The following is a 55,646-nucleotide window of genomic DNA, read 5'->3' as shown; positions in this document are numbered from 1 at the left end:
AGGTTGTGGACGTGCGGGCCGACCGCGTTGGACCAGGCGTTGCCGGCCGTCGCGTCCCAGTTGGTGGACCAGGTCATCGCGCCGCGCAGGTTCGGCCAGGTCTGCGAGGGCTTGAAGGAACCGCAGTTGGTGCCGCGGGTGAGGCAGTCGAGCGCGTTCTTCACGATCGACGGGTCGACGTAGCCGCTGCCCGCGCCCCGGGTCGAGGCCGGCACGCCCAGGCCGACCTGGGAGGCGTCGAGGCCGCCCTGGAGCTGGATGCAGGCGAGCGCGGTGAGGAAGTCCACCGAACCCTGCGAGTACACCTTGCCGTCGCAGCCGAGCATCGAACCGCTGTTGTAGTACTGCATGTTGACGACCGTCAGGATGTCCTTCACGGCCAGCGCGGTCTTGAAGTACTCGGTGCCGGTGTTCTGCATGTCGATGGTCTGCGGGGCCATCGTCAGGACCATGGACGAGCCCGCCTTGGCGGAGAGCTGGCGCAGCGCCTTCGTCAGGTACGTGGAGTTGATGCCGTGCTCCAGGTCGATGTCGACCCCGTTGAAGCCGTACTCCTGCATCAGTGCGTACGCGCTGTCCGCGAAGGCGGTCGCCGAGGCGTCACTGTTGATCGTGACGTTCCCCTTCTCGCCGCCGACCGAGATGATGACCGACTTGCCAGCGGCCTTCTTCGCGGCGATGTCGGCCTTGAAGTCGGCGGTGGAGGCGTAGCCGACGGCCGGGTCGAGGTTGAAGACGATCTGGCCGGGCGTGGTCGTCGAGTCGGCGAAGGAGACGGCGATGATGTCGTACTGCGCCTGGACGTCCCGCAGCTTCTGGACGGTCGCCCCGTTGTTGAAGTTCTGCCAGTAGCCGGTCAGGGCGTGCTTGGGGACGGACGGGCCGGGGCCCGGGTTGGTGCTGCTGGTCCGCGCGGAGACGGCCGTGGACTTGGCCGACTCGCCCGCCGTGTTGGTCGCGGCGACCTGGAACTGGTACGTGGTGTTGGCGGCGAGGCCCGTGACAGTGGCCGACGTACCGGAGACGGTCTGGGCGAGGGTGCCGTCGCGGTACACCTTGTAGCCGGTGGCGCCGGACACGGCGTTCCAGCTGAGGGCGACCGAGGACGAGGTGACGGTACCCGCGGCGAGGCCGGCCGGGGTCGACGGGACGACCGGGTCGGGGTCGGGGGTGCCGCCGCCGTCGGGGCCGAAGACGGAGACGTCGTCGACGTTGTAGGCGGCCTGGCCGTACCAGCCGTGGGTGTAGACGGTCACCTGGGTGGTGCTCGCGCCCGTGGTGAAGCTGGTGGTCAGCTGCTTCCAGGAGGCGCTGTCGGGCGTCCAGGTGGAGACGTCGGTGGTCCCGGTGCCGGTCGCGCCGAGGTAGGCGTAGCCGCCCTGCACCCAGGCGCTCAGCGTGTACGTCGAGTTGGGCTTGACCGTGACGACCTGGCTGCAGCGGGCGTTGTCCTGGCCCGCCGGGCTCGCCTTGAGGGCGCCGGCGCCGGTCCGTACGGGCGAGGAGGAAGCGGCGCCGCTTCCGGCCGTGCAGGTCCAGTTGGCGAGGCCGGACTCGAAGCCCGCGTTCTTGGCCACGTTGACGTCGGCGGCCTGGGCGGTGCCGGCGCCGCCGACGAGGACGAGCCCGGAGCCGACGGCGAGCGCGAGGGCACTGCCGATCCATCTGCGCGAGCGTGTGGTGGTGCGGTCCACTTGCTGCCTCCGGTGGGGGAGTTGGGGAGTCAGGGAGTCGGGGAGTCGGGGAGTCGGGAGGGGCTGGGAAGGTGCGACGGGAGGATTCGGGAACGGTGGCCACCGTTGGGGGAACAAGCTGGTCCAGACCAATCGAGTTGTCAAGACCTCTGGCGGGGTGGGGGAGTTGGGCGGGTGGGCCTCAGGGCCTACCGCAGGGCCCAGTCACAGGCCCACCACAAGACCCATTCGGGCCCAGATTTCTCGTTGTGCTTGGCGGATTGTGTGTTCACCACCCCGCGCGTCCTGGATAAAGTGCAGAGCATCGCGCTGCGCAGTAACGCGGTGAACGCAGTGAGTCATGGCGACATGGGACATGGCGACATGGGACATGGCGACATGGCGACATGGGACATGGGGACTGGGGACGGGGAGCCCGACGTGCCGACAGCGATCGCGGTCACCAGTGCCGACCTGGTGCTGCCACCGACCGACCAGCAGACACCCACCGCCGCCGTCCTGCCCGCACCCGAGAGCCGGCCCCTCGCCTCCGCCCTGGCCGACCTCCAACTCCTCCTCGACCGCTACGGCCATGTGATCGTGCTCTGCCCGACCTCCCTGCCGAAACCGGCCGAACAGCGGCTCCACGCCATCCGCTCCCTCCTGGAGAGCGACCGGATCGCCCTGGTCAAGACCGACCTCCCGCCGCTCGGCACCGCCGTACTGGCCCGGCAGCTGCGCCAGCTCTCCGCCTGCGACTTCAGCCCCGGCGTCGTCGCCTCCGCGGCCCGGCTGCTCGCCCACTACATCTACGCCGGGGCCGTCCTCGGCTCCGTCGCCAAGCTCGACCGCGTACCCGTCGGCCTGAAGTCCCACGTCAAGGGCTGGCTGCCCGGCGCCCAGTTCGCCGTACTCGCCGCGCCGACGCCGCAGCTCGTCCGGCTCGGCGCGGGCGCCGAACCGCCCGCCGGCCCCGAGTTCGCCACCCAGCTCCTCCTGGCCAGAGGCCAGTTGCAGACCGACTGGCCCACCGGCACGCTCGCCCCGCGCTGGCAGGTCCAGGCCGTGCACGAGGCACCGCTGCCTGCCGAGTCGCCCCGCTGGTGGGGGACGGGCCGGATGGTGGAGTTCACCGCGTACCTGTCCGACATCGCCGTACTGCACCGGCTGGTCGCCTCCGTACGGCGGGAGACCTGCCACTGGTGCCGGATGGAGCTCATCGGCGACCGCTGCGGCTTCTGCTCAGCCCCGCTGACCGCGCTGCCGCCCGCGCCGCAGGTCGCGCTGCAGGCCACCGCCTCGGGTACCGGCGCGGGCACCGGCGCGGGCACCGGCGCGGGCACGGCCTTGTCCGCGCGCCGGACCGTCGCCCTGACCGCGCCACGCACCGCCGCCGCCGCCCTCACGCCCGCCCATGTGCGACAACCCCGCGCGCTCACCGCCCCCGCCGCCGCACCCGCCCCCGCCGCCGGCTCCGATCCGTCCGGCACGTCCCCCGCCGGCCCCGGCCCGTCCGGCACGCCCCCCGTCCGCTGAGCCACACGTACCCCCGATCGAGGTTGTCCGGCAATGAACTCCCGCCAGCGTCGTGGCGTCATCCTGCTGCTGCTCTCCGTCCTGTGCGCCCTCGCCGCGTTCGCCGGCGTCCTCTCGGTGATCGACGACGTGAACTCCAAGGTCGGACCCGAGGTGACGGCGTACCGCGTCAAGGACAGGGTGGATCCCTACACCGCGCTGAACGCCGGGCAGTTCGAGGAGGTCTCGATGCCGAAGCGCTGGCTCTCGAAGACCGCCGTCACCGACCTCGACCGGATCAAGGGGAAGATCGCCGTCACCACGCTCGAAGCGGGATCCCTCCTCCAGACCGACATGATCGTCCAGCGGCCCGCGCTCCAGCCCGGCCAGCAGGAGATCGCCATCATGATCGACGCGGCCACGGGCGTCGCGGGCAAGATCACCGCCGGTGCCACGGTCAACATCTACGCCACGTTCGCCGGCGAGAAGGGCGGCAAGGCCGCCCAGTCCAAGGTCATCGTCAGCAACGCCCGCGTCCTCGACGTCGGCAAGCTCACCCCCATCTCCGACCGCACCGACCGGACCGACGGCCCCACCGAAGCCGTCCCGATCACCTTCGCGCTCTCCACCATCGACACCCAGCGCGTCGCGTACGCCGAGTCCTTCGCCGAGCACGTACGGCTCGCCCTCGTCGCCCCCGGCGGCGAACCCGCCCTCGCCCCCGGCGACCGCACCTACACGCTCGACAAGGACAAGTGAGGCCGGTATGACCACCAGGATCCTGCCGGCCGTCGCCGACCCCGACGCCGCCCGGGCCGTCACCAGCCTGCTCAGCCAGCTCCCCGGCGCCGAACCCGCCCCGCCCGTCGCCGACTCCACCCAGCTCGTAGACACGCTCGCCCGGCTGGCCGCCGAATCCCTCGACGAACTCCCCGAAGTCGTCCTCGTCCACGAGCGGATCGGCCCGGTCCCGGCCCTCGAACTCATCCGCGAGGTCGCCCTCCGCTTCCCCGCCGTCGGCGTCGTCCTCATCACCGCCGACGCCAGCCCCGTGCTCTTCTCCGCCGCCATGGACTCCGGCGCGCGCGGCCTCGTCACCCTCCCGCTCGGCTACGAGGAACTGGCCAGCCGCGTCCAGGCGGCCGCCCAGTGGTCCGTCGGCGTCCGCCGCCACCTCGGCGGCGGAGCGGACGCGCCGACCGGCCCCGGCGGCACCGTCGTCACCGTCAGCGGCGCCAAGGGCGGCGTCGGGACCACCGTCACCGCCGTCCAACTCGCCCTGGCCTCACGCGCCTCGGGCCGTACCGTCGCCCTCGTCGACATGGACCTCCAGGGCGGCGACATCGCCTCCTACCTCGATGTCCAGTTCCGCCGCTCGGTCGCCGACCTCGCCGCCGTCGACGACATCTCGCCGCGCGTCCTCCAGGACGCCGTCTACGTCCACGAGACCGGCATCGCCCTCCTCCTCGCCCCCGCGGAGGGCGAACGCGGCGAGGACGTCGCCGACCGCTCCGCCCGCCAGATCGTCAGCGCCCTGCGCTCCCGCTACGACGTCGTCGTGGTCGACTGCGGCACACACCTCGACGGCGCCAACGCGGCGACCGTCGAGATGGCCGACGCCGCGCTCCTCGTCACCACCCCGGACGTGGTCGCGGTACGGGCGGCGAAGCGGACGGTACGGATGTGGGACCGGCTCCAGATCCGCAAGGCGGAGGAGACGACGGTCCTCGTCAACCGGTACTCGCGCACCACCGAGATCCAGCCCGCCCTCATCCAGAAGATCACCGGGACCCGGATGGCGGGCGTCGTCGTCCCCGCCAACTTCAAGGAGCTCCAGAGCGTCGTCGACGCGGGCCGCATGCACGAACTCGACGCCCGGTCGAGCGTCAAGCAGGCCCTGTGGTCGCTCGCGGGCGAGCTGGGCCTCGTGGGGGCGCCGAGGGAGCGGGCCGCGGTCGGCAGCGGTAAGCAGCTCGCCCGGCTGACCCGGGGCAAGGGCGGGCACTGAACCATGCCGACGTACGGGCGTACAGCCAGGGGCGACAGGGGGCAGGTGGCCGTCGAGTTCCTCGGCATGGTCCCGCTCATCATGATCACGCTCATCCTGCTCTGGCAGTGCGTCCTGGTCGGCTACACCTTCACGCTGGCGGCGAACGCGGCGGACGAGGCGGCCCGGGTCTGCGCGGTGGACGGCGACTACGCCGCGGCGGGGAAGCGGCACGTAAGCGAGTCCTGGGCGGCGGAGGTGGCCTGCGACCGGGCGGGAGAGCTGGTCCAGGCGACGGTGGATCTCCGGGTCCCGGTCCTCTTCCCGGGCGCGATCGCCTTCCCGTTCACGGTGACGGGCGAGGCCGGAGCGGTACGGGAGGAGGTGGGCGGCGGATGAGCCGACGTAACGACCGACGTAACGACCGACGTAACGACCGACGTAACGACCGACGTAACGACCGACGTAATGGCCGACGTGTTGGCCGACGTATTGGCCGACGTATTGGCCGGGGAACAACGCCGCGGGACCGTGGACAGGTCGCCGTCGAGTACCTCGGCTTCCTGCCCATCCTGCTCCTCGTCGCCCTCGCGGGCATCCAGCTCGGCATCGCCGCGTACGCCGCCCAGCAGGCGGGCACGGGAGCGCGGGCGGCGGCGCGGGCGGCCACGCACGACGACACGACCCTCGGCACGGGCGAGGCCGGCCGGTCCGCGATGAGCGGCTGGATCGCCGAACGCGCCGAGGTCGCCCCCTTGGAGGGATCCGGCGAGATCACGGTCACGGTCACGGTCGAGATCCCGTCCGTAGTCCCCTTCTGGGACTTCGGGTCCGTCACGAAGAGCGCCACCCTGCCCCTGCCCGAGGAGGGCGAGTAGCCATGAGCCTGCGAGCCCGTATCAGCACCCCCGACGAGACCGGCGCGGGAGGAGCCAGGGAGGACGGCCACCTCGTCGCCACCTTCCGCGCCAAGCTCCTGGAGGAGATCGACCTCACCGAGATGTCGGCGCTCGTCGCCGCCGAGCGGCGCGCCCGCCTCGAACGCGTCCTCGGCCACATCATCAGCCGCGAGGGCCCGGTCCTCTCCACCGCCGAACGCGCCCAGCTGATCCGCCGCGTCGTCGACGAGGCGCTCGGCCTCGGCGTCCTGGAACCGCTCCTCGAAGACGCCTCGATCACCGAGATCATGGTCAACGGCCCCGACCAGATCTACATCGAACGCGCGGGCCGGGTCGAACTCCTGCCGCTCCGCTTCGCCTCCCACGAGCAGCTGATGCAGACCATCGAGCGGATCGTGTCGACCGTCAACCGCCGCGTGGACGAGTCGAACCCGATGGTCGACGCCCGGCTGCCGTCCGGCGAGCGCGTCAACGTGATCATTCCGCCGCTCTCCCTGACCGGGGCGACCCTGACGATCCGCCGCTTCCCCCGCGCGTACACGCTCCGCGAGATGGTCGGCCTCGGCTCGCTCGACGAGCAGATGGTGCTGCTGCTCGCCGGACTCGTCCAGGCCAAGTTCAACGTCATCGTCTCGGGCGCCACCGGCACCGGAAAGACCACCCTCCTCAACGCGCTCTCCGAGCTGATCCCGGACGGCGAACGCGTCATCACCATCGAGGACTCCGCCGAACTCCAGCTCCAACAGGCCCACGTCATCCGCCTGGAGAGCCGACCCCCGAACATCGAGGGCCGCGGCCAGGTCACCATCCGCGACCTCGTCCGTAACTCCCTGCGCATGCGCCCCGACCGCATCATCGTCGGCGAGGTCCGCGGCGGCGAGACCCTCGACATGCTCCAGGCCATGTCCACCGGCCACGACGGCTCGCTCGCCACCGTCCACGCCAACTCCGCCGAGGACGCCCTGATGCGGCTGCAGACCCTCGCGTCGATGTCCGAGGTCAAGGTCCCCTTCGAGGCGCTCCGCGACCAGATCAACAGCGCCGTCGACGTCCTCGTCCAGCTCACCCGGCACCCCGACGGCACCCGCCGCGTCACCGAGATCGCCGTCCTCGCCTCGCGCGGCCGCGAACGCTTCACCCTCGCCACCGTCTGTGCATTCCGCGCCCGGCCGCTCGCCGCCGACGGCCGGGTGCACGGCGTGTACGAGTACCACCCGCTGCCCCGCCGCGTCGCCGACCGGCTCTACCTGGCCGGCCAGCCGACACCGCAGGCCTTCGGCGTCGCCGCGTCCGACGAGCAGCTGACCACCCGAGAAGCGAAGTAGGAGGGGCCGGAGATGAACCCATCGGCGTGGCTGGTGACCGGCGTCGTACTGCTCGCCTGCGTCCTCGGCGTGCTCGGCGTCCACCTGTACGCGCGCGGGTCCGCCGAGCGAGCCGCCCTCGTCGCCCGGCTCACCCAGAGCGGCGAACCGGAGGGCACGGGCCTGCGCCGGCGCCGCTTCCGGTCCATCGACCGGCGCGTACGGCGCACCGCCTTCGGCCGCCGCCTCGAACTGCGGATCTCCGCCACCGGCCTCGACGTGACGCCCGGCGAGTTCGTCGTCGCGATGGCCGTCGCCGTGACCGCCCTGTGGATCGCCGGCCAGGCCGTCCTCTCCCCGTTCTTCGGCCCGATCTGCGGCCTCCTCGGCCTCTGGGTGGCCATGGGCTTCCTCAACTGGCAGCGCCAGAAACGCATCGAGAAGTTCATCAACCAGCTGCCCGAACTGTCCCGGATCCTCGCCAACGCCACCCAGGCCGGACTCGCCCTGCGGATGGCGCTCAGCATGGCCGCCGACGAACTGGAGGCACCGGCCGGCGACGAACTGGAGAAAGTAGCCCAGCAGCTCGCCGTCGGCACCTCCGTCGACGACGCGCTCGGCGAACTCGCCGAGCGGCTCCCCTCCCGCGAACTCGTCGTCCTCGTCACCACCCTCGTCCTCGCCAACAAGGCGGGCGGCACCGTCGTCTCCTCGCTGCGCAACCTCACCGAGACCCTGGAGGAGCGCAAGGAGACGCGCAGGGAGGTCCGTACGCAACTGTCCCAGGTGAGCCTGACGGCGTACGCGGTCCCGGTCATCGGCATCGGCTCCCTCCTCCTCATCGACAACATGCAGCCGGGGTCACTGGACCGGATGACCGGCTCGGGCCTCGGCCAGTTCGCCGTCGTCGCCGCGTTCGCGCTGTACGTCGTCGGCTTCGTGATCATCCGCCGCTTCTCGAAGATCGACGTGTGAGGGACAGGGACTGAACGTGAACGTTCTTCTGGCGTTGGCCGCAGCTCTGTCCGTCACAGGAATCCTCTACGGCATCCGCCTCTACCGGGCCGACGCCAAACTCCCGGACGACCTCCAACTCGCCCTGGAGGTCGGCTCCACACGCACAGGCGCGGTCTACTCCGTCGTGGACCGGCTCGGCATGCGGTACTCCGCCGCCGTCCTGCGCGCCATGGGCCCCAAGCGGGTCAACGCCGTCCGCCGCCGCATCGACCTGGCGGGCAACCCCGGCGGCCTGACGATCGACCGGTACGGAGCCCGGCGCGCCGTCTACGGCTTCCTCGGCGGCTTCGGCGGCCTGATCATGCTCTCCGACGGAGACGTCCTGGTGGCGCTGCTGCTGTTCGCCTTCGGCGCGTTCTGGACCGAGGTCGGCATCTGGTCGGCGATCCGCATCCGCAAGGACCAGATCGAACGGACACTGCCGGACTTCCTCGACGTCCTGGCGGTGGTGGTGTCGGCCGGACTCGGCTTCCGGCAGGCCCTCGACCGGGTGGCGGAGAAGTACCAAGGCCCGTGGGCCGACGAACTCCGCATCACACTGCGCCAGATGGACATGGGGGTGAGCCGCCGCCAGGCCTTCGACGAACTGCGCCGGCGCAACGACAGCGAGCAGGTCGCCCAGTTCGTCACCGCGCTCCAGCAGGGCGAGGAGCTGGGCGCGCCGATCGTGGAGACGCTCATACAGATCGCCAACGACATGCGCCGGACCGACGCCCAGAACGCCCGCCGGAAGGCGGCGAAGGCCGTCCCCAAGGCGACGATGGTGATCACCACCCTGATGGTCCCGGCGACAATGATCCTGCTGGGCGCGGGCCTCTTCCTCGGCACGGGGACGAACCTCGGCTCGATCACGGGGGAGTGAGGGCACGGTGACCAGGGACTTGCGGAGAAATGTGTACGCGCCCGTGCACTGGAGGGTGGGGGTGATGGCGCGATGACGCTCACGGTGCTCGTCGCCGACGACAACCCGGTCGTACGCGCGGGCCTGCGCGCCCTGCTCGACGCGGCGACCCCGGGCATCCGGGTCGTGGCGGAGGCCCCCGACGGCCGCACGGCGATGGAAGAGACCCGCCGCACGCGCCCGGACGTGGTCCTCCTCGACGTCCGCATGCCGATCGTCGACGGCCTGACCGCCCTCCCGCACCTGGTGAGGGTGGCCCCGGTGCTGATGCTCACGTACAGCGCGGAGACCGAGGTGGTCCAGGAGGCGCTGCGGCTGGGGGCGGGAGGCTACCTGGTCCACGGCGAGTTCACGGCGGAGGAACTCGTGACCGCGGTCCGCGACGTACGGGCCGGCCGGGCGCGCTTCACACCGACGGCGGCCAACGCGTTGGTGGGGGTGGTACGAGGTGCGACTGCACACGGTTCTGTCCGGCCAATCGTCTCGACTTCATTGCGATTTGGCGGAACGACTTCGCAGCTGCAACCAAATGTGCCACGGTTTGGGCTGAGTGCGAGGGAGGGGGAGGTGATGGACTTGATCGCGTCGGGCCTGAACAACCGTCAGATCGCCTGCACATGCTTCATCAGCGAGAAAACGGTCAAGAACCACATCAACCGCATCTTCGCCAAACTCCACGCCACCTCCCGAAGCGAAGCCATAGCGGCCTGGCTGGGCACAAGGGCGGCGTCATGACATGGGCCCGGGTTTGGGCCTACGGGCCCTGTGGGGAGGAGGGGGTGGGGGCGTACCGTGCGCGTGCCGAACTCGGCATCGACACGGGGATGTACGAACTCGGAGGGGACGACGACCATGAGCGACCTCATGCTGAAGGCTGCGGCGAAGGCAAAACTCCACTTCGACGCCTGGGCCCGAGCGAGGACGAACGACCGGGGGCAGACGGCGGTCGAGTACCTGGGGATCATCGTGGTGGTTGTGGCGATCGTGGTGGCGATCACTGGCACGGATATCGGCAGCTCGATCAAGACGGCGATCACGAACAAGATCGCCGATCTCATGGACTAGCGCTGCTCGGCAGACAGAGAGATTCAGGGCAGGCATTCCCCATCTACATCACCGTGATGGCAGGCCTGCTCTTCCTTGCGTTCGCATACTTCGCCGTCGGGCAGGCGGCCGCGACCCGGAATGGCGCGCAGACCGCGGCGGATGCGGCTGCGCTGGCTGCTGCCCAGGACGCGCGCGATCAGCTTCGGGACGGCTGGCTAGGGGTCATTCTCGACCCGGCGCAGTGGGGTGACTTCCTCTCGGGCGGGGCGTACGACGAGTACGCCGCATGCGGTCGTGCGGCCTCCTTCGCCGCCAAGAACGACGCGGAACTCTCCGGTGAGCGCTGTGTCTCGCTCCTCATGGGGGAGCAGGGCTTCCGGGTCGAGGTACGCACCCTGGACGCTGTCGGCGACTCCATCATCCCTGGCACCGAGAACCAGCACGCCACGGCAAGGGCGACCGCCGTGCTCGAACCCCGATGCACCTTCGAGGCTCCCGAACCTACCCAGGAACCCGAACCGCCCGAACCGCCCGAACCCGAGCCCGATCCGGATCCCACCCCGGACCCTGAGCCGACCCCGACGGAACCTGCTCCGATTCTCGGTCTCACATGCGACGGTGTCCCCTGGGAGATCGACCCCGACGAGCCGGAGCTCCCCAGCGCCGCTGACCTCTTCACCGTTCGACTGGCTGACTGACAAACGAAGGAATCCCGTTCATGAGTGTTCGGTACGCACCGACGGTCCTCAGGAGGTGGGCCGTGGCGGTCACCGCGGCCGGCCTGGTCCTCGGCGTGGCCGGCTGCGGCAGTGACGACGAACCTCCGAAGAGCCAGCCCGCCTCGACGTCTTCGGCTTCCAGGAGCCCTGAGGGTGACAAACAACCTCAGTCCGAGGAACCGGAGGCGCCTGAAGAGACCTTGGCCCTGCTTAAGGGACAGAGCGGCTTCGAGTTGACGATCACCTCGGCGCAGCGCGACGCCGGCGGCTTCCTCACTGTCAAGGGACGGCTGAAGAACTCGTCCGACAAGGGGCGAGCAGTACCTGACTTGAGGGGTAACGAGACCGAGGTGCTGAAGCATGGCACGTCACTGGGCGGCGCGACCCTTCTGGATGTGATCGCGAAAAAGCGCTACTACGTACTCCGTGACACAGACGGCCGGCCTTTGACGACGACCGGCCTCGCCATTCTCGGAGCTGGGGACTCGGCCGAAGTATTCATGCAATTCCCCGCACCCCCCGCCGGAACCGCCGAAGTCACCTTCCAGCTCCCCACCTTCGAACCCGGCACCATCAAACTCTCCTGACGGACGCCGACATGACTCGCCACCGCCTCGCCGCCCTCGCCGCCGCCTCCCTCCTCCTCACCCTCCTCCCCGCCACCCCCGTCCTCGCCGACGATCCCCCCAACTCCACCTCCAGCGCCTCCCCGCCCCCCGAGATCGACGCCAACTCGCCCGAGCTGATGCTGCCCGACGGGGCCACGCTCGCCGCGCCGAAGGTTCTCGACATCAAGCAGGTCGTCGAGGAGGAAGGCGGGGAGCAGCGGCGGGAGGACACCAACGTCGACGTGACGTTCGCGCTGCAGGCCGAGGTGCTGTTCGGGAAGGACAGCGCCAAGCTCGGCCCCGCCGCCACCGCCCGTATCGCCGCCATCGCCGTGGAGATCAACAAGCAGAACTCCAGCCGCGTCCGCGTCTTCGGGTTCACCGACGACCTCGGGACGTACGAGCACGGGCTCAAGCTCTCCAAGGAGCGCGCCGACGCCGTACAGCAGGAGCTGGCCAAGACGCTCGAACCGGGGAAGACCTTCGACATCCGCGGCTACAGCGAGGACTACCCGATCGCCTCCAACGCCACCGAGGAGGGCCGCACCAAGAACCGCCGCGTCGAGATTTCCTTCCCCCGCACCTCCAGCTCCGCCCCGGTCCCCGCCCCCTAGGGCGTGTACGGCAGCTGCCTGCACCGCCGCGTCAGCCCGAATGCTGAGCGTCATCGGCCCCGAACTGCGAGCCGATGGTGTTCCACATGAAGCCGTCCTTCCAGTCCGTCTTGCCGACTGCCCAGCCGAGCATGGCCGTCAGGACCTTCTCTTGGGCGATGGTCCGCGTCTGATAGTGCTCGGCCGCTAACACCGTCCCGGAACTCGAGTTGGTACGAGTTGTCGTCGCGCAGCAGGACCTGGACATACCAGTTGCCCGGCATGTCCTCCTCCACGCGCTGCAGGATCAGATGCGCGTTTCCACGCTGAAGGTTGGGGCCAGTCAATGGTGGGGCCTGTCTCCGGCCGGAGGGAACGCGCAGCTCTGCGGCGCTATCCCCGCCACCGCACCCCGTGCCGCCGCCGCAGCCGGTGGATTTCCCACCAGGCCACCGCCGTCACCGACACCGGGCCACCGAGGAACGCACAGACCGCGAGCGGCGCCGGGCCCGGCGGCAGACCGCCCACCGACAGGCCGAGGAACGCGAACACCCAGACCAGGAGGGAGGTGACCACTGCGGGCAGCGCCGCGTGCAGGGCGGACAGGTTGAAGGCGTGGCGCAGCGCCGGACCGGAGGCGAAGCAGAGGAAGAAGATCAGCCACCAGAACGGCGCCCAGCATACGAACATCAAGAGCGCCCAGACCATCAGCCCGGGCGACCCGCCGGGGCTGTTGGACAACAGATTCATCCCCTCGACCGCCGCCATGAACCACAGCGGCACCAGCATCCAGGCACCGAAGTACCACAGGGCCGACCGGCCGGCCGGCCACAGCTGCGTCCGCATGGTCCGTCGCGCCCTGGGCCCGGCTGTCCAGAAGAGGAGCGCCACCACCAGCGCCGCGCTCAACAGCGCCAACCAGGGGGCGAACAGCAGCCGTTGCAGGAGCCGCCTCTGCGCGTCCGCCACGTCCTCCCAGCCTCCGAACACGGCCAGCAGCATGCCCGACATGAAGAGGGCCATCCAGGCCCGTACCCGCTGCACCCGGAGCACCTCGGGGTCCTCGATGCGCCCCTCCGGGCGTACGGGGAAGATCCGATGCGCCAGACGGCGGGCCGTACGGGCCAGTTGGTAGCCGACCAGTAGTGGCACGGTCAGCCACCACAGACACGGGAAGCCCAGCACCAGCCACACCCAGGAGGGAATCTCCTCCCGCCGCCCACGCAACACCTCACCCAGCGGCGGCCATTCGTCCTCACGCAGCCGTCGCCACAACGGCGTGTACGGCCCCGGCGGGTCGCCCGCGGGCCGCCACGGCGGGTCGTACGGCGACCGCCCAGGCGGGCGGGGCGGGTCGATGGTCATGGGTGTCCCTTCCGCGATCTTGGTAGGGGGCGCGACCCGGCGACCCCGGTCCATCCGGATCTCGGTGCGAGCGGGCACATCTGATCACCAAGAGCTGCCCGACCGGCGAAGCCGTGCCACCCAACGGCCCGCTCACACATGGCTGTTACGCGTGATCAACGGCCGGTGACGAGCATCCAGATTCCGAAGAACGTGAACAGGCCGCCGCCCATGAAAGGAAGCAGGATGTCAGCGGTCCGTCTCCTGCTGAGGTCGATCCGCGCAGCCGTCGGGGCGTCGGGAAGGTAACGCACCGGGACGTGACCGCCCACGGGAAGGCCCTCGACCCCGGAAGAACTGGACCGGAACGCGTGCCGCCGGCCCTCTGCATCGACGAATTCGACCACCGCGAAGTAGGAAGGGGAACCGCGATGTCCGCTGCGACTCATGTTGTGGTGGACCACCCGGCCCCCGACTCTGACCCCTTCGCGTCGGAGGCGGTGCTGGACCATGACCTCATGGGTACCGAACCCGAGGAGGGTGAGACCTGCCAGTAACGCCATCACAATCCAACCCACACCGCGGCCTTCCCTTCCACGCAGGGCACGACTCTTCGGGCACCTTCTTCCCTAGGAGCGGACGCTCATTCGACTGAAGTCGGTTCCCACTGCAAACACTTGGCTGCGGAGAGGTGCCGACGAGGCCAGGACAGGCCAACGTCCGTCTCGCCAGGGCAGCCACGGTCGTCAAGCCCTGTTGCGCGAGGCTGAGGTTCATACAAGGCGTCGTTTGCGATCGGCCCGGGAGCAACGGCGTTGACTCGGATGTGCCGTCAGCGGCCGGCTCCACCGTCCACGAGCGGGTAAGCGCTTCGAAGGCGGCCTTGGATGCCCCGTAGTGCGCGGCGCCGGGGCTTGGCCGGTGGCCGTGGTCCTGGCACCCTGAGACGTTCGCTCCGCAGCGCAGGTTCACGGATGCCCGGGATCCACTCGGAGTCGTGGCCCCGGGACCTGCCAAGTCTGGTCGGTCGGTCGCTCCGGGGCATGAGGAAATGCCACGTGCACGAGACTGGGCAGTTGTGCCATCGGTCTGAGATAGCGGAAGAACTGCTGGCCGGCGGGCGCGGCCTGTGCCACGAGCGGCGAGATCAACAGGCGGCGAGACGGATTGGGCGTTCCTGTGATCTTCCGATCAGGAGCCGCCCTAGCATGGGGCCATGTCCAACGTTCCGTCACGGGTCGAACTGCGCCCGCTCACCCACTCCGACCAGGACGAGTTCTGCTCACTCGTGCGAGCCAGCGCCGAGCTCCATGCGCCGTGGATGCAGCTGCCGGCGACCGGGGAGGAGTTCCAGGGCTGGATGCGCCGCTTCGATGACGGCACCAACCTGGGCTTCGTGATCCGCGTTCAGGAGACCGGTGAGGCGGCCGGCATGGTCAACATCAACTCGGTCATCCGGGGCCGCTACCAGGGCGCATCCCTCGGCTATGCGGCTTTCGCTCCGTCCGCGGGGCGGGGATACATGGCCGAAGGGCTCACCGTCGCCATGCAGTACGCCTTCAACGACCTGCGGCTCCACCGGCTGGAGGCGAACATCCAGCCGGGGAACAAGGCGTCGTTGGCCTTGATCCAGCGCCTGGGCTTTCGTTACGAAGGTCTGTCGCCGGACTATCTCTATATCGACGGGGCCTGGCGCGACCACGAACGTTGGGCCATCACCGCACCATCTCCCTGGACGTCCGATCCTTCCCTTCCCGAGGTCTAGGCGGGCGGGCCGGCGATAAGTTGCTCGCCATGACCGAACTCGGACCCGTCGCCTGGCCACCTGCCCCGATACGCACCGAACGGCTCGTGCTCCGGGAGTCCGAGGCCCGGGACCGTGCGGCGTTCATCGAGCTGTTCGCCTCACCGGAGGTGGGCACCTACATCGGTGGCCCTCGGCCGCGCGACGAGCTCGAACGTGCCGTGCCAGAGGTGCCCGGGCGGCGTCCTGGCCTCTTCGTGATCGAACTCGGCGGAGCGATGATCGGCATGATCACGCTCGACCGGCGCGACGCGGAGCGTCCGGGGCATGTCCGTCCGGAGGCCGGGGAGGCCGGGGAGGCCAGGGAGGCCGGGGGCGCAGGGAGGCCGAGCTCGGCTACATGTTCCTGCCAGAGGCGTGGGGTTGCGGGTACGCCGCCGAGGCGTGCGCAGCCGTACTCGACTGGTTCGCCGACGCGCTTCCCGGCGAGCCGGTGGTGCTCTGCACCCAGACCGCCAACGACCGCGCGATGCGCCTCGCCGCCAAGCTGGGCTTCACCGAGGTGGAGCGGTTCGAGGAGTACGGCGCCGAGCAGTGGTTCGGCGTGTGGTCCCCGGTCGCGCCGTCCGGTTGAGCCTCCTGTGGCTGGACCGACCACCGGAACGTGGCGCGGCCCGGCCACCCGCCGTGACCGGACCCCCACCGGTCACCGGTGATCCGAAGGAACGGCCTATCCCCCTGCCGCCAACTGCCCCAGCACCGCCCGGACCGTGGCGACCACGGCCTCCGGGCGGTGGAAGACCTCCCGCGCCGTGAAGCGCAGGACGCGGCGGACCTCCGGGCAGTCCGCGAGGTCGTTGTAGCGGCGGATGTCGCGGTCGTGGGCGTGGCGGGTGCCGTGGAAGGCGTAACCCTCGATCTCGACCGCCAGGCCCGCCGGCCGGAAGAGGAAGTCCGGGCGCAGGGTGCGGCCCGAGCGGGACCGTAGGAGGGGCTGGCTCTCCGGGTGGAGGCCGGCGTCGCGCATGTGGAGGCGGGCGACCGTCTCCGCCGGCGAGCCGCACGCCGGGTCCACGAGCGGCAGCCGGCGACGGGCCCGGGGCGCGCCCGGGCGCGGACCCGCCAGTCCACGTCCTTGCCGGGGGCCGCCCATGCGCCCCGGCAGATCCGCTGCCAGCCCTCCGCGCGCAGCCGTCTCCCGAGCCGGCCGCCGGACGGCGGCCACCCCGCTTCGTACGCCCACGATGTGAGGAGCACCCCGCCCCGGGCGACCCTCACCAACTCCTCCGTCTCTCCTGCCATGCCTCAACTCTCCACGGAAGGGGAAAGGTTCGCATCCCCTGTGGATAACTCGCGCCTTTATGCCCCATCCTGGTGCGAACGGGCGCCCGGCCGCGCGGTGCCGGGCCCGCGCCGAAGTGGACTGCCGATGACGACGACATCCCCCAGCGTGCGACTGGTCAGCGACCTCGTGACGCACATCCCCGAGTTCCGGGACGTGTTCGAGGCCCACGTCTTCAGCCAGGGCGGGGTGCTTCCGCATGTGTTCTTCTGGGACGTCGTCCAGAACACCGTGCGGTCCTTCCTCGGCGAGGACCCGGCGGCCGCCGACTGGCGCCGCACGCTCGACTTCCTGGAGGAGCAGAGCGCGCGCGGGGACCTCGGCGTCGACGAGGTCATCGTCACCTCGTTCCTCAATGACCTGCCGTACCCGCACGAGCCCGGGTACGCCATCGTCGGGGAGCTCGGCCCGGTCATGGCGGCGCGGCTCGGCCGCATCCGCCCCGGCGGATGACGGAACCCTCTCCGCCGCCGGACATAATCGAGCACATGTCCCCAGACCGGTCCCGTTCGCCCGATGTGCCTGATGCGCCCGAGTCGCCTGATATACGCGAAACAGCCGATGGCCGTGAGGTGCGTGCTTCTCCCGCCCTGGCCCTCGTCGGCTACGCCGCCACCCGCGTCATCGGCCTCGCCATCCTCGGCCTCGCCGCGCTCGTGACCGGCAAGGACGGGTGGCACCGGCTGTCGGGCCGCTGGGACTCCGTCTGGTACGTCCGCATCGCCGAGAACGGTTACGGCTACCAGGTCACCCTCCCCGACGGCAGCATCCACTCCGACCTCGCCTTCTTCCCCCTCCTCCCGGCGCTCGAACGGGGCCTGTCCACCGTCCTCCCCGTCGACGCGGCCACCGCCGGACTCCTCGTCTCCTGGGCCGCCTCGCTCGCCGCCGCCTGGGGCATCTACGCCGTCGGCGGGCACGTCACCGGCCGACGGCCCGTCGGAGTCGTGCTCGCCGTCCTCTGGGGCGTGTACCCGACCGCGTTCGTGCAGTCGATGGCGTACACCGAGACGCTCTTCACCGCCCTCGCCGCCTGGTCGATCCTGGCCGTGCTGCGCGGCCGCTGGATCCTGGCCGGCGCGCTGTGCGCGCTCGCCGGGCTCACCCGGCCGACCGCCGCCGCCCTCATCGCCGCCATCGGGATCACGGCACTCGTCACCGTCGTACGCGAACGGAAGCTGCCCGCCCGCATGGCGGCCGGTGTCCTCCTCGCCCCGCTGGGCTGGCTCGCGTATGTCGTCTACGTCGGCGTGCGCGAGGAGAGTCCCACCGCCTACTTCGACGTCCAGGCCGCCTGGGGCAACTCCATCGACGGCGGTGTCGCCCTCGCCCGCTTCATCTGGGGCCTGCCGCCGCTCGCCGCGCTCGGCCTGGTCGCCGCGCTCGCGCTGCTCGGCTGGCTCGTGGTCCTGTGCGTACGGCAGAAGCAGCCGCTGCCGCTCCTCGTGTACACGATCGCGGTCGTCGTGATCTCCCTCATCGGCGCCGCGTACTTCGGCTCCCGGCCGCGCCTGATGATGCCCGCGTTCGGTCTGCTGCTGCCCGCCGCCGTGGCTCTCGTACGGCTCCGCCCGCGCAACCGGATCCTGACGCTCACCGGCCTCGCGCTCGCGTCCGGCGCGTACGGCGCCTTCACGCTGCTTGGCTCGGGACCACCGTGACCCGTACGCCCTTCCGCAGCCCCCAGCCCGCCATCGCCCCGGCCTCCGTCTCCAGCACGTGCCGTCCGCGCGGGCGCACCATGCCGAGCCGTCCCGGCCGCATGGTCACCACGGCCAGGACCGTGAGGTTCCGGTCCAGGTAGGCCACGTCGATGGCGAAGCGCATCCCGAAGGTGTGGATGCTGTTCGTGCGGGTGATGAGCATCGCCCCCTCGATTCCGTCCCGGCCGAGCAGGCCGCGCCGCCGCGCCCGGTACGACGCCGCGATCTCCAGCGGGGCCAGTGGGGTCTGCGGGGCCAGCGGGGCCAGTGGGGCCTGCGGAGCCGGTGGGATCGGATCCTCCGCTACGAGCAGGGTCCCTCCGCCGTCGCGCCACTTCCCCGGTCTCCCCTTAGGCCCCATGGGGGAGACGGTAGCGGCCCGGCTGGGTAGGGTCGGCGGGTGTTCGCCACGCTGATCGCCGTCGCCGCGCTCTGGGGCGCCGCCACCGGGCTGCTCGTGCCGCGTGCCGCGTACCGGCTGTCGGTCGAACCGGAGGAGCCGTGGCGCGACAGCTGCGAGGCCGGTCACGCCCTGGCCGGCCCGGCACGCGGCTGGCTCGGCACCCCGGGCTGCCCCTCCTGTACGGGCCCAGGCCACCATCCCCGTACGTCCGACGACTCCCACCTGTTCGGGCCCGGCCTCGTCCCCACCCTCCTCACCGCCCTCGCCTGTGCCGCGCTCGCCGCCGCCACCGGGCCCCGGCCCGAGCTCGCCGTCTGGCTGCTCTGGGCACCCTTCGCCGTACTCCTCGCCACCGTCGACGTCCGCGTCCGCCGGCTGCCCGACCTGCTCACGCTCCCGCTCGCCGCCGCCCTGCCCCTCCTCCTGCTCGGCGCCGAACTCCTCCCGTACGACGCCGGTTCCTGGCTGAACGCGCTGCTCGGCGGACTCGCCCTGGGCGGCGGCTACTTCGTGCTGTTCCTGATCCGGCCCGGCGGCATGGGCTTCGGCGACGTCAAGCTCGCGCTCTCGCTCGGCGCGGCCCTCGGCTGGTACGGCTGGGGTGTCCTCTTCGCCGGTACGTTCGCGGGCTTCCTCTTCGGTGCGCTGTACGGTCTCGGCCTGGTCCTCGTCCGGCGCGGCAGCCGGAAGTCGGCGATCCCCTTCGGGCCCTTCATGATCGGCGGTGCGGTGCTCGGGCTGCTTCTCGGCGCGCTCTCCGCCACCCCCTGAGGTTCGCGACCTAGCATTCCGGCACATGCGGACAATCAATGACAATCTGCCCGTAGAGCCTGTTGAGCCCGTCGAGCCTGCTGAGCCCGTCGAGCCCGTCGAGCCCGTCGAGTCCCCGGCCGAGGTCGCCCCCGCCCCCACCCCCTGGTACCGCCGCCCCGCCGTCCTCCCCTGGGCGTGGGCCGCCGGCCTCTGTCTCCTCTACGCAACCGTCGCCGTGCGCCGCCACCAGCTCCTCCGGACAACCGGCTACGACCTGGGCATCTTCGAGCAGGCCGTCCGCGCCTACGCCGAACTCCGCGCCCCCGTCGTCCCCTTGCGCGGCCCCGGATTCAACCTCCTCGGTGACCACTTCCACCCCCTCCTCGCCGCCCTCGCCCCGCTCTACCGCCTCTGGCCCTCGCCCCTCTGTCTGCTCGTCGCCCAGTCCGCCCTCCTCGCCCTCGCCGTCGTCCCCCTGGCCCGCTGGGCGCGGCGCGCGCTCGGCGCCCGCGCCGCGCACGCCGTCGCCGCCGGGTACGGGCTCAGCTGGGGCATCGCCTCCGCCGCCGCCTTCGACTTCCACGAGGTCGCCCTCGCCGTACCGCTGCTCGCCTTCTCCCTCGAAGCGCTCGGCCGCCACCGCTGGCGCGCCGCCGTCGCCTGGGCCGCACCGCTCCTGCTCGTCAAGGAGGACCTGGGGCTGACGCTGGCCGCCGTCGGCGGGTACATCGCCGTCAAAGGCCCCCGGCGGCTCGGGATCGCGACCGCCGCCGCCGGTCTGCTCGGCTCCCTCGTCGAGATCAAGCTTCTGCTGCCCGCCTTCAACCCCGGCGGCGGCTACGCCCACGGCGGCAACCTCGCCGACGGCCACGGCTCGCTGCTCTCCACCCTCGCCCACGCCCCGCTCGACGCCCTGCGCCCCGATGTGAAGGCGATGACCCTGATCCTGGTCTTCGCCCCGTCCGCGCTGCTCGCGCTGCGTTCGCCGCTCGCGCTGATCGCCGTACCCACGCTCGGCTGGCGGATGGTCTCCGAGAACACCTTCCACTGGGGGACGGCGTACCACTACAGCGCGATCCTCATGCCCGTCGTCTTCGCCGGCCTGATCGACGTCCTCGGGCGGGAGACGTCCGTACGGAACGTCCGCGCCTCCCTCGCCACCGTCCTCGCCGTGACCGCCGTCATGCTCCCGTCCTTCCCGTTGGCCCAGCTCGCCCAGCGCCCCACCTGGCGGACCACGCCCCACATCGAGGCCGCCCGGGCGCTGCTCGCGCGGATCCCCGACGGCGCGACCGTCGCCGCCTCCAACCGGCTCGCCCCGCAGCTCACTTCGCGCTGCGAGGTGGTGATCTTCCCGACGTTCCCGGTGGACACCCGCCTCGACCGCCGCGAGACCGGCCCGCTGCCCGCCCCCACGGCCGAGTGGATCGTCTACGACGCCGTACCGCCCGAGGCCTGGCCCCAGAAGAGCGGCCCGTGGCCCTACCCCGCCGAGCAGCAGGAGGCCGAGCTGCGCGCGGCACGCGAGAAGCACGGGTACGAGGTGGTCGAGGCCCGGGACGGCGTGACCCTCCTCCGCCGCGTCCGGTAGCGCCCACCGCCACCCCTCACGCGTGCGGCCCCACCGCCACCGGCCCGATCACCAGCTCGGCGCGGCCCTCCAGGACCGTCGCGACCCGCTCGGCCTGGGCCTCAAGGTCCCGCTGCCGGGCCGCGCTCAGCGGCTTCGTCGACTCCAGCGGCTCGACCGTCACCGTGATCCGCTTCCCCGAACGGCGCTGGTGCCAGACGCCCGCCACCGTGCCGTCGATCAGGAGCACCGGATAGTTGCCGGCCTGGCCGCCCGCGAGCGCCCGGTCGTACGCCTCCCCCGGGAAGAGCCGCGCGCGGGGCTGCGAGGCGATCGTGAAGGCGTCGAAGTACGGCAGCAGCCGCACCCCGCGCGCCGGCCGCTGGTCCGGGAACGCGGTGTCCCCGGCGGCGACCCACCCCGGCGTGCCGTCGAAGGACACCTCCTCGATCCGCCCGGCCTCGGCCAGCCCGGCGAAGAGCCCGGTCGCCCAGCCGGCCGGCGCCGCCAGCCACTTCGCGAAGTCGCGCGGGGCCGCCGGGCCGTAGGCGTACAGATACCGCTCCACGAGTTCGGCGAGCGCCGCCGTCTCCTCCGCCGGGCGCACTCCCGGGTTGGTGTACGTGACTTTCCGGCCCCGGTCCCGGCCGAAGCACAGCACTCCGCGATGCCCGGCCAGGTGGGTGATCTGCCGCCAGCGGGGCCACTTGTCCTGGAACGCCTCCATGACCCGGTCGCCCGCCCAGGGGCCGGTGCGCGCCACGATCGCTTCCGTCAGCTCGTCCACGGTCAGTTCCGCGTCCGTCAGGGCGTCCGCGATCGCCGCCAGGACCTGGTCGGTCTGCTCGGCCGTCATCCGTACGTCCGGCGGCATCGGATTGGTCCCGCTGGGGATCGCCGACAGGGCGCCGGTCCACATCGGCAGGTCGGCGGAGGGCAGCAGATGGACCGTGCCGCGCGGGCCGTGCGTCTTGATCAGCGTCCGGTCCTCCCAGAGGGCCGCCCGTACGTCCGCCCTCGTCGCCTCCGTCGTACGCAGCGCGACGGACAGTTCGGCGGCCGAGAGGACCTGGGCGTGGGCGCCGAGCATCGCGGCGGCCACCGCCGCCGGCGGCGCGTCCGTGGGCTCGTCCAGGAACTGCCGGTGGATCCTGCGGGCGTCGGCCCGCGCCCAGCTGACCTGAGGTGGGGTGGAGGTCGTCATGCCCCGACCGTAGGAGAGGAATAGGTCAGGTCCTGTCCGGCTTGACCGAACAGTCGGGACGAATCGAGGAGTTGGTCATGGCCAAGGGGAAGACGACGTACGACTGCGGGCTCGACGCGGCCGTCGATGTCGTCGGCGGCAAGTGGAAACCGCTCATCCTGTGGGCGCTCCACGCGAACGGCACGACCCGTTTCGGCGAGCTGCGGCGGCAGATCGTCCGGGTCAGCGAGAAGGTGCTGATCCAGCAGCTGCGCGAGCTGGAGGCGGACGGCATCGTCCACCGGGAGGTCTATCCGGAGGTCCCGCCCCGGGTGGAGTACTCCCTGACCCCGCTCGGCGAGGCGCTGAACACCGCGCTGGTGCCCCTGGGGGTGTGGGGCGACCGCTTCATGACGGAGATCCTCGCGATCAAGGAAGCCCGGCGCGAGGAGGCTGCCTGACCTGTGGTTCGGCGGCGCCGGTCCGTCAACCGGGGGCCTCTCCCCGGGGGTCCCTCTTGGGAGGTACGGAACCCGCCGCCACGCCGTGGCGTAAACCCGTCGGCGGGCCGTACGGCCCTTGTCCCGACCGGGCTCCGGGGAATCCGGGGCGGACCGTCGGCGCCGCATGGCAAGCAGCACCGGTTATGAAGGGTTATGGTGGAAACCCCCCCTCGGGCCGGTCCGTATCCCCCCCACGGACCGGCCCGTTTTTTCTTTGCCCAGGCCCGGTCCGGAGCCTCAGCCCCGCCGGAGCCCGGTCCGGAGCCTCAGCCCCGCCGGAGCCCCGAGCCTCAGCCCCGCCGGAACCCGGCCCCCGCCCGTCGCCTCAGCCTCCGGGACCCGTCGCCTCAGCCCCGGCCGGCCCAGATGTTGGTGCCCTCGGTGTCGACGGCGAAGGAGTCGATCTCCTTCAGCTCCTCGTCCGTCAGCGGAGGTCCGGCGAGCGCGGCCACGTTCTCCTCCAGCTGGGCGACGCTGGACGCGCCGATCAGCGCCGAGGTCATCCGCTCGTCGCGCAGCACCCACGACAGCGCCAGCTGCGCCAGCGACTGGCCGCGCCGCTCGGCGATGTCGGCCAGGCCGCGCAGCCGCCGCAGGACCTCGTCGGAGAGCAGGTTCGGGTCGAGGGACTTGCCCTGCGTCGCCCGCGAACCCTCCGGGATGCCCTTCAGATACTTGTTCGTGAGCAGACCCTGCGCGAGGGGCACGAAGGAGATGCAGCCCATGCCGGCCGCCTCCAGCGTGTCGAGGAGGGCGTCCTCCTCGGTCCAGCGGTTGATCATCGAGTACGACGGCTGGTGGATGAGCGCCGGGACGCCCATCTCCTTGAGGATCCCCGCGGCCTCGGCCGTCTGCTCACTGTTGTACGAGGAGACGCCGACGTACAGCGCCTTGCCCTGCTGGACGGCGGAGGCGAGCGCCCCCATCGTCTCCTCCAGCGGGGTGTGCGGGTCGAAGCGGTGCGAGTAGAAGATGTCGACGTAGTCGAGGCCCATCCGCTTCAGGGAGGCGTCGAGCGAGGACATCAGGTACTTGCGGGAGCCCCACTCGCCGTACGGGCCGGGGTGCATCTCGTACCCCGCCTTGGTGGAGACGATCAGCTCGTCCCGGTACGGCGCGAAGTCCTGGGCGAAGAGCTTGCCGAAGTTCAGCTCGGCGGAGCCGGGCGGCGGCCCGTAGTTGTTCGCCAGGTCGAAGTGGGTGACGCCGAGGTCGAAGGCGCGGCGCAGGATCGCGCGCTGCGTGTCGAGCGCCTTGTCGTCGCCGAAGTTGTGCCAGAGGCCCAGTGAGACGGCGGGGAGCTTGAGACCGCTGCGACCCGTGCGGCGGTACTCCATGTGCTCGTAGCGGTCCGCGGAGGCGGTGTAGATCGGGGAATCAGTCACGCCACACTGCTTATCACGGACTTGTGACAGTCCCGGGCTGGGAGCCTGTTACCCGTCCGCAGTAATGTGTCGGCTTCGGGGGCCGCCCGCAGCATGGAGGGGTTAAGAACAGTGAACCTGCGCGACCTGGTGTACGGGCTCTACGCACGCCGGGTGGAAGGCCGCCTCGACCACGCCCAGGTGCCCAAGCACATCGGTGTCATCCTCGACGGCAACCGGCGCTGGGCCAAGGCCTCCGGTGGGACCCCCGAGCAGGGCCACAAGGCCGGCGCGGACAAGATCCAGGAGCTGCTCGGCTGGAGCGCCGAGACCGACGTCGAGGTCGTGACGCTCTGGATGCTCTCGACGGACAACCTGAACCGGCCCGAGGACCAGCTCCGCCCGCTGCTCGCGATCATCGAGGACGCGGTGCGCGCGCTGGCCGCCGACGGCCGCTGGCGGGTGAACCACGTGGGCACGCTCGACCTGCTGCCGGCTCGTACGCAGTCCGTGCTGAAGGAGGCCGAGCAGTCCACGCACGACAACACGGGGATACTCGTGAACGTCGCGGTGGGTTACGGCGGCCGTCAGGAGATCGCGGACGCGGTCCGCTCGCTGCTCCTGGAGCACGCGGAGAAGGGGACGAGCTTCGAGGAGCTCGCCGAGATCGTCGACGTCGAACACATCTCGGAGCACCTGTACACGCGCGGCCAGCCCGACCCGGACCTGGTGATCCGGACCAGCGGCGAGCAGCGGCTCTCCGGCTTCATGCTGTGGCAGAGCGCGCACTCGGAGTACTACTTCTGCGAGGTCCACTGGCCGGCCTTCCGTAAGGTCGACTTCCTGCGGGCGCTGCGCGACTACGCCGCCCGGCACCGCCGTTACGGCACCTGAGTCCGTCACCCCGGAAGACCGACTCCGCGGGAGCGATCACCGGACGTTCGACTCTGTTCACGAACACGTCGTCATATGCCATGGCATGGCGGCGCGCGATCGAGGGAATACCCCTTCCAGAGTGAGCGGCACGGAGACCGCCACCCGGGAGGCCCGTTGCACCAGGACGACCGTGCAGGACATGTACGGACGGAGCGGAGGGCCGGAGCTCGGCCCGCGCATCGTGGCCAGAGCCCGGTCCCATCCCGCAGCGACACCGCTTCCGTCGCGCCCCGACCTCTCAGGGGTCGTCAAAGGGGGTCTGTCCTTCCGTGGTGACCAGCACTAAGCGCCGCTTGTCCGACAGGCGCACCTATGTACTCGACACCAGCGTCCTGCTGGCCGACCCCAACGCCGTGTCACGGTTCGACGAGCACGAGGTCGTGCTCCCGATCGTCGTGGTCACCGAGTTGGAGGCCAAACGGCACCACCCCGAGCTCGGCTACTTCGCCCGGGCGGCCCTGCGCCTCCTGGACGACTTCCGGGTCCGGTACGGGCGCCTGGACTCGCCGCTCCCCATCGGGGACCTGGGCGGCACCCTGCGTGTCGAGCTGAACCATTCCGACCCCGGAGTGCTCCCGGCCGGCTACCGGCTGGGGGACAACGACTCCCGGATCCTCGCGGTCGCGCGCAACCTCCAGGCCGAGGGGTACGACGTCACGGTCGTCTCCAAGGACCTGCCGCTGCGCATCAAGGCGTCCTCGGTCGGGCTCCTCGCCGAGGAGTACCGCGCGGAACTCGCCATCACGGACTCCGGTTGGACCGGAATGTCCGAACTGGCGCTCTCCGCCGACCAGGTGGACATCCTCTACGACCAGGAGACGCTGTACGTGCCGGAGGCCGCCGAGCTTCCGGTGCACACGGGTCTGGTCCTGCAGTCCGAGCGGGGCAAGGCGCTCGGCCGGATCACGGCGGAGGGCAACGTCCGTCTTGTGCGCGGCGACCGGGAGGCGTTCGGCATCCGTGGCCGCAGCGCCGAGCAGCGGATCGCGCTCGATCTGCTCCTCGACCCGGACGTCGGCATCATCTCGATGGGCGGCCGGGCCGGTACGGGCAAGTCGGCGCTGGCGCTCTGCGCGGGCCTGGAGGCGGTCCTGGAGCGCCGGCAGCACCAGAAGGTGATGGTGTTCCGTCCTCTGTACGCGGTCGGCGGGCAGGAGCTCGGCTATCTGCCGGGCAGCGAGGCCGAGAAGATGAGCCCGTGGGCTCAGGCGGTCTTCGACACGCTGTCGGCCGTGGCGGGCCGCGAGGTCATCGAGGAGGTGCTCGGCCGGGGCATGCTGGAGGTCCTGCCGCTCACGCACATCCGGGGCCGCTCCCTCCACGACGCGTTCGTCATCGTGGACGAGGCACAGTCCCTGGAGCGGAACGTCCTGCTGACCGTTCTGTCCCGGATCGGGGCGAACTCCCGTGTCGTACTGACCCATGACGTGGCCCAGCGGGACAACCTGCGGGTCGGCCGGTACGACGGAGTGGTCGCCGTCGTCGAGAAGCTGAAGGGGCATCCGCTCTTCGCGCACGTCACGCTGACGCGTTCGGAGCGTTCGCAGATCGCCGCGCTGGTGACCGAAATGCTGGAGGATGGCCAGATTTGACCTGATTGATCCGAGTCGAACCATCCCGTACGGGTACGGGAGTTGGCGCCGCCCGGCCGAGCGCAGGAGCTTAGCCGGGCGGCGTCGTGCTGTCCGGTAAATCGGCCAAATCTTCCGTGACTTGCGAGGTGTGAGCTTTCACACGCAACACAGAATTGCCTTGCGGTGTCGCCGTCCGGCAGAGTCTTGCTTCCGTCAGGCCCCCGCATACGGCCCACGTGCACCTCCACGGGTGCTGCACCACACAACTCAACAGCCGTTCGCCGTATGCCGCCCACAGCACCACGGGCCCGTGTCTTCTGTGACCCAGTACGTCGGAGACCAGCGCAAGGGGCAAGATTTCGCCCGCTTGGTCACCTGCGTGGGCGATGCTGGAAGGAAACCGTGTGAGCCGGATCTCGGTCCGGGGATTCGCGGTGGCTTCGGCCACTGCGGTCACCACCGTCGGCGCCGTCGTGGGCGTCGCCTCGGGCGATGCCCAGCCCTCGAACGACAACTTCGAGGCCACCGCGGCGGACACCACGCTGCTCGCGGACATCCCCGTGGGCGAGCAGGCCCAGGTACAGGTCTCCTCGCTCTCGGAGCAGGCCGATGTCCAGGCCGCCGCGGCCGACTCGGCCGCGAAGAAGTCCGCGGAGGAATCGGCCCGCATCCAGGCCGCCAAGGACGCCGAGTCCAAGAAGAAGGCGGCCGACAAGGCGGAGCAGGAGCGCAAGGAGCGTGAGGAGGCCGCCGAGCGCGCCGAGCGTTCCTCGGTCCGTGACGCGTCGAGCTTCTCCTCCCAGGCGTCGTACTCCATCGCCGAGGTCAAGGCGATCGCCCGGCAGATGATCCCGGCCTCACAGTTCCAGTGCTTCAGCACCATCGTGGAGCGCGAGTCCGGCTGGAACTACCGCGCGACCAACCCGTCCTCGGGCGCCTACGGTCTCGTCCAGGCCCTCCCCGGTACGAAGATGGCGTCGGCGGGCGCCGACTGGCAGACGAACCCGACCACCCAGATCAAGTGGGGCCTGAACTACATGAACAACCGCTACGGCAGCCCCTGCGGCGCGTGGACCTTCTGGCAGGCCAACCGCTGGTACTAGTACCGGCGCTCTCAACCTCGCGGAGCCCCTCACCGTCCTACGGTGGGGGGCTTCATGCGTGTAGGTTCGGGCCCACGTGCTCCCCGGAGGAGTGAGCGGGGGAGAGGGAAGAAGATGTCGAGACTGCCGGGATGGCTGAGCCGGCTGGGCGACGAGCTCAGCCGCATGGGGGAGCGCCTGGACGAACGCCGTGTGCGCGCGGAGCGCGCGGGCGGGGGCGCTGGTGAGGCCGACGCAGCGCAGCCGGAAGCGGAGGCTGCGGCCGGCTCCGTACCGTCGAAGGCCGACTCGGCTACGGCGGAACCGGCGACGGACTCGGCGGTGACCGGTTCCGCGAAGGCCGACTTCGCGAAGCCGGACTCCGCGACTTCCGCGTCGCCCGGCTCCTCGCCGGCCGTCTCCGTACCCGCGCCGCCGGACTACGCCCCCGCCATAGCGGCCCGTCCCGACCCCGTCGCGGCGATTCCGTGGGGCATGCGGGTCGCGGCCGAGGCGGGCTGGCGGCTGCTCGTGCTCGCGGGCACGGTCTGGGTGCTGATGAAGGTGATCAGCTCGGTGCAGCTGGTCGTGCTCGCCTTCGTCGCCGCGCTCCTCATCACCGCGCTGCTCCAGCCCACCGTGGCCCGGCTGCGCAAGATGGGTCTGCCGCGCGGGGTCGCCACGGCCGTCACCGCCGTCTCCGGCTTCGTGGTGATGGGGCTGGTGGGCTGGTTCGTGGTCTGGCAGGTCATGGACAACATCGACAACCTCTCGGACCGGGTCCGGGACGGTATCGAGGAGCTCAAGCGCTGGCTGCTCGACAGCCCGTTCCATGTGACCGAGAAGCAGATCAACGACATCGCCAAGAACCTCAGCGACACGATCGGCTCGAACACCGAGCAGATCACCTCCGCCGGGCTCCAGGGCGTGACCGTCATCATCGAGGCGATCACCGGGATACTGCTGGCGATGTTCTCGACCCTCTTCCTGCTCTACGACGGGAAGAAGGTCTGGCAGTGGACGCTGAAGCTGGTGCCGGCGCAGGCGCGGCCGGGTGTCGCGGGCGCGGGCCCGAGGGCCTGGCGGACTCTCACCGCGTACGTACGGGGAACGGTGCTCGTCGCCCTGATCGACGCGGTCTTCATCGGGCTCGGCCTGTACTTCCTGGACGTGCCGATGGCCGTGCCGCTGGCCGTCTTCATCTTCCTCTTCGCGTTCATCCCGCTCGTGGGTGCGGTCATCTCGGGCGCGCTCGCGGTCGTGGTCGCGCTGGTCACCAACGGGGTGTTCACGGCCCTGATGGTGCTGGTGGTGGTCCTGGCCGTGCAGCAGATCGAGGGCCATGTGCTGCAGCCGTTCATCCTGGGCCGCGCGGTCCGGGTCCACCCGCTCGCCGTCGTCCTCGCGGTCGCGGCCGGCGGTCTGACGGCGGGCATCGGCGGCGCGGTGGTGGCGGTACCGCTGGTCGCGGTCACCAACACGGTGGTCGGCTACCTCCGCGCGTACAGCCACGAACAGGCCCTGCTCTCCACGCCCGAGCCGCGCGGCGCGACCGCCTTCGCCGTCGCGCCGACCCCGGCGCCGGGCTCCCGGGACCGGGACCGGCTGTGATATCCGAACCGGAACTGGAGGGCGGCGACGGCTTCCCGGCCGGCCGGCTGCTCGCGCCGGAGACCGTCGAGCGGGACGTGTCCCGCCCGCCCCGGCCCTGGCTGTGGGCGCTGGGCGGTGCGGTGGTGGCCTCGGCGGTGTGGGCCGGCGGACTGTACGCGTACGAGCGGAGCCGGGAGGGCGGGCCGGACCTCGCGGGCTACCGGACCGTGACGGACCTCTGCGCGCGGGCCGAACTGAAGGGGCTGGCCGGGGTGCTTGGCGTGAAGTCCGCGGACGTGGGGACGTTCTCGGAGAACCACGCGGCGCTGGACACGGCGGAGTGCTCGGCGACGCTGGGCCCGCCGGAGACCGGCTACCGCGTCTCGCTCACCTACCGGCTGCACAAGGTGACCGACCCGGAGCCGGAGTTCGAGGCTCGCTACGAAGGTTCCGCGTACGGGGAGTTCGAGCGCGTGGACGGGCTGGGGGAGACGGCCTTCTTCCTCCTGCACCCGGCCGACGAGGGTGCCGAGATGGCTGTACTGGACGGCCAGGTCGAGCTGGAGCTCTCGCTCAGCAAGCGCAACGCCTGGGACGAGGACGCCGGCGAGGAGAAAGCCGCGGTCGGGAGGGTCGACCTCTCGGGCATCGACACCGTCCTCGCGCAGGACCTGACCGCGCTGATGGCGGCGCTCAAGAAGTGACGGGGCGCGGCTTGCGCCGCCCGGCGTCCAGGAGTTCGGTCACGTCCAGGGTCACCTTGGCGCCGAGGGAGTCGGGGAGCGTGACCTGCTGCCCCCGGGCATGGAGGCTGTAGTGCTCGTACCGCGCCTCCGCGGGGGCGGGGGCGGTCAGCAGGTGGACGCGGTCGCCCTTGCGGTCCACGATCACGTAGACCGGGATGGCTGCCTGGGCGTAGGCGGCGACCTTGTTCTTGAGGTCGTTGTTGAAGTTGCTGGAGGTGACTTCGAGGGCCAGGCGGAAGCAGATCGGGTCGTAGCAGTTGTTCTCGATGAGGTGATCGTCGAAGTCGGCGTCGACGACCGCGAAGTCGGGAATCGCGTAGTCCTCCGGCCCCGTGGGAAGCCACAGGCCGATGCCCTGGAGCACATCCGTTTCTTCGCCGTCGTCCAGATTGGCGGCGAAGAAGGGCCGCATGAGACGGCTGAGGGCTCGGGCGTGAGGTCCGTCCGAGGGGGGAGCCACAGTGACATTTCCTCCGATGATCTCGACGCGATGGCCGGGAAGCTGCTCCATGAGCCTGTTGGCTGTCTGGAGCAGGGACTCCGGCTCGTCGTCCCAGGGCTGCTCGACTGCTGCGGCAGACATTGCGGCCTCCTGTCAGGGCTTGGTGTCGAGAACATCATCGTAGGGCGGGACCTCGTGCTGTGTCCCGTAAGCGAGTATCCGCCCGAACGCGTGAAAGGGCCCGGGGTATATGCCCCGGGCCCTTTCACTCACACATCACACGCCCTACTCGGCGAGCAGCGCCTCCGCGTCCAGCGTGACGCCGACCGCCTGGATCACCGAGGCGATCTTGACGGCCTCCTGGATCGTCTCGCGGTCGACGCCGGCCTTGCGCAGGACCTGCTCGTGCGAGTCCAGGCACTGGCCGCAGCCGTTGATCGCCGAGACGGCCAGCGACCACAGCTCGAAGTCGACCTTCTCGACGCCCGGGTTGCCGATGACGTTCATCCGCAGACCGGCGCGCATCGTCCCGTACTCCGGGTCCGACAGCAGGTGCCTGGTTCGGTAGAAGACGTTGTTCATCGCCATGATCGCGGCGGCGGACTTGGCCGCCGTGTACGCCTCGGGCTTGAGGTTGGCCTTGGCCTCCGGCTCCAGCTCCGCCAGGACCTTCGGCGAGCGCGAGGCGATCGCGCAGGCCAGGACCGTGCCCCAGAGCTGCTGCTGCGGGAGCTCGCTGTTGCCGATGACCGAACCGAGGTTCAGCTTCAGGTCCTTGGCGAAGTCCGGGATGGCGGACTTGAGTTCGTCGAGAGCCATGTCAGATCACTCGCCCGACAGGAGCGAGGCCGCGTCGAGGGTGGTCTCGCCCTTGTTCCAGTTGCACGGGCACAGCTCGTCGGTCTGCAGGGCATCGAGGACCCGCAGAACCTCCTTGGGGTTACGGCCCACGGAGCCGGCGGTCACCATGGTGAACTGGATCTCGTTGTTCGGGTCCACGATGAAGACGGCGCGCTGGGCGAAGCCGTCCTCGCCCTCGACACCGCAGTCGCGCATGAGCTCGTGCTTGGAGTCGGCGAGCATCGGGAAGGGCAGGTCACGCAGGTCGGCGTGGTCCTTGCGCCAGGCGTGGTGGACGAACTCCGAGTCGCCGGAGACGCCGAGGATCTGGGCGTCGCGGTCCGCGAACTCGTCGTTCAGCTTGCCGAAGGCGGCGATCTCGGTCGGGCAGACGAAGGTGAAGTCCTTGGGCCAGAAGAACACCACGCGCCACTTGCCCTCGTAGGACTTGTGGTCGATCTGCTCGAACTCCTTGCCGCTCTCCAGCGACACGCAGGCGGTCAGGTCGTAAGTGGGGAACTGGTCACCGACAGTGAGCACGCGCTCTCCTTGCAGGCTGGAAGATCCCTTTTGGGGCTTCCGTGAGGGGTTGGACGGACCTTCATCCTGGCACGGGGTGCATTGATCAGTGAAATAGCTAGACTGGGTCGCGTTGATCGAAGGTGGTTATCAGTGGTCTCGGTACGGCGTGTGAAGCAGCCCAGCTTGTCCCAGCTCAGAGCGTTCGCGGCGGTCGCGGAGCAGCTGCACTTCCGGGACGCGGCGGCGGCGATAGGAATGAGCCAGCCGGCGCTGTCGGGCGCGGTCTCGGCCCTCGAAGAGGCACTGGGTGTCCAGCTCCTTGAGCGTACGACGCGGAAGGTGCTGCTCTCGCCTGCCGGCGAGCGCCTCGCGGTACGGGCCCGGGCCGTCCTGGACGCCGTCTCCGAGCTGATGGAGGAGGCCGAGGCGGCGCAGGCCCCGTTCACCGGCGTGCTGCGGCTCGGCGTGATCCCGACCGTCGCCCCGTACCTGCTGCCGACCGTCCTGGGCCTGGTCCACGAGCGCTACCCGGAGCTCGACCTCCAGGTCCACGAGGAGCAGACCTCCTCGCTCCTGGACGGGCTCGCGGCCGGCCGGCTCGACCTGCTGCTGCTCGCCGTGCCGCTCGGTGTCCCCGGCGTCACCGAACTCCCGCTCTTCGACGAGGACTTCGTGCTCGTCACCCCGCAGGGCCATCCGCTGGCCGGGCGGGCCGACATCCCGCGCGAGGCCCTCAAGGAGCTCAACCTGCTGCTGCTCGACGAGGGGCACTGCCTGCGCGACCAGGCCCTCGACATCTGCCGGGAGGCCGGGCGCACCGAAGGGGCCCCGGTCACCACCACCGCGGCCGGCCTCTCCACGCTCGTGCAGCTGGTGGCCGGCGGGCTCGGGGTGACCCTGCTGCCGCGCACGGCCGTCAAGGTCGAGACCGCGCGCAACGCGGCCCTGTTCACCGGCCGCTTCACAAAGCCGGCGCCCACCCGGCAGGTCGCGCTCGCGATGCGTACGGGCGCGGCCCGCCAGGCCGAGTTCGAGGAGCTGGCGGCCGCTCTGCGCGGGGCGATGAAACGGCTTCCGGTACGGGTGGTGGGCACCGGCCCCTGAGCCGTACCGACCACCCGTAACCCTCCTACTCCGTTCTCAGGCCGTCCGAGCGCATCAGGCGCCACAGCGGCGGCAGGGACAGCAGGGTCACCGCCACCACCATCGCCGCGCCGACGCCCGTCACGGGCAGGATGACCCACCAGTCCACGACCTGCTTGCCGATCATCTTCAGGAGCACCACGCCGAGGCCGAGCCCGCCCGCGACGGCGAGTGCCAGGCCGAGGCCGATCGGGACCGCCGTCCGTACTGGGCGTCCCGTTCGGTGTCCTGGAGGGTGCGGACCCGGGCCGGCAGGTCGATCGGCGCCGCCGTGTTCCGTACGTGCTCGGCGGCGTCCGGCACCGTCTCGTCGACGCGCACCAGAGCGGTCGCCTCCGGGCCGTCAAGGCGGGCGACGTCGATCGCCGAGGGGGTGGCGAAGATCCCGAACTGGTACCTGCCGACCGGGTCGAGGCGCGCGTCGACCGTGCGGGCCGACTCGGGGATCCGCCAGGTCGGCACGGGCGTGCGCTGGTGCTCCTGCGGGTCCCGGAGGGCGACCAGGGCGCCCGGCCGGGCCGTCTCCTTGACCCAGTCGTCGGGCGCGCCGCCCTGCGCGCCGTGCGACAGGGCGACGAAGACGTCGCCGTCCTCGCACGACGGCAGCCGCGCCAGCTCCTTGAGCGAGGGGCAGTCGCCGACCACGAGCGAGGTGATCGGGCCGAACTCCTCGCCCTTCTTCAGCGGTCCGGGCCGCCACGCGTTCGCCTCGATCGTGCCGACGACACCTGCACCAGGCCGACGAGCTGCCGGCCCGCGGCGAAGAAGACCGCGCCGAGCGCGAGTCCGAGGAGCGCGCTCGCGAGGGACTCGCCGGCCGCGATCCGCCGCACCATGGCCGTGTCCGCGCCGACCAGGCGCAGCGCGGCGAGCCGCCGGTCGCGCTGCTCGCCGCCGAAGCGGACGGCGGTCGCGATGAAGACGAGGACCGGCAGGAGCAGGACGACGCAGGCGATGACGACGAGCAGGAGCAGGAGGGCGTTCAGCGGTTCCTCGGGCACCGACCAGCCGTACGCCCGGCCCCGCCCGTCGTAGGTGTCGGTGGTGAGGGTGTCGCTGCCGGCGACGTACCGCAGTTCGGCCGGGCCGATGAGTCCGGGCTCGCCGATGGTGCCGGTGATTCGGTACGGCAGCCGTTCCCTGAGCAGGGCGCCCGACGGGGAGCCGAGCAGCTCGCCGAGCGCGGGGGAGACCCACATCTCGCCCGGCGGGGGGAGCTTCGGCAGCCCCGGCGGGGTGGGCGCGTCCGGGCCCTCGGGGCGTACGACGAGTCCGGTGACGGCCTTGCCGTGGTAGACGGTGGCCGGGGTGGCGTAGAGGAAGGAGTCCTTGGTGGGGCTCGGGTTCTCCCCGCTCGCGTCGACGCTCCGCTGCGACTCGCGGACCTCGCGGGCGAACGACATGTGCGGGACGGAGGAGGCGAGGAGCAGCAGGGCGACGCCGAGGCCGATGCCGACGGCCGTCAGGGCCGTACGGATCCAGCCGCGGCGGCCTCCGGTGACCGCGAACCGGGTGCCGAGCGCGAGGTCGCGGGACCAGGTACGGAGCTTCACCCCGGGGATGCTCATACCGCCCACTACGAGTCGCGCACCGCACCGTCGCGGACGACGACCTCGCGGTCCGAGTAGGCGGCCACCCGGGCCTCGTGGGTGACGAGGACGACGGCGGCTCCGGTGTCCCGGGCGGCGTCGGTGAGCAGCCGCATCACGCGCTCGCCGTTGAGCGAGTCGAGGGCGCCGGTGGGTTCGTCGGCGAAGAGCACGCGCGGGGCGGTCACGAGCGCGCGGGCGACGGCGATCCTCCCCCTGGGCCCCGAGGGCCGGGGGGACCCCCAGGCCCTGGCCGCCGGATATCTCGCCGGGCCGCTTGCCGGCGACGTCGCCGACCTCCAGCCGGTCCAGCCACTCCTCGGCGCGGGCGTCGGCGGCCTTGCGGCGTTCGCCGTTCAGCCGCAGCGGCAGGGCGACGTTCTCGGCGCAGGTCAGCTCGGGCACGAGCCGGCCGAACTGGAAGACGAAGCCGAAGTCGGTGCGGCGGAGCGTGCTGCGGGCGCTGTCGGAGAGGGCGGTGAGCTCACGGCCGTCGTAGCGGATGGTGCCCGCGTCGGGCCGGACGATCCCGGCGAGGCAGTGCAGCAGCGTGGACTTGCCCGAGCCCGAGGGGCCCATGACGGCGACGACCTCGCCGGCCCGGATGGCGAACTCGGCGCCCGAGAGCGCGGGGGTCGGGCCGTACGTCTTGGTCAGACCGGTCGCCCGGAGCAGGGGCGGCGGGGGTCATCGGAGGATCTCCTGGGCGAGCCGGTCGAGCCGGGCGGCGGTCAGCTCCAGCCAGCGCAGATCGGCTTCGAGGTGGAACAGGGCGTGGTCGCAGATCAGCTGGTCGGCGAGGTCGCCGTCCTTCTTTCGGCGGGTGAGGTCGCGCATCAGCCGCAGGTGCTCGGCCCGCTGGACGTCGAGCAGTTCGGCGGCGCCGCGTCCGGTGAGGAGGGCGAGGACGACCTTGGTGTAGAGCGTGGACCGGAGGTACGGCTCCGGCTTCTCGGGCCGGGCGAGCCACTGCTCGACATCGGTGACGCCGGCCTCGGTGATGGCGTACCGCTTCCGCTCGGGTCCGCCGCCGGCCTCGATGCCGTCGACCTCCACGAGGCCGTTCCTGAGCAGCCGGGACATGGTCGAGTAGACCTGCCCGTAGTGCAGCGGCCGGTCGTGACCGAACTTCTCGTCGAAGGCGCGCTTGAGGTCGTAGCCGTGGCGCGGTCCGGACTCCAGGAGCCCGAGGAGGGTGTGCCCGATAGACATGCCTGTCACTGTACACGGGGTGTATACGCACGATGTATAGCGGCGGGAATCCGCCCCGAAGGGGTGATGTGGCCTGCGCAGCACAACCATCCGGGCCCCATACGCGTCGGTTCCACCGGGACGGGTGCTGATTGTCACGCCCGGAAAGACCGGATCGATCGCCCTTTGTCAGCATCGGCGGTGTTAGCTTGCTGAGCTGATTCGGAGCGGACACCTGCCCGACACCACGACGAGCGGAGCGACGAAGACCATGGGCCGAGCGGACAAGGGCCAGGGGAAGAAGGGCGGGCGGATACGCCGCCTCTTCACCTGGAGGAAACTCCTGGGCACGTTCTTCGTCGGCTGCCTGCTCGTGATGGGTGCCTTCTACGCCGTCTACGTGATGGTCCCGGTGCCGATCGCCAACGCCCAGGCGACCATGCAGAGCAACGTCTACAAGTACGCCGACGGCAAGGTCCTGGCCCGCACCGGCGAGATCAACCGCGAGATCGTCGGCCTGGAGAAGATCCCGCTCGGCGTCCAGCACGCGTTCGTCGCCGCCGAGAACAAGACCTTCTACAAGGACAACGGCATCGACATCAAGGGCACCCTGCGCGGCGCCCTGAACACGGTCACCGGCAAGGGCAAGCAGGGTGGTTCGACCATCACCCAGCAGTACGTGAAGAACTACTACCTGGACCAGGACCAGACGGTCACCCGCAAGCTCAAGGAAATGGTGATCGCCCTCAAGGTCGACCAGCAGTCCTCGAAGGCGGAGATCCTCGCCGGGTACATGAACACCAGCTACTACGGTCGCAGCGCCTACGGCATCCAGGCCGCCGCCCAGTCGTACTACGGCGTCGACGCCACCAAGCTGACCGTCGCCCAGGGCGCCTACCTCGCCTCGCTGCTCCAGGCCCCCAACCAGTACGACTGGACCGCCGCCAGCCCGACCGGCCGGAAGCTGGTCGAGGAGCGCTGGGCCTACACCCTCGACAACATGGTCGAGGAGGGCTGGCTCGACGCGACCGAGCGGGCCGGCCTGAAGTTCCCCGCCCCGCAGAAGGCCAAGCCCGCCCCCGGCATGGAGGGCCAGCGCGGCTACCTCGTGGAGGCCGCCAACCAGGAGCTGGTGCGGCAGGGCATCCCCGAGAAGGACATCAAGGCCGGCGGCTGGACGATCACCCTCAACATCGACGAGCAGAAGCAGAAGGCGCTGGTCGAGGCGGTCGAGAAGCAGCTGGAGAAGAAGCTCGACCGCAAGGGCGACAAGAAGGACGCCACCGTCCAGGCCGGCGCCACCTCCGTCGACCCGAAGACCGGCCAGGTCGTCGCGATGTACGGCGGTGTCGGCGCCACCCAGCACTGGACGTCGAACGCCACCCGCCGCGACTACCAGCCCGCCTCGACCTTCAAGCCGCTCGTCCTCGCCTCCGCGCTCGACAACGGGGCCGAGACCCAGGACGGCCGGAAGATCGGCCTCGGCACGATCTACGACGGCACCAGCAAGCGCAAGGTCGTCGGCAGCAGCATCCCGTTCAGCCCGGAGAACGAGGACAACCAGAGCTACGGCCCGGTCACCGTCCAGAAGGCCACCAACAGCTCGATCAACTCCGTGTACGCGCAGATGATCGTGGACGTCGGCCCCGGCAACACCAAGAAGACCGCCATCGACCTCGGCATGAAGGACGGCGCCGACTTCGGCGAGACCCCCGCCATGTCGCTCGGCACCATGGGCGCCTCCACCTGGGACATGGCCGGCGTCTACGCCTCGCTCGCCAACCACGGCGTGAAGGTCACCCCGACCGTCGTGAAGTCCGCCGAGCACAAGGACCGCAAGGCCGACCCGGTGAAGTCGGTCGGCAGCCAGGTCATCAGCCGCGAGGCCGCCGACACCGTCACCAAGGCCATGACCGGCGTCGTCCGCAACGGCTCAGGCTTCCGCGCCGCGGGCGACTACGCGGCCGCGGGCAAGACCGGCACCTCGGAGAACAACCGCTCCGCCTGGTTCGTCGGCTACACCCCCGAGCTGGTCACCGCCGTCGGCCTCTTCGGCGAGGACACCAAGGGCAACCAGGTCACCCTGACCGACACGATCAACCCGGGCCGCGCCAACGGTGGCCGCACCCCGGCCCAGATCTGGGGCGCCTACACCACGGCCGCGCTCGACGGTGGCTCCGACGCCCGGTTCGACCTGGAGACCGGCGGCTCCGGCGACATCGTCGAGACCGAGCCGACGCCGACGCGGACCGGCTCCACGCCGTCCTCGACGCCGCCGCCCGCCACCGGCACCCCGGACCCGACGCAGCCGCCGACCTCGACGGCGACCACGCCGACGCAGCCGACGGGCACCGTCACGATCCCGCCGCCGCCCACGGAGACGACGGACCCGGTGCCCCCGACGACCGTCCCGCCGGTCGTCGGCGGTGACGACAGCGGCGAGGGCGACGGCAACGTCCGCCCGCCACGGTGACGCGACACGTGACGTGATGAAGGCCGGACCCCTCCCCCAGACTCCGTCCGGGGGACCCCCGGGTCCGGCCTTCGCCGTGTCGCGCTGTCGGCAGCGGCTCAGTCGCCGTTGACCTGCTTGGCGATCCGGTCGCCGAGATCCTTGTCGACATTGCGCCAGTACTGCACGGCGCGTTCCAGGACGGGCGCGCTGACGCCGTCCTTCAGATGCCCGCTGATGTTCGACACCAGGCGCTCACGGGCCGCGTCGTCCAGGACCTGGCGGACCATGGTGCCCGCCTGCGCCCAGTCGTCGTCCTCGCTGTGCAAGGTGTACGCCTCGCGGACCATCTCCCCGGCCGCCGCCCAGCCCGCGGGGTCGCCGAACGAGCGCACGTCGGCCTCGGGGCCGCCGTAGGAGTTCGGTGCGTACGGCCGGGCCGTCGCGGCCGGCTCGTACCGCATCGGGCCGTCCTTGGCGTACGAGGCGACCGGCGAACGCGGCCGGTTCGGCGGCAGCTGCGTGTAGTTCGGGCCGATCCGGTACCGGTGGGTGCCGGGGTAGGAGAAGAGCCGGCCGAGGAGCATCTTGTCCGGGGACGGGCCGATGCCCGGCACCAGGTTCGAGGGCTCGAAGGCGGCCTGCTCGATGTGGATGAAGCAGTCCTCCGGGTTCCTGTTCAGGGTCATCCGGCGGCCGACCTCGATCAGCGGGTGATCGCCGTGCGGCCACACCTTGGTCAGGTCGAACGGGTTGAAGCGGTAGCCGGGCGCGTCCTCGAACGGCATGATCTGGACGTTCATCGTCCAGCTCGGGGCGTTCCCGGAGTCGATCGCCTCGTACAGGTCGCGGCGGTGGACGTCCGGGTCCCGGCCGGCCAGATCGTCGGCCTCGGCCTGGGTCAGGAACGCGATGCCCTGGTCCGTCTTCAGGTGGTACTTCACCCAGAACCGCTCGCCGGCGCCGTTGACCCACAGGTAGGTGTGGGAGCTGTAACCGTTCATGTGGCGGTAGTCCCTGGGGACGCCGCGGTCGCCCATCAGCCACGTCACCATGTGCGCGGACTCGGGGGACAGCGTCCAGAAGTCCCACTGCATGTCGTGGTCGCGCAGCCCGTTGTCGGGGCGGCGCTGCTGGGAGCGGATGAAGTCCTGGAACTTCTGCGGATCGCGGACGAAGAAGATCGGGGTGTTGTTGCCGACCAGGTCGTAATTGCCGTGCTCCGTGTAGAACTTCAGGGCGAAGCCACGCGGGTCGCGCCAGGTGTCGGGGGAGCCCTGCTCGCCCGCGACCGTGGAGAAGCGGGCCGGCATCTCGCAGCGGGCGCCGGGCTGGAAGAGCGCGGCCTTGGTGAACTGGCTGACGTCGTTGGTGACTTCGAAGATGCCGTACGCGCCGGCGGCTGCGAAGATGCCGTACGCGCCGGCTCCCTTGGCGGGCACCACCCGCTCCGGGACCCTTCCCCAAGCTCTCAACTGCGTTCGAGCAGGGGAGACCCCATTCGGTTGAACTGGGCCGTCTTCTCGATGAGGTAGTGGTCCTGGAGCAGGATCGGGCCGTTGGCCCCGACGGTGAGCGAGTGCTCGTCGCTCTCCACCGGGATGCCGGCGTTGTTCGTCGTGTAGGTCACGAGCGTCCTCCCGTCGGTGGGGAACGTGGGGTGGGTTCGCTTCGTCCACCACCAAAGTCAACCCCGCCGACGGGAGGAAGGCAATATTTGTCCGGATTTAGACATGTTCGTAGTGCTCGTGGTGCCGGGTTCTCGTGGCTACGTACGAGTGGCCGGGTTCTCGTGGCTATGGACGAGTGGCCAGCTCGAACCAGACGACCTTGCCGCCCGAGAGCCGCGTCGCCCCCCACCGCCGCGCCAGCCGGTTCACCAGGAAGAGACCGCGTCCGCCCTCGTCGGTGTCCCGGGCCCGCCGCTGCCGGGGCAGCTGCGGGGAGTCGTCGCCGACCTCGCAGCGCAGCACGTCGGTCTTCAGCAGCCGCAGGGTCACCGGCCGCTCCGCGTACCGCACGGCGTTCGTCACGACCTCGCTGATCAGCAGCTCGACCGAGTCCGACAGCTCCTCCAGGTCCCAGCGGGCGAGCGCCCGCCGGGCCAGCCGCCTGGCCCGGCCCGGTGCCGCGTCCTCCGGTTCCAGGAACCAGTACGCCACGTCACTGGGTGCGATCCCGTCGAAACGGGCCGCGAGCAGCGCGATGTCGTCGTCCCGGTCGCCCGGGCCGAGCATGTCGAGGATGTCGTCGCAGAGCGCCTCAAGCGGCGGCGAGTGGTCCGGTCCGGTCAGCTGGGCGGTCGCCGCGAGGCGCTCCCGCAGCTGCTCTATCCCGGTCCACACGTCCCGCAGCCGGGACTCGACCAGGCCGTCGGTGTACAGCAGCAGCGTGGCGCCCGCCGGGGCGTCCAGCTCGACCGCCTCGAAGTCCACCCCGCCCACGCCGATCGGCGCCCCGGGCGGGACGCGCAGGACCTCCGCGCGGCCGCCGAGGTGGAGCAGGATCGGCGGCGGGTGGCCCGCGTTGGCGATGGTGATCCGGTGCGAGACCGGGTCGTACACCGCGTACATGCAGGTCGCCATCCGGTCCTGGCCGAGCCGCTGGGCCTGCTCGTCCAGGTGGTGCAGGACCTCCTGCGGCGGCAGGTCGAGCCCGGCCAGGGTCTGCGCGGTGGTCCGCAGCTGGCCCATGATCGCGGCGGAGGTCATGGAGTGGCCCATGACGTCGCCGACGACCAGCGCCACCCGGCTGCCGGGCAGCGGGATCGCGTCGTACCAGTCGCCGCCCACCCGGGCCGTCTCGGCCGCCGGCAGGTAGCGGGAGGCGAGCCGGACACCGGTCGGCTGCGGCAGCGAGTCCGGCAGCATCGTGCGCTGCAGCTCGTCGGCGATGTACGCCTCACGCCCGTACAGCACGGCCTTGTCGATGCCTAGCGCGGTGTGCGTGGCCAGCTGGGCCGCCACGAGCAGGTCGTTCGGTTCAAAACCGGGCCGCTCGGGCCGGCGCAGGAACACGGCGGCGCCGATCACCCGGCGCCGCCCCCGCAGCGGGGCCAGGATCGCCCGGTGCCCGCGCGGCAGGCCGTGCTCGGGGCCGAGCAGCTCGGGCAGCGCGGCGCGGGCCGCGGCGGAGTCGCCGAAGACCGGCCGGACGCCGCGCAGCACCTCGGCCAGGGCCCCGCCGGAACGCACCTCGCAGAGTTCGGCCGCGGGGGTCGGGTCCGGGTCGGGGACGAGCATCATCTCCTCGCCCTCCACATCCGTTAAGCGCAGCCTGTCCGTGCGGCGCAGCCGTAGCACGAACGGCGCGACCGGCCGTTCGTCGCCGACCGGGAGCGGATCGCGGAGGTAGACCAGGATCGCGTCGGAGAAGGTCGGCACGGTCGCCCGGCAGAGGCCGAGCACGATCTCGTCGAGGTCTATGCCGCGCGCGATCCGCCGGGTCGCCGCGCCCACGAACCGCAGCCGGTCGCCCTCGCGGCGCGCGGCGGCGAGATCGGGCGTGCCGGGTGGACTGGCTGTGCCGGGCGCGGTGGCGCTCACGGGCACGGCCGCCGCGGGCGTGCCGGCGCCCCCGGCGGGGGGCGTCGGGTGGGTCGCGGCGGTCCCGGTGGCGGCGTGCTCGTCGCCGGGGGCCGCGGGCGCGGGCGCGCCCGGCTGGCCGCCCGGCTGGCCGCCCGCCTGTCCGGGCACGGGGGCACCTCTGCCGGTGTGGCGCGCGCCGGGCGCGCCGCCGTCGGCGCCGGACCGGGGGCCCGGCGCGCCGGGCTGGGCCGGCACCGGGGTCTCGGCCGCCTGCTGCCGGGGGCGGGTGCGCTCATGCGGCCGGGCAGCCAGCGGCTGCCGGCCTTCGTGGGAGGTGGGATGCTCCGTCACGCGTGGGATTCCGTCCGTCCGGGCCGGTGGTGCGATGCACTCGCTCTTCTCGCCGATGCCGCGCCTTCACGGGGGATAAACCCCTGGCGCGCGGTGGATCTGAATGCCCCGCGAGCAGCGGCTACGACAGGGGTCGGCACACCCGGGCAGACGTCCGGCACTGCTCTCCCCCTCAGAATGACTTACGGTCAGGTCCTGCGCTGTGCTGCGTGGTTGACGCCTCGTTCGGTGGATCACCGCCTTGCGGAGGACGATCCTACGTTTGCACCCCGGGGGCGCATCAAGGGTCTCACGGAGCCGTGTGCGCCGGGGTGCGATCCCAGTCCGCCGGCAGCTCGGGCACCGTCCACCCGGGATCGGGCCGCCAGTCCTCCCAGCCGTCCCGGAACGGCGGGCCCCAGGCCCGGATCGTCTCGACGGCGGCGTCGCCCGCCGCCCGGACCCGCGCGGCCTGCGCGGCGTCCATCAGGCCGGCCCGCTGGGCCTGCGCGAACTCGTCCTCGTCCCGCCACAGCCAGCTGCGGTCGGGGTAGACGGAGATGTCGAGGAAGTGGTCCTCGGAGTCGACGCCGCCGGACCACCGGGTGCGCGGCTCCTCCAGGTTGACGTACCAGCTGCTGAACTGCCAGCCGCGCTCCCAGAACAGCCAGACCGACCACGGGTCCGCGGGCCGGGCGAGCTTCAGCACGCCCGCCCCGGACCAGCGGGCGCGGACCGTGGTGCGCGGGGCGGTGTAGCGGGTGGCGAGCGGCTCCTGGTGAACGGGGGTGCCGTCGGCGAGCACCGGTTTGACGCACTCGGTGCCCGGCGCCATCCAGACCGCGAGCAGCTCGGGGGTGTCGCGGACGACCGTCACCGGCCGGCAGATGTGCACGTCGCCGGAGCCGTTGCCGCGGTAGCGCCAGAGGATGTGCTCCCCCGGCGCCCAGTACTGAGAACCGACCGATCCTGTCATGCGCAGATCCTAGGGGGGCGCCCCCGCGGCCGCTGCGGCGCAGGTCACGGATGAGTCATACGCAGCACGTCCAGCGCCTCGTCCAGTTGCCCGACCGTCAGGTCGCCCCGCTCGACGTACCCGCCCTCCAGGACGACCTGGCGGATCGTCTTGCGTTCGGCGAGGGACCGCTTGGCGACCTTCGCGGCCTCCTCGTAGCCGATGTACCTGTTCAGCGGGGTGACGACGGACGGCGACGACTCGGCGTACTCGCGGGCCCGTTCGACGTTCGCGGTGATGCCGTCGACCGTACGGTCGGCCAGCAGCCGCGCGGCGTTGGCCAGGAGCCGTACGGATTCCAGCAGGTTCTTGGCCATCACCGGGAGCATCACGTTGAGCTCGAAGTTCCCGGCGGCGCCCGCGACGGCGACCGTGGTGTCGTTTCCGGTCACCTGCGCGGCGACCATCAGAACGGCCTCCGGAATGACCGGATTCACCTTGCCGGGCATGATCGAGGAGCCGGGCTGGAGGTCGGGGAGGTTGATCTCGGCGAGGCCGGTGCGCGGTCCGCTGGCCATCCAGCGCAGATCGTTGGCGATCTTCGTGAGGCCGACGGCGACGGTCCTGAGCTGGCCGGACGTCTCCACCAGGCCGTCCCGGGCGCCCTGTGCCTCGAAGTGGTCGCGGGCCTCGGTGAGCGGCAGGCCGGTGGCCGCGACGAGTTCGGCGATGACGGCGGCGGAGAAGCCCGGTGGCGTGTTGATGCCGGTGCCCACCGCCGTACCGCCGAGCGGGAGTTCGGCGAGCCGGGGGAGGGAGGCGTGCAGCCGCTCGATCCCGTACCGGACCTGGGCCGCGTAGCCGCCGAACTCCTGGCCGAGGGTGACCGGGGTGGCGTCCATGAGGTGCGTACGACCGGACTTCACGACCTCCGCGAATTCGGCTGATTTCCGCTCCAGGGAGGCGGCCAGGTGTTCGAGTGCCGGGACGAGGTCCTGGGTCACGGCGGCCGTGGCGGCGATGTGGATGGAGGACGGGAAGACGTCGTTGGAGGACTGCGAGGCGTTGACGTGGTCGTTGGGGTGGACCTCGCGGCCCTCGGGGAGCCGCTCGCCGGCGAGCGTGGCGATGACCTCGTTGGTGTTCATGTTGGAGGAGGTGCCCGAGCCGGTCTGGAAGACGTCGACCGGGAAGTGCGCGTCCCAGCGGCCGTCGGCGACCTCGGCGGCGGCGGTCACGATGGCGTCGGCGAGGTCCTGGTCGATCACCCCGAGGGAGGCGTTGACCTTGGCGGCGGCCGCCTTGATCCGGGCCAGGGCCGCGATGTGGGCGCTCTCCAGACGCTGCCCCGAGACGGGGAAGTTCTCGACGGCCCGCTGGGTCTGGGCCCGCCACTTGGCGTGCGCGGGCACCCGCACCTCGCCCATCGAGTCGCGCTCGATCCGGTACTCGCTCTTCTCGTCAGTCATGTCAACCTCCATGCAAAGGTGAGCACTTGTCTTGTTCTGGCTATTCCCATTGCGCTTACCGGCCAGTAAAAACCGTGGGTAACCCCACTTCCAGGAGGCGCAATGAGGCGCACCAGGTACAGACTCCGTTGGGCGATCGCGGCCACCGCCGCGGCCGCCGCGGCCTTCGGATCCATGACGGCCGTCGCCCCCGCCGGCGCGGCCGAGGCGACCACCCGTACCGTCACCGCCGTACCGCTCCCGGCCGAGCTCGAGGCGATCCGGGCCGCCGAGGCCACCGCGATCTACGGCAGCCCCGAGGAGCGCCCGCTCGCGCAGCGCAGGACCGGACTGATCTCGCTCGGCGACAGCGAGATTTCCGGCGAGGGCGTCGGCACGTACGAGCCGCCCACCAACGGGCCGACCAACTGGTGCCACCGGTCGCCCGAGGCCGCCATCCACCGCACCGGGATCCCCGCGGACCTCACCTTCAACGTCTCCTGTTCCGGTGGCTACACCGGCAACATCAGGATCGGCGGCTCGAAGCAGTACGCCGACGAACTCGTCCAGAGCGACAGCCTGGCGATCAAGGCCCGCAACACCCGGATCAAGATGGTGGTGCTCGTCGCCGGCGCCAACGACGACCTCCAGTTCGGCCCGGTGATGACGGACTGCGTCACCCGGTACCTGACCCTCCAGGGCCCGTGCGAGCCGAAGTACGCCGGCGGCTGGCAGGCCCGCGTCGACGCCCTCGTCCCCAAGGTCGAGCAGACCGTCCGCGACCTGAAGACCGTGATGCGCGACGCCGGGTACGCCGACGGCGACTACAAGCTCGTCGTCATGGGCTACCCGAGCCCGATCGGCCCCGACTTCAAGGACAACCCGAACTTCCCCGGCAAGCTCGCCTGCGGCGGTCTCGGCTACGACTCCGACACCGTGTGGGGCCGTAACACCGCCGTCCCCGCCTTCGAGCGCGGCATGCGGAAGGCCGCCGCGAACACCGGGGCGACCTACCTCGACAACTCGCGGCTCTTCCACGGCCACGAGGTCTGCACGGAGGACACCTGGGCCAGGGGCCTGTACATCGACCTCTCCAAGCCCGGCACCCCGGACGAGAACTCGGTCCGGCAGTCCTTCCACCCGAACGCGAGCGGCCACCGCGCCTTCGCGTCCTGCCTCACCCAGGTCTACGACTCCGGCCTGCGCGAGGCCAGTTGCGCGGACGTCAACTCCACCGGGAAGCCGACCCTCTTCCCGTACGCCTGGGACGACGTCTACAAGCCGCTGAGGAACCAGGCCACCGGCGACTGCGTGGACGTGAACGCCGCCACCAGCGCCAACGGCACCGCCGTCCTCGGCTGGGACTGCCACGGCGGCCGCAACCAGGGCTGGTGGTACGACTCCGCCCGGCAGACCGTCCACACGGAGCTGACCCAGGACCGCTGCCTGGACGTGCCGGGCGCCCGCTACCGGACGGGCGAGCCGCTGATCGTCTGGAACTGCTCGGGCGCCGCGAACCAGAAGTTCGTCCGCGACGGCGCCACGATCCGGCCGACGGCCGCGACCGGGCTCTGTCTGACGCAGGCGGCGGCGAAGCAGCCGCTGCGGCTGCAGAACTGCGACGGCTCGGCGAACCAGCGGTTCGCCTGACCGAGACGCCGTGGCCCCCGTCCGGTGCGGGACGGGGGCCACGGTCATGCCATGCGTGCGATGCCTACAGGCCCTTGAGCGTGCCGCGGGCCAGTTCGTAGGCCGGGAGCATCTCGCGGTGCTCCTGGGAGTCGAGTCCGCCGAGATGGACGATCACCGTCCCCTTCGGGGCGGCGACGGCGAAGGCGCTCTCCTCCTTCGACTCCTCCATCAGCTTGTTGTAGACGGTGTACGTCACCTCGACGACCGGCAGCGCACCGGCCTTCGTCTCCTTGTAGGAGACCTTGGAGGTGTTCTGCTCCGCCTTCACGAACCCTTCGAGGGCGGTACGGGCGGGGCCCGTACCGGCCGTCCACACCCGCAGATAGCCGATGTTGCCGGCCGGCTTCGCGTCGATCTCGCAGACCATCGTCGCCGGCCCCTGCTTGCCGAGGGCGGCGAACACCTCGTCGTCGGTGGCCTTCACGGCCGCCGGCCTCCAGTCCGCCGCCAGACCGAAGGAGACCGGCAGCTCGCAGGCGCTGCCGGCCGCCCCGACGGACCCGGCGGCCTTGGCCGCCTCGGCGGCGGGGGACTTCGCGGGCTGCACGACGTGGTCGGGCTCCGGCGTGGTGCCCGCGCAGCCGGTGAGCGCCCCGGCGGCCACGAGGGCCGGGACCAGGACCCGTATCGGATGTCTCATGGCCGCGAGACTATCCCGCTGGTCAGGAGAGCTTGCCGCCGTAGTCCGGCAGCTTGAAGGCGCGCTCGGCGTGGCCGCCGACGATGTCGGTGGTGTTGTTGCCGATGTTGGCGATGATCGTGTAGCCCTTGGCCTCGATCTCCGCGCGCTTCTCCGTCTTGTACGCGCTGACCTCCGCGAACAGGTCGGGCAGAGAGCGCACGTAGAGACCGTCGACCGGGTAGCCGGCCTGCCTCAGGTTCCAGTGCGTGAGCGAGTAGATGATGCCGGGCCGCGCGGTGACGAAGAAGACGGCAACACCGTTGTCGTGTGCTTCGTCGACCAGGTCGCGGACGTCGGCGATGGCCGGGGTCGGCTGCTCCCAGAACGGGTGGAAGTCCGTCTCCAGGGAGGAGTTGTCGATGTCGAGGACGATCGCCTGCTTCTCGCGGCCGGCGTCCTTCGAGCGCTTCTCGATGTACGGGCGGGCCTCGGCGACGACGGCCGCCACGTCACGCCGCCAGGTCGTGTAGTCGACGTCGTCGAAGGCGGCGGCCGACGTCGAGTGGGTGTCCGGGTCGGCCGCGGAGGCGGCGGGCGCGGGCACGACGACGAGCAGGGTGGTCAGGGCGAAGGTGGCCGTGGTTCCGGCGGCGGCGCGCCTGAGGAGAGGTGCGGAGGGCATGGGGGGCTCCCGAGTGGTCGACCGGCTCAGTGGTTGACATGCTCGCGGCCGATACTGACGGGTAGGCGACGGGAAAGCTACTGGTTGGTAGCGAGAAATCGAGCGGAGATCGACAACACCCCCCGGTCCTGAAGGACCGAGAGGCGTCGGGGAGTTCGGGTACGGGCCGGTCAGCCGAGGCCGGGGCCCCGCACCGGGATGGTGGTGAAGGTCGGCTGAGCGGGTTCCTGCGAAGTGAAGAAGTCGTTGCCCTTGTCGTCCACGACGATGAACGCCGGGAAGTCCTCGACCTCGATCTTCCAGACGGCCTCCATGCCGAGCTCCTCGTACTCGACGACCTCGACCTTCTTGATGCAGTCCTGCGCGAGGCGCGCCGCCGGGCCGCCGATCGAGCCGAGGTAGAAGCCGCCGTGGCTGCCGCACGCGTTCGTCACCTGCTGCGAGCGGTTGCCCTTGGCCAGCATGACCTTGGAGCCGCCCGCGGCCTGGAACTGCTCGACGTACGAGTCCATCCGGCCGGCCGTCGTCGGGCCGAAGGAACCGGAGGCGTACCCCTCGGGGGTCTTCGCCGGGCCCGCGTAATAGACCGGGTGGTCCTTCAGGTACTGCGGCATCTCCTCGCCCGCGTCGAGCCGCTCCTTGATCTTGGCGTGCGCGATGTCGCGCGCCACGACCAGCGGGCCGGTCAGCGAGAGCCGGGTCTTGACCGGGTACTTGGTCAGCTCGGCGAGGATCTCGTCCATCGGCTGGTTGAGGTCGATCTTCACGACGTCACTCTCGGCGGAGAGGTGCTCGTCCGTCGTCTCCGGCAGGAAGCGCGCCGGGTCGGTCTCCAGCTGCTCCAGGAAGACGCCCTCGGCGGTGATCTTCGCGACGGCCTGCCGGTCGGCCGAGCAGGAGACGGCGATCGCGACGGGCAGCGAGGCGCCGTGGCGGGGCAGTCGGACGACGCGGACGTCGTGGCAGAAGTACTTGCCGCCGAACTGCGCGCCGATGCCGATCTTCTGCGTCAGCTCGAAGACCTTCTCCTCCAGCTCCGTGTCGCGGAAGCCGTGGCCGGTCTCGGCCGAGCCCTCGGTGGGCAGCTCGTCCAGGTAGTGCGCGGAGGCGTACTTCGCGGTCTTCAGCGCGAACTCGGCGGACGTGCCGCCGACGACGATCGCCAGGTGGTACGGCGGGCAGGCGGCCGTGCCGAGCGAACGGATCTTCTCCTCCAGGAACTTCATCATGCTCGCCTCGTTGAGCACGGCCTTCGTCTCCTGGTAGAGGAAGGACTTGTTGGCGGAGCCGCCACCCTTTGCCATGAAGAGGAACTTGTACGCGCCGCCGTCCGTCGCGTACAGCTCGATCTGCGCGGGCAGGTTCGAGCCGGTGTTCTTCTCCTCCCACATGGTGACCGGGGCCATCTGCGAGTACCGCAGGTTGAGCTTGGTGTACGCGTCGTAGATGCCCTTGGACAGGGCCTCCTCGTCGCGGCCGGGCGTCAGCACGTTCTGGCCGCGCTTGCCCATGACGATCGCGGTGCCGGTGTCCTGGCACATGGGCAGGACACCGGCGGCGGCGATGTTCGCGTTCTTGAGGAGGTCGAGCGCGACGAACTTGTCGTTGCCCGACGCCTCCGGGTCGTCGATGATCCGGCGCAGCTGGGCCAGGTGGGCCGGGCGCAGGTAGTGCTGGATGTCCTTGATCGCCTCGGCGGCGAGGGTGCGCAGCGCCTCCGGCTCGACCTTGAGGAACGTACGGCCGTCGGCCTCGAAGGTGGAGACACCTTCGGCGGTCACCAGGCGGTAGGGCGTGGTGTCCTCTCCCAGGGGGAGCAGATCGGAGTACGAAAACTCTGGCATGACGGCAGCCATTCCTCACTCGGCAGACGGCGGCGCCACCTCCATTGGCGGCGCCTCCTCCAGCGTAGAGCGCGGCCGCGGCCCCGATCCTGTGAGGTAAGGCTCACTCGGGGCCGGGACCCCGCCGAAGTGGAGTGTGGTCAGGCCAGCGGGGCGCGGTGGAGGGCGATCAGGAGTCGCCAGGTACGGCCCGCGATCTGTTCGGGGGTGGCCTCGATCAGGCCGTGCAGCCAGTCCGCGAGCAGCCCCGCGAAGGCCGCCGCCACCGCCGAGGCCACGAGGGCGGGCTCGGGCGCCCCGGCCAGCTCGCGCTCGCGCGCGCTGTACGCGCGCAGCTCCCGGTTCAGCAGCTCGCCGAGCGGCCCGCCGCCGCCGGGGCGCAGCAGGCTCCGGTAGAGCGGCGCGTGCGGGGCGACCTCGGCGAAGAAGGCGGGCAGGGCGGGCGGCGGGGTGGCCGGGTCGGGTGTGCCGCGCCAGGCGTGCAGGGCCTCGACCGCGTCCCGTACGACATCGGCACAGGCGTCCACGGCGAGGGCCTGGAGGTCGGCGTAGTGCAGGTAGAAGGTGGCCCGGCCGACCCCGGCCCGGCGGACGAGCGCGGCGACGCCGACCTCGTCGAGGGGGCGCTCGGTGCACTCCTCCAGGAGCGCGGCGCGCAGCTTGGCGCGGGTGCGGGCGGCGCGGGGGTCGGTGGTGCGTGGGTCCGGGGTGCGTGGGTCCGGGGTGCGCGGGTCCGGGGTGCGTGGGTCCGGGGTCGTGCTGGTCACCCCGCCCACAGTACGGCGGCCAGGGCGAGGGCCCCGGGAAGGGCCTGGGCGAGCAGGATCCGGCGGTTCGCGGTGAGTCCGCCGTACACCCCGGCGATCACCACGCAGGAGAGGAAGAAGACCTGGACCCGGTACCCGGTGGGGTCGGCGGCGATCAGGCCCCAGACCAGACCGGCGGCCAGGAAGCCGTTGTACAGCCCCTGGTTGGCGGCGAGCGGGGCGGTCGCGCGCGCCATGTCGGCGTCGAAACCGGAGAGTTCGCGCCCGGGGCGGCGCTCCCAGAGGAACATCTCCAGGACCAGGATGTAGACGTGCAGGGCGGCGACAAGGCCGACGGCGACGTTCGCAAGAGTAGTGGACACCTGTCCAGAGTACATGGACAGGTGTCCAGGAGCTTCTGGGGTTGGCTCGTCTCGGTCGTGCCCCCTAGTCGCGATCTATCGCGTTTCGCTACGCTGGCGTCGTGGACCTCGAAAAGCAGCCTCAGAAGCCGGTCGCCCCCGCCGAGCCCGCCCCGGCGCCGGCCGCTCCCGCCCCGGCTCCGGCGGCTCCCGCCGCCCCGGGGGACTCCCTGCGCGCCTCGGACGCCGACCGGGACCGGATCGCGGACATCCTCAGGGACGCGATGGCCGAGGGGCGGATCGACGCCGAGGAGCACTCCGAGCGGATCGACGCGGTGTACCGCGCCAAGACGGTGGGTGAGCTGGAGCCGATCGTCCGCGACCTGCCCGCCGGGAACCACCCCCGGACCGCGGCCGAGCCGGCGTACGCGTACGGCCCCGACGACGCCTCCGGCCCCGCCGAGAACATGGTCGCCGTCTTCTCCAGCACCACCCGTAAGGGCCGCTGGCGGGTGGGCCGCAGGACCAACGCCTTCGCGCTCTTCGGCAACATCGAGATCGACCTGACCGAGGCGCTCTTCGCCCAGCGGCTGACCACCATCAACGCCACGTCGATCTTCGGCAACGTGGAGGTCCGCGTCCCGGAGAACATCAGCCTGCGCGGCAACGGCACCGGCATCTTCGGCAACTTCGAGGTCGTCACGCTGGAGGCCGCCGACCCGCAGGCCCCGGTGGTCGTGATCAACGGCTACTCGGTCTTCGGCAACGTCGAGGCCAGGCCCAAGCGCGGAAAGTGGATCACCGACCTGCACAACCAGGTCCAGGACAAGCTGCGCAAGCATCTCGGCCACTGAGTCGCTGAACCGGTTCACCCGCTCCGACCTGGGGTGATGGAGTGACCGGATTCCGCCCCTCGGGTTCCGCACTCCGGAACTCGACGGCACGCAGTGCATAGGCGCGCGCACAGCGGGTAGGGCTGCTGCATCGTCTCTCGCTCGCGAAGCCGTCGTCAGGAGTAGACCGTGCTGCAACTGCCGCATCAGCCCCTCCAGGTCGCCGCCGTGCCGCCCCAGCGCGCCCCCGCGCGCGAGGACGAGGCCGGTCCCTGGCACACGGAGGCGGTGTGCCGTCGGGACGAAGCCGGACTGTTCTTCGCCCCCTCCAAGGAGCCGACCGCCTCGCGGCTCTCCCGCGAGGAGGCCGCCAAGCGGGTCTGCGCCCGCTGCCCCGTGATGGTCGAGTGCCGGGAGCACGCGCTGCTCCAGCCCGAGCCGTACGGCGTGTGGGGCGGGCTCACCGCCGCCGAGCGCCGTGTCGTGCTCGCCCGGCGCCGGCGGCGCGAGGTGGAGCTCCAGAAGGCCGCCGCGGCGGACCGGATCGCCGCGGCGGGCTGACCGGGGGAGAGGCTCGCCACGTCGGCCGTACGGCACGGGAAAGGGGCGCCCCCACCGCACATGGGGGGCGCCCCTTCCCGTACAACGGCTGTGACGTTACTTCGCCCGGTCGAAGTCGATCTTGCTGTACGCGCGCAGCTTCGACAGCCGGTGCTCGGAGTCGATCTGCCGGATCGTGCCGGACTTCGAGCGCATCACCAGCGACGAGGTGGTGGCGGTCTCCGAGCGGTAGCGGACGCCGCGCAGCAGCTCGCCGTCCGTGATGCCGGTGGCGACGAAGAACACGTTCTCGCCGCTGACCAGGTCGTTCGTGGAGAGCACCCGGTCCAGGTCGTGGCCCGCGTCGATCGCCTTCTGGCGCTCGGCGGCGTCCTTCGGCCACAGCTTGCCCTGGATCACACCGCCGAGGCACTTGATGGCGCAGGCCGAGATGATGCCCTCGGGCGTGCCGCCGATGCCGAGGAGCAGGTCCACGCCGGTGCCCTCGCGCACCGCCATGACCGAGCCCGCGACGTCGCCGTCCGAGATGAACTTGATCCGGGCGCCGGTCTCGCGGATCTCCTTGACGATGCCCTCGTGGCGGGGGCGGTCCAGGATGATGACGGTGACGTCCTCGGCGGCCATGTTCTTGGCCTTGGCGACCCGGCGGATGTTGACCGAGACGGGGGCGTTGATGTCGACGAAGTCGGCGGCCTCGGGGCCGGTGACCAGCTTGTCCATGTAGAAGACCGCGGACGGGTCGAACATGGTGCCGCGGTCGGCGGCGGCCAGGACGGCGATCGCGTTGGGCATGCCCTTGGCGTTGAGCGTGGTGCCGTCGATCGGGTCGACGGCGATGTCGACCTCGGCGCCGGTCCCGTCACCGACCCGCTCGCCGTTGAACAGCATGGGCGCTTCGTCCTTCTCGCCCTCGCCGATGACGACGACGCCGTTCATCGAGACGGTCGAGATGAGAGTCCGCATCGCGTTGACCGCGGCGCCGTCCGCGCCGATCTTGTCGCCGCGCCCGACCCAGCGGCCGGCGGCCATGGCGGCGGCCTCGGTCACCCGGACCAGCTCCAGGGCGAGGTTGCGGTCGGGGGCCTCGGGAGAGACCTCGAGCTCGGACGGCAGGGAATGCTCGGTCATCGGAGCGCACCTTTCTGTACGGCGACGGCCGGAATAAAGAGGGTGCTGCGACTCTATCGGTACGTCGACAAATTGAGCAGAGGGGCCCACGTATGAGCACAACACCATGATGCGACGATGGGGGCGTGGCAGGTATGCGAGGCAGGCAGACGGTACGCGGGATGTTTCAGTCGCTTGCGGTGATCTTGGTCGCCGCGGGTGTGATGTATCTCTTCATCCCGCACGACGAGAACGCCGATCCGGTCAAGGCGAAGGACTACCGGGTCGAGCTGGTGACGGCCCAGCGGGCGGCGCCGTATCCGGTGCTGGCCCCCGAGGGGCTCGGGGAGGGCTGGAAGGCGACGGTCGTCTCGTACAAGCGGGAACAGAACGACGCCTGGCAGCTGGGCTTCCTCGACCCCGACACCCAGTACGTGGCGATCCACCAGTCGACGGCGGAGCCGGAGACGTTCGTCCCCAAGGTCACGCAGCAGGCCAAGGACTCCGGGAAGACCCAGAAGGTGGCCGGCCAGGTCTGGCAGCGCTGGGAGGGGCCGAAGTACGACGCCCTGGTGCGCACGGACGGCGGCGCCACGACGGTCGTGACCGGGACGGCCTCCTTCGAGCGGCTGGCGGAGATGGCGGGCGCGCTGCAGTCGAAGAAGGCGTAGCCGTACGTACGCGAAAGCCCCCGGACTCCAGGAGTCCGGGGGCTTTCGCGTGGTGCGACGCGGATCAGATGGTGGTGACGACCTCGTCGTAGGACAGACGCGGGGAGCGCGGGAACCAGGCGTCCTCGCCCGGCTTGCCGATGTTGACGACCATCAGCGGGGTGTGGTCGTCGTCCAGGAACTCCTTCTGGAGGCCGGCGAAGTCCAGACCGGTCATCGGGCCGGCGGCCAGGCCGGCGGCGCGGACGCCGACGATGAAGTACGCGGCCTGGAGGGCGGCGTTCAGGAGTGCGGCGCTCTCGCGGGCCGGGCGCTCGGAGAAGAACATGTCCTTGGCCTGCGGGAAGTGCGGCAGCAGGGTCGGGAGCTCCTCGTGGAACTCGTTGTCCGCGGAGAGGATCGCGACCAGCGGGGCGGTGGCGGTCTTCGGCTGGTTGCCCTCGGCCATGTGCTTCACCAGGCGCTCACGCGCCTCGGGGGAGCGGACCAGGGTGATGCGCAGCGGGGTCTGGTTGAAGGCGGTCGGCCCGTACTTGACGAGGTCGTAGATCGCCTGGACCTGCTCGTCGGTCACCGGCTCGTCGGTGAACGTGTTGGCGGTGCGGGCCTCGCGGAAGAGGAGGTCCTGGGCGGTGGTGTCAAGGGCGAGGGGCATGCTGCGTACCTTCCGGACTGCAGGGGTTTCAAGCGATGCCCTCACCGTACGATGGTGATTGGTGAACTTTCAACAATCTGAACCGGATAGTGATCCGGTTCACATCTCGATGGTACGGGACCCGCTACTCGGCGTCCGCCTCGGCCCGGTCGTCGTCCTCCGGAGTTGCGAGGGAGGCGTCGAGACGGGCCCGCGCGCCCTCCAGCCAACGCCGGCACACCTTCGCCAATTCCTCGCCTCGCTCCCAGAGCGCGAGGGACTCCTCCAGGGTCGTTCCGCCCGTCTCAAGACGGCGAACGACCTCGATCAGCTCGTCGCGTGCCTGCTCGTACCCGAGCGCCTCTTCCGTGGTGGCTGCCATGGGAACCACCCTATGCGTCGGGTCCGACAACGCGCCGCACCGTGAACTCGCCCGCCGCGACCCGCGCCCGCAGCTCCTCGTCCACCGCGACCTCCGCCGGGTCCCGGACCACCGCGCCGTCCGCCCGCTGGAGCACCGCGTAACCGCGCTCCATCGTCGCGGCCGGCGACAGCGCCCGGACCCGGGCGCGGGTGTGCGACAGCTCCGAGTCGGCCCGGTCGAGCAGATGCCCGAGGGTCCGCCGGCTGCGGTGGAGCAGCGCGTCGAGCTCGTCCTCACGCTGCTCGACCATCCGCTGCGGATGCTCCATGACCGGCCGCGCGAGCGCGTGCGCGAGCCCGCGCTCCTCGCGGTCCAGCAGCCCCCGTACGGTCCGCAGGGCCCGGTCGCGCAGCGCCTGCACCCGGTCGAGCTCCTCGCCGACGTCCGGTACGACCTTCTTCGCGGCGTCGGTCGGCGTGGAGGCGCGCAGGTCGGCGACCAGGTCGAGCAGCGGCGCGTCCGGTTCGTGGCCGATCGCGGAGACCACCGGCGTACGGCAGTCGGCGACGGCCCGGATCAGCTGCTCGTCCGAGAACGGCAGCAGGTCCTCGACGCTGCCGCCGCCGCGGGCCACGATGATCACGTCCACGTCGCCGTGCGCGTCCAGCTCCTTCACGGCCTGGACGACCTGCGGCACGGCCTTCACGCCCTGCACGGCCACGTTCCGCACCTCGAAGCGGACGGCGGGCCAGCGGCGCCGCGCGTTCTCCAGGACGTCCCGCTCGGCGGCGGAGGCACGGCCGACGACGAGGCCGACGAGCTGGGGGAGGAACGGCAGCGGCTTCTTGCGGTCGAGCGCGAAGAGCCCCTCGGCGCCGAGGCTCCGCTTGAGCTGCTCCAGGCGGGCGAGCAGCTCCCCGATGCCGACCGGCTTGATCTCGACGGCCCGCAGCGACAGCTGCCCGCGCGGCGCGTACCACTCGGGC

56 protein-coding genes and 4 pseudogenes (2 of these 60 cut by a window edge) are annotated in these 55,646 nt (G+C 70.9%); 31 read left to right on the top strand and 29 right to left on the bottom strand.

What is annotated here, in order from left to right:
- Positions 1-1,694, bottom strand: partial view of a glycoside hydrolase family 18 protein gene (locus Q5762_RS09015; RefSeq protein WP_315891464.1) — the 5' portion only. 7 nt of this gene lie to the left of the window's left edge; only the first 1,694 of its 1,701 coding nucleotides appear in the window; its start codon is at positions 1,692-1,694; the stop codon falls past the left edge of the window.
- A 393-nt stretch (positions 1,695-2,087) separates the two neighbouring features.
- On the opposite strand from Q5762_RS09015, the pseudogene Q5762_RS09010 reads away from it, so the two are divergent.
- The 13 genes and pseudogenes from Q5762_RS09010 to Q5762_RS08950 form a co-directional block, all read left to right on the top strand.
- Positions 2,088-2,933: pseudogene (locus tag Q5762_RS09010) on the top strand (hypothetical protein); the annotation flags it as partial.
- A gap of 309 nt (positions 2,934-3,242) precedes the next feature.
- Entirely contained in the window at positions 3,243-3,947 is a 705-nt protein-coding gene (gene cpaB, locus Q5762_RS09005) for a Flp pilus assembly protein CpaB (RefSeq protein ID WP_315891463.1), read from the top strand.
- 7 nt (positions 3,948-3,954) lie between these two features.
- Positions 3,955-5,196, top strand: a complete 1,242-nt coding sequence (locus tag Q5762_RS09000; RefSeq protein ID WP_315891462.1) for a P-loop NTPase — start codon at positions 3,955-3,957, stop codon at positions 5,194-5,196.
- Positions 5,197-5,199: 3 nt separating this feature from the next.
- Positions 5,200-5,574: a TadE/TadG family type IV pilus assembly protein gene (locus Q5762_RS08995; protein WP_399494735.1), complete on the top strand. Its 375-nt coding sequence runs from the start codon at positions 5,200-5,202 to the stop codon at positions 5,572-5,574.
- Positions 5,571-6,053, top strand: coding sequence for a pilus assembly protein (locus tag Q5762_RS08990; protein ID WP_315891460.1), 483 nt, complete (start codon positions 5,571-5,573; stop codon positions 6,051-6,053). The genes Q5762_RS08995 and Q5762_RS08990 overlap by 4 nt, the downstream gene beginning before the upstream one ends.
- Positions 6,054-6,055: 2 nt before the next feature.
- Positions 6,056-7,399 carry a CpaF family protein gene (locus Q5762_RS08985; RefSeq protein ID WP_315891459.1) on the top strand — a complete coding sequence of 448 codons (1,344 nt, stop codon included), beginning with the start codon at positions 6,056-6,058 and terminating at the stop codon, positions 7,397-7,399.
- Between the two features lie 12 nt (positions 7,400-7,411).
- Positions 7,412-8,353, top strand: a complete 942-nt coding sequence (locus tag Q5762_RS08980) for a type II secretion system F family protein (protein WP_315891458.1) — start codon at positions 7,412-7,414, stop codon at positions 8,351-8,353.
- 16 nt (positions 8,354-8,369) lie between these two features.
- Entirely contained in the window at positions 8,370-9,257 is an 888-nt protein-coding gene (locus tag Q5762_RS08975) for a DUF5936 domain-containing protein (RefSeq protein WP_315891457.1), read from the top strand.
- A 72-nt stretch (positions 9,258-9,329) separates the two neighbouring features.
- Positions 9,330-10,031 (top strand): response regulator transcription factor, encoded by a 702-nt coding sequence (locus Q5762_RS08970; RefSeq protein WP_315891456.1) that lies wholly within the window; start codon positions 9,330-9,332, stop codon positions 10,029-10,031.
- A gap of 117 nt (positions 10,032-10,148) precedes the next feature.
- On the top strand, positions 10,149-10,361 hold the full coding sequence (locus Q5762_RS08965; RefSeq protein ID WP_315891520.1) for a Flp family type IVb pilin: 213 nt from the start codon (positions 10,149-10,151) through the stop codon (positions 10,359-10,361).
- 2 nt (positions 10,362-10,363) lie between these two features.
- Positions 10,364-11,041: a pilus assembly protein TadG-related protein gene (locus Q5762_RS08960; protein ID WP_315891519.1), complete on the top strand. Its 678-nt coding sequence runs from the start codon at positions 10,364-10,366 to the stop codon at positions 11,039-11,041.
- 20 nt (positions 11,042-11,061) lie between these two features.
- Positions 11,062-11,649: a hypothetical protein gene (locus tag Q5762_RS08955; protein ID WP_315891455.1), complete on the top strand. Its 588-nt coding sequence runs from the start codon at positions 11,062-11,064 to the stop codon at positions 11,647-11,649.
- Positions 11,650-11,660: 11 nt separating this feature from the next.
- Entirely contained in the window at positions 11,661-12,284 is a 624-nt protein-coding gene (locus tag Q5762_RS08950) for an OmpA family protein (RefSeq protein ID WP_315891454.1), read from the top strand.
- Positions 12,285-12,315: 31 nt separating this feature from the next.
- On the opposite strand, the gene Q5762_RS08945 is transcribed toward Q5762_RS08950, so the two are convergent.
- The 3 genes from Q5762_RS08945 to Q5762_RS08935 all read right to left on the bottom strand — a co-directional run bounded on the left by Q5762_RS08945 (position 12,316) and on the right by Q5762_RS08935 (position 14,170).
- Positions 12,316-12,477, bottom strand: a complete 162-nt coding sequence (locus Q5762_RS08945; RefSeq protein ID WP_315891453.1) for a hypothetical protein — start codon at positions 12,475-12,477, stop codon at positions 12,316-12,318.
- Between the two features lie 179 nt (positions 12,478-12,656).
- Positions 12,657-13,628 (bottom strand): hypothetical protein, encoded by a 972-nt coding sequence (locus Q5762_RS08940; RefSeq protein ID WP_315891452.1) that lies wholly within the window; start codon positions 13,626-13,628, stop codon positions 12,657-12,659.
- Positions 13,629-13,783: 155 nt separating this feature from the next.
- Positions 13,784-14,170, bottom strand: a complete 387-nt coding sequence (locus Q5762_RS08935; protein WP_315891518.1) for a DUF3592 domain-containing protein — start codon at positions 14,168-14,170, stop codon at positions 13,784-13,786.
- Positions 14,171-14,823: 653 nt separating this feature from the next.
- Between Q5762_RS08935 and Q5762_RS08930 the strand changes: the two genes are divergently transcribed.
- Both Q5762_RS08930 and Q5762_RS08925 read left to right on the top strand, forming a co-directional pair.
- A complete protein-coding gene (locus Q5762_RS08930) occupies positions 14,824-15,372 on the top strand; it encodes a GNAT family N-acetyltransferase (RefSeq protein ID WP_315891451.1) in 549 nt (182 codons plus the stop codon).
- Positions 15,373-15,401: 29 nt separating this feature from the next.
- Positions 15,402-15,985 (top strand): annotated as a pseudogene (locus Q5762_RS08925) (GNAT family N-acetyltransferase).
- A 96-nt stretch (positions 15,986-16,081) separates the two neighbouring features.
- On the opposite strand, the gene Q5762_RS08920 reads toward Q5762_RS08925, so the two are convergent.
- Positions 16,082-16,426, bottom strand: coding sequence for a hypothetical protein (locus Q5762_RS08920; RefSeq protein ID WP_315891450.1), 345 nt, complete (start codon positions 16,424-16,426; stop codon positions 16,082-16,084).
- A gap of 354 nt (positions 16,427-16,780) precedes the next feature.
- Here Q5762_RS08920 and Q5762_RS08915 point away from each other — a divergent pair, with 354 nt between their 5' ends.
- Positions 16,781-17,146, top strand: coding sequence for a hypothetical protein (locus tag Q5762_RS08915; RefSeq protein WP_315891449.1), 366 nt, complete (start codon positions 16,781-16,783; stop codon positions 17,144-17,146).
- 35 nt (positions 17,147-17,181) lie between these two features.
- Positions 17,182-18,354, top strand: coding sequence for a hypothetical protein (locus Q5762_RS08910; RefSeq protein WP_315891448.1), 1,173 nt, complete (start codon positions 17,182-17,184; stop codon positions 18,352-18,354).
- On the opposite strand, the gene Q5762_RS08905 is transcribed toward Q5762_RS08910, so the two are convergent.
- The gene (locus Q5762_RS08905) at positions 18,326-18,757 is read right to left on the bottom strand and encodes a DUF192 domain-containing protein (RefSeq protein ID WP_315891447.1); all 432 of its coding nucleotides are present in this window, start codon (positions 18,755-18,757) and stop codon (positions 18,326-18,328) included. The genes Q5762_RS08910 and Q5762_RS08905 overlap by 29 nt on opposite strands.
- Before the next feature lie 39 nt (positions 18,758-18,796).
- Between Q5762_RS08905 and Q5762_RS08900 the strand changes: the two genes are divergently transcribed.
- Together Q5762_RS08900 and Q5762_RS08895 are read left to right on the top strand one after the other, a co-directional pair.
- Positions 18,797-19,570: an A24 family peptidase gene (locus Q5762_RS08900; protein ID WP_315891446.1), complete on the top strand. Its 774-nt coding sequence runs from the start codon at positions 18,797-18,799 to the stop codon at positions 19,568-19,570.
- A gap of 25 nt (positions 19,571-19,595) precedes the next feature.
- Positions 19,596-21,143 carry a DUF2079 domain-containing protein gene (locus Q5762_RS08895; protein WP_315891445.1) on the top strand — a complete coding sequence of 516 codons (1,548 nt, stop codon included), beginning with the start codon at positions 19,596-19,598 and terminating at the stop codon, positions 21,141-21,143.
- Positions 21,144-21,159: 16 nt separating this feature from the next.
- On the opposite strand, the gene Q5762_RS08890 is transcribed toward Q5762_RS08895, so the two are convergent.
- Complete coding sequence (locus tag Q5762_RS08890) at positions 21,160-22,326, bottom strand: winged helix DNA-binding domain-containing protein (protein ID WP_315891444.1); 1,167 nt, start codon at positions 22,324-22,326, stop codon at positions 21,160-21,162.
- A gap of 77 nt (positions 22,327-22,403) precedes the next feature.
- Here Q5762_RS08890 and Q5762_RS08885 point away from each other — a divergent pair, with 77 nt between their 5' ends.
- Positions 22,404-22,766, top strand: coding sequence for a helix-turn-helix domain-containing protein (locus Q5762_RS08885; RefSeq protein WP_315891443.1), 363 nt, complete (start codon positions 22,404-22,406; stop codon positions 22,764-22,766).
- 389 nt (positions 22,767-23,155) lie between these two features.
- Here Q5762_RS08885 and mgrA read toward each other — a convergent pair whose 3' ends face one another.
- Positions 23,156-24,193: an L-glyceraldehyde 3-phosphate reductase gene (gene mgrA, locus Q5762_RS08880; RefSeq protein ID WP_315891442.1), complete on the bottom strand. Its 1,038-nt coding sequence runs from the start codon at positions 24,191-24,193 to the stop codon at positions 23,156-23,158.
- Positions 24,194-24,304: 111 nt separating this feature from the next.
- Here mgrA and Q5762_RS08875 point away from each other — a divergent pair, with 111 nt between their 5' ends.
- From Q5762_RS08875 to Q5762_RS08855, 5 genes are all read left to right on the top strand, one after another.
- On the top strand, positions 24,305-25,066 hold the full coding sequence (locus tag Q5762_RS08875; RefSeq protein ID WP_315891441.1) for an isoprenyl transferase: 762 nt from the start codon (positions 24,305-24,307) through the stop codon (positions 25,064-25,066).
- Positions 25,067-25,377: 311 nt separating this feature from the next.
- On the top strand, positions 25,378-26,700 hold the full coding sequence (locus Q5762_RS08870; protein ID WP_315891440.1) for a PhoH family protein: 1,323 nt from the start codon (positions 25,378-25,380) through the stop codon (positions 26,698-26,700).
- A gap of 386 nt (positions 26,701-27,086) precedes the next feature.
- Positions 27,087-27,785 (top strand): transglycosylase SLT domain-containing protein, encoded by a 699-nt coding sequence (locus Q5762_RS08865; RefSeq protein ID WP_315891439.1) that lies wholly within the window; start codon positions 27,087-27,089, stop codon positions 27,783-27,785.
- Between the two features lie 114 nt (positions 27,786-27,899).
- On the top strand, positions 27,900-29,375 hold the full coding sequence (locus tag Q5762_RS08860; protein ID WP_315891438.1) for an AI-2E family transporter: 1,476 nt from the start codon (positions 27,900-27,902) through the stop codon (positions 29,373-29,375).
- The gene (locus Q5762_RS08855) at positions 29,372-30,061 is read left to right on the top strand and encodes a hypothetical protein (RefSeq protein WP_315891437.1); all 690 of its coding nucleotides are present in this window, start codon (positions 29,372-29,374) and stop codon (positions 30,059-30,061) included. Before Q5762_RS08860 ends, Q5762_RS08855 begins: the two co-directional genes overlap by 4 nt.
- Here the strand turns inward: Q5762_RS08855 and Q5762_RS08850 are convergent.
- The 3 genes from Q5762_RS08850 to Q5762_RS08840 all read right to left on the bottom strand — a co-directional run bounded on the left by Q5762_RS08850 (position 30,051) and on the right by Q5762_RS08840 (position 31,925).
- On the bottom strand, positions 30,051-30,686 hold the full coding sequence (locus Q5762_RS08850) for a Uma2 family endonuclease (protein ID WP_315891436.1): 636 nt from the start codon (positions 30,684-30,686) through the stop codon (positions 30,051-30,053). The two genes, Q5762_RS08855 and Q5762_RS08850, sit on opposite strands and share 11 nt — an antisense overlap.
- A gap of 144 nt (positions 30,687-30,830) precedes the next feature.
- Entirely contained in the window at positions 30,831-31,364 is a 534-nt protein-coding gene (locus Q5762_RS08845; RefSeq protein ID WP_147980985.1) for an alkyl hydroperoxide reductase, read from the bottom strand.
- Between the two features lie 6 nt (positions 31,365-31,370).
- The gene (locus Q5762_RS08840) at positions 31,371-31,925 is read right to left on the bottom strand and encodes a peroxiredoxin (RefSeq protein WP_315891435.1); all 555 of its coding nucleotides are present in this window, start codon (positions 31,923-31,925) and stop codon (positions 31,371-31,373) included.
- A 132-nt stretch (positions 31,926-32,057) separates the two neighbouring features.
- On the opposite strand from Q5762_RS08840, the gene Q5762_RS08835 reads away from it, so the two are divergent.
- Entirely contained in the window at positions 32,058-33,011 is a 954-nt protein-coding gene (locus tag Q5762_RS08835) for a hydrogen peroxide-inducible genes activator (RefSeq protein WP_315891434.1), read from the top strand.
- Between the two features lie 25 nt (positions 33,012-33,036).
- Here the strand turns inward: Q5762_RS08835 and Q5762_RS08830 are convergent, their stop codons facing one another.
- The 5 genes and pseudogenes from Q5762_RS08830 to Q5762_RS08810 all read right to left on the bottom strand — a co-directional run bounded on the left by Q5762_RS08830 (position 33,037) and on the right by Q5762_RS08810 (position 35,851).
- Positions 33,037-33,177 carry a hypothetical protein gene (locus Q5762_RS08830; protein ID WP_315891433.1) on the bottom strand — a complete coding sequence of 47 codons (141 nt, stop codon included), beginning with the start codon at positions 33,175-33,177 and terminating at the stop codon, positions 33,037-33,039.
- A gap of 2 nt (positions 33,178-33,179) precedes the next feature.
- Positions 33,180-33,695, bottom strand: a complete 516-nt coding sequence (locus Q5762_RS08825; protein WP_315891432.1) for a hypothetical protein — start codon at positions 33,693-33,695, stop codon at positions 33,180-33,182.
- Between the two features lie 35 nt (positions 33,696-33,730).
- Positions 33,731-34,618, bottom strand: a complete 888-nt coding sequence (locus Q5762_RS08820) for an FtsX-like permease family protein (RefSeq protein WP_315891431.1) — start codon at positions 34,616-34,618, stop codon at positions 33,731-33,733.
- Positions 34,619-34,626: 8 nt separating this feature from the next.
- A pseudogene (locus tag Q5762_RS08815) lies at positions 34,627-35,314 on the bottom strand (ABC transporter ATP-binding protein).
- Between the two features lie 12 nt (positions 35,315-35,326).
- Entirely contained in the window at positions 35,327-35,851 is a 525-nt protein-coding gene (locus tag Q5762_RS08810; protein ID WP_315891430.1) for a PadR family transcriptional regulator, read from the bottom strand.
- A 250-nt stretch (positions 35,852-36,101) separates the two neighbouring features.
- Here Q5762_RS08810 and Q5762_RS08805 point away from each other — a divergent pair, with 250 nt between their 5' ends.
- Positions 36,102-38,303, top strand: coding sequence for a transglycosylase domain-containing protein (locus tag Q5762_RS08805; protein WP_315891429.1), 2,202 nt, complete (start codon positions 36,102-36,104; stop codon positions 38,301-38,303).
- 98 nt (positions 38,304-38,401) lie between these two features.
- Here the strand turns inward: Q5762_RS08805 and Q5762_RS08800 are convergent.
- From Q5762_RS08800 to Q5762_RS08785, 4 genes and pseudogenes are all read right to left on the bottom strand, one after another.
- Positions 38,402-39,912 (bottom strand): annotated as a pseudogene (locus Q5762_RS08800) (catalase).
- A gap of 166 nt (positions 39,913-40,078) precedes the next feature.
- Positions 40,079-42,160 (bottom strand): SpoIIE family protein phosphatase, encoded by a 2,082-nt coding sequence (locus tag Q5762_RS08795; protein WP_315891428.1) that lies wholly within the window; start codon positions 42,158-42,160, stop codon positions 40,079-40,081.
- A gap of 289 nt (positions 42,161-42,449) precedes the next feature.
- Positions 42,450-43,115, bottom strand: coding sequence for a DUF402 domain-containing protein (locus Q5762_RS08790; protein ID WP_315891427.1), 666 nt, complete (start codon positions 43,113-43,115; stop codon positions 42,450-42,452).
- A 44-nt stretch (positions 43,116-43,159) separates the two neighbouring features.
- Positions 43,160-44,563: a class II fumarate hydratase gene (locus Q5762_RS08785; RefSeq protein WP_315891426.1), complete on the bottom strand. Its 1,404-nt coding sequence runs from the start codon at positions 44,561-44,563 to the stop codon at positions 43,160-43,162.
- A gap of 102 nt (positions 44,564-44,665) precedes the next feature.
- Here Q5762_RS08785 and Q5762_RS08780 point away from each other — a divergent pair, with 102 nt between their 5' ends.
- Entirely contained in the window at positions 44,666-46,192 is a 1,527-nt protein-coding gene (locus Q5762_RS08780) for a ricin-type beta-trefoil lectin domain protein (protein ID WP_315891425.1), read from the top strand.
- A 64-nt stretch (positions 46,193-46,256) separates the two neighbouring features.
- Here the strand turns inward: Q5762_RS08780 and Q5762_RS08775 are convergent, their stop codons facing one another.
- The 5 genes from Q5762_RS08775 to Q5762_RS08755 all read right to left on the bottom strand — a co-directional run bounded on the left by Q5762_RS08775 (position 46,257) and on the right by Q5762_RS08755 (position 50,511).
- On the bottom strand, positions 46,257-46,874 hold the full coding sequence (locus tag Q5762_RS08775; protein WP_315891424.1) for a lipoprotein: 618 nt from the start codon (positions 46,872-46,874) through the stop codon (positions 46,257-46,259).
- A 22-nt stretch (positions 46,875-46,896) separates the two neighbouring features.
- Positions 46,897-47,538, bottom strand: coding sequence for an HAD family acid phosphatase (locus tag Q5762_RS08770; RefSeq protein WP_315891423.1), 642 nt, complete (start codon positions 47,536-47,538; stop codon positions 46,897-46,899).
- A gap of 170 nt (positions 47,539-47,708) precedes the next feature.
- A complete protein-coding gene (locus Q5762_RS08765) occupies positions 47,709-49,382 on the bottom strand; it encodes a fumarate hydratase (RefSeq protein ID WP_315891422.1) in 1,674 nt (557 codons plus the stop codon).
- A gap of 140 nt (positions 49,383-49,522) precedes the next feature.
- Complete coding sequence (locus tag Q5762_RS08760) at positions 49,523-50,041, bottom strand: TetR family transcriptional regulator (RefSeq protein ID WP_315891517.1); 519 nt, start codon at positions 50,039-50,041, stop codon at positions 49,523-49,525.
- Between the two features lie 104 nt (positions 50,042-50,145).
- Positions 50,146-50,511, bottom strand: coding sequence for a DUF1304 domain-containing protein (locus Q5762_RS08755; protein WP_315891421.1), 366 nt, complete (start codon positions 50,509-50,511; stop codon positions 50,146-50,148).
- A gap of 101 nt (positions 50,512-50,612) precedes the next feature.
- On the opposite strand from Q5762_RS08755, the gene Q5762_RS08750 reads away from it, so the two are divergent.
- The gene (locus tag Q5762_RS08750) at positions 50,613-51,344 is read left to right on the top strand and encodes a DUF1707 domain-containing protein (RefSeq protein WP_315891420.1); all 732 of its coding nucleotides are present in this window, start codon (positions 50,613-50,615) and stop codon (positions 51,342-51,344) included.
- Between the two features lie 168 nt (positions 51,345-51,512).
- Positions 51,513-51,884 carry a WhiB family transcriptional regulator gene (locus tag Q5762_RS08745; protein ID WP_315891419.1) on the top strand — a complete coding sequence of 124 codons (372 nt, stop codon included), beginning with the start codon at positions 51,513-51,515 and terminating at the stop codon, positions 51,882-51,884.
- A gap of 96 nt (positions 51,885-51,980) precedes the next feature.
- On the opposite strand, the gene glpX is transcribed toward Q5762_RS08745, so the two are convergent.
- Entirely contained in the window at positions 51,981-53,012 is a 1,032-nt protein-coding gene (glpX, locus tag Q5762_RS08740; RefSeq protein ID WP_315891418.1) for a class II fructose-bisphosphatase, read from the bottom strand.
- A 134-nt stretch (positions 53,013-53,146) separates the two neighbouring features.
- On the opposite strand from glpX, the gene Q5762_RS08735 reads away from it, so the two are divergent.
- Entirely contained in the window at positions 53,147-53,662 is a 516-nt protein-coding gene (locus Q5762_RS08735) for a DUF4245 domain-containing protein (protein WP_315891516.1), read from the top strand.
- 64 nt (positions 53,663-53,726) lie between these two features.
- On the opposite strand, the gene Q5762_RS08730 is transcribed toward Q5762_RS08735, so the two are convergent.
- The 3 genes from Q5762_RS08730 to xseA form a co-directional block, all read right to left on the bottom strand.
- Positions 53,727-54,317 carry a malonic semialdehyde reductase gene (locus Q5762_RS08730; RefSeq protein ID WP_315891417.1) on the bottom strand — a complete coding sequence of 197 codons (591 nt, stop codon included), beginning with the start codon at positions 54,315-54,317 and terminating at the stop codon, positions 53,727-53,729.
- A 124-nt stretch (positions 54,318-54,441) separates the two neighbouring features.
- The gene (locus Q5762_RS08725; RefSeq protein ID WP_315891416.1) at positions 54,442-54,678 is read right to left on the bottom strand and encodes an exodeoxyribonuclease VII small subunit; all 237 of its coding nucleotides are present in this window, start codon (positions 54,676-54,678) and stop codon (positions 54,442-54,444) included.
- A gap of 10 nt (positions 54,679-54,688) precedes the next feature.
- Positions 54,689-55,646, bottom strand: partial view of an exodeoxyribonuclease VII large subunit gene (xseA, locus tag Q5762_RS08720; protein ID WP_315891415.1) — the 3' portion only. 263 nt of this gene lie beyond the right edge of the window; the window shows 958 of its 1,221 coding nt (coding positions 264-1,221); its start codon lies off the right edge, out of view; the stop codon is at positions 54,689-54,691.

This window comes from Streptomyces sp. P9(2023), assembly GCF_032436795.1.
GTDB lineage: Bacteria > Actinomycetota > Actinomycetes > Streptomycetales > Streptomycetaceae > Streptomyces.
Note: the sequence above shows the minus strand (reverse complement) of the source record. Positions and strands in the feature narration are given on the sequence as shown.

Excerpts from the sequence above, each read along its gene's own strand:
- cpaB (WP_315891463.1), top strand. The coding sequence starts at position 3,243 with ATGAACTCCCGCCAGCGTCGTGGCGTCATCCTGCTGCTGCTCTCCGTC.
- Q5762_RS08810 (WP_315891430.1), bottom strand. The coding sequence starts at position 35,851 with ATGTCTATCGGGCACACCCTCCTCGGGCTCCTGGAGTCCGGACCGCGC.
- Q5762_RS08725 (WP_315891416.1), bottom strand. The coding sequence starts at position 54,678 with ATGGCAGCCACCACGGAAGAGGCGCTCGGGTACGAGCAGGCACGCGAC.
- Q5762_RS08965 (WP_315891520.1), top strand. The coding sequence starts at position 10,149 with ATGAGCGACCTCATGCTGAAGGCTGCGGCGAAGGCAAAACTCCACTTC.
- Q5762_RS08970 (WP_315891456.1), top strand. The coding sequence starts at position 9,330 with ATGACGCTCACGGTGCTCGTCGCCGACGACAACCCGGTCGTACGCGCG.
- Q5762_RS08775 (WP_315891424.1), bottom strand. The coding sequence starts at position 46,874 with ATGAGACATCCGATACGGGTCCTGGTCCCGGCCCTCGTGGCCGCCGGG.
- Q5762_RS08955 (WP_315891455.1), top strand. The coding sequence starts at position 11,062 with ATGAGTGTTCGGTACGCACCGACGGTCCTCAGGAGGTGGGCCGTGGCG.
- Q5762_RS08860 (WP_315891438.1), top strand. The coding sequence starts at position 27,900 with ATGTCGAGACTGCCGGGATGGCTGAGCCGGCTGGGCGACGAGCTCAGC.
- Q5762_RS08910 (WP_315891448.1), top strand. The coding sequence starts at position 17,182 with ATGTCCCCAGACCGGTCCCGTTCGCCCGATGTGCCTGATGCGCCCGAG.
- Q5762_RS08845 (WP_147980985.1), bottom strand. The coding sequence starts at position 31,364 with ATGGCTCTCGACGAACTCAAGTCCGCCATCCCGGACTTCGCCAAGGAC.
- glpX (WP_315891418.1), bottom strand. The coding sequence starts at position 53,012 with ATGACCGAGCATTCCCTGCCGTCCGAGCTCGAGGTCTCTCCCGAGGCC.
- Q5762_RS08785 (WP_315891426.1), bottom strand. The coding sequence starts at position 44,563 with ATGACTGACGAGAAGAGCGAGTACCGGATCGAGCGCGACTCGATGGGC.
- Q5762_RS08820 (WP_315891431.1), bottom strand. The coding sequence starts at position 34,618 with ATGAGCATCCCCGGGGTGAAGCTCCGTACCTGGTCCCGCGACCTCGCG.
- Q5762_RS08940 (WP_315891452.1), bottom strand. The coding sequence starts at position 13,628 with ATGACCATCGACCCGCCCCGCCCGCCTGGGCGGTCGCCGTACGACCCG.
- Q5762_RS08980 (WP_315891458.1), top strand. The coding sequence starts at position 7,412 with ATGAACCCATCGGCGTGGCTGGTGACCGGCGTCGTACTGCTCGCCTGC.
- Q5762_RS08765 (WP_315891422.1), bottom strand. The coding sequence starts at position 49,382 with ATGCCAGAGTTTTCGTACTCCGATCTGCTCCCCCTGGGAGAGGACACC.
- Q5762_RS08830 (WP_315891433.1), bottom strand. The coding sequence starts at position 33,177 with ATGATCGGCAAGCAGGTCGTGGACTGGTGGGTCATCCTGCCCGTGACG.
- Q5762_RS08770 (WP_315891423.1), bottom strand. The coding sequence starts at position 47,538 with ATGCCCTCCGCACCTCTCCTCAGGCGCGCCGCCGCCGGAACCACGGCC.
- Q5762_RS08850 (WP_315891436.1), bottom strand. The coding sequence starts at position 30,686 with ATGTCTGCCGCAGCAGTCGAGCAGCCCTGGGACGACGAGCCGGAGTCC.
- Q5762_RS08985 (WP_315891459.1), top strand. The coding sequence starts at position 6,056 with ATGAGCCTGCGAGCCCGTATCAGCACCCCCGACGAGACCGGCGCGGGA.
- Q5762_RS08930 (WP_315891451.1), top strand. The coding sequence starts at position 14,824 with ATGTCCAACGTTCCGTCACGGGTCGAACTGCGCCCGCTCACCCACTCC.
- Q5762_RS08735 (WP_315891516.1), top strand. The coding sequence starts at position 53,147 with ATGCGAGGCAGGCAGACGGTACGCGGGATGTTTCAGTCGCTTGCGGTG.
- Q5762_RS08905 (WP_315891447.1), bottom strand. The coding sequence starts at position 18,757 with ATGGGGCCTAAGGGGAGACCGGGGAAGTGGCGCGACGGCGGAGGGACC.
- Q5762_RS08935 (WP_315891518.1), bottom strand. The coding sequence starts at position 14,170 with ATGGCGTTACTGGCAGGTCTCACCCTCCTCGGGTTCGGTACCCATGAG.
- Q5762_RS08915 (WP_315891449.1), top strand. The coding sequence starts at position 16,781 with ATGACGACGACATCCCCCAGCGTGCGACTGGTCAGCGACCTCGTGACG.
- Q5762_RS09000 (WP_315891462.1), top strand. The coding sequence starts at position 3,955 with ATGACCACCAGGATCCTGCCGGCCGTCGCCGACCCCGACGCCGCCCGG.
- Q5762_RS08950 (WP_315891454.1), top strand. The coding sequence starts at position 11,661 with ATGACTCGCCACCGCCTCGCCGCCCTCGCCGCCGCCTCCCTCCTCCTC.
- Q5762_RS08805 (WP_315891429.1), top strand. The coding sequence starts at position 36,102 with ATGGGCCGAGCGGACAAGGGCCAGGGGAAGAAGGGCGGGCGGATACGC.
- Q5762_RS08995 (WP_399494735.1), top strand. The coding sequence starts at position 5,200 with ATGCCGACGTACGGGCGTACAGCCAGGGGCGACAGGGGGCAGGTGGCC.
- Q5762_RS08885 (WP_315891443.1), top strand. The coding sequence starts at position 22,404 with ATGGCCAAGGGGAAGACGACGTACGACTGCGGGCTCGACGCGGCCGTC.
- Q5762_RS08780 (WP_315891425.1), top strand. The coding sequence starts at position 44,666 with ATGAGGCGCACCAGGTACAGACTCCGTTGGGCGATCGCGGCCACCGCC.
- Q5762_RS08890 (WP_315891444.1), bottom strand. The coding sequence starts at position 22,326 with ATGACGACCTCCACCCCACCTCAGGTCAGCTGGGCGCGGGCCGACGCC.
- Q5762_RS08895 (WP_315891445.1), top strand. The coding sequence starts at position 19,596 with ATGCGGACAATCAATGACAATCTGCCCGTAGAGCCTGTTGAGCCCGTC.
- Q5762_RS08990 (WP_315891460.1), top strand. The coding sequence starts at position 5,571 with ATGAGCCGACGTAACGACCGACGTAACGACCGACGTAACGACCGACGT.
- Q5762_RS08730 (WP_315891417.1), bottom strand. The coding sequence starts at position 54,317 with ATGCCCCTCGCCCTTGACACCACCGCCCAGGACCTCCTCTTCCGCGAG.
- Q5762_RS08790 (WP_315891427.1), bottom strand. The coding sequence starts at position 43,115 with ATGACAGGATCGGTCGGTTCTCAGTACTGGGCGCCGGGGGAGCACATC.